Genomic DNA, 46,141 nt, shown 5'->3' on the forward strand with positions numbered 1-46,141 from the left:
AAGGTTAATTAAACCTCCGCTGGTTTTTATAACATTATTATACCATTTAAATTCAATAAAATGCAAATTAAAGGAATGATTATAGGTTAATATATATAATTACAATAATATTGCTAATATTATTTGCCACATCCAACCCTTCATCTATTTAGATTAGAATTCTACTATGTATTCAACCCCTTTAGCATATTTTGTCATATAATTCAAATCGGTAACTTAAATGGTAAGAATGACCATAAAAAAACCAAGATATTTTATTGAAATTCGGCAATTTATTGCGGGATATTAGAATTGACTAAAATCAATTTTTTCGAGTGCATTTGTTACGGTCGCCACCCCCCTATTAATAGGTGCCGGTCCATTTTCCTGGTATCTTAAAAATTCGACATGCCCATCAAAGAAAAGCACATTTGAACCTCCAGGTATATGGTTATATAAAGAAGGGTCGGATGTAAGTTTATCCATCATAACCCACATATTGCTTTGTGCTTTTGCACTGGACGCAGGGTTGTTGATATCCGTAATCAAGAACCGCTCAATACCTTCTCTGAGACGGTAGATTATGTTACTACCACCATTCCCGATTGGAGGTAGTCCTGTCAATGCTGAAGTTGCCTGAGAAATAACAATATCTTTATCGGCTCTACCATTTTCATGTTGCAAGAAGAAGGGTAAAACAGCCTCTAATAACCCTTGAATAATCTGTGTAGGTGCATAACCACTAACAACATTTAAGAAAGGCACAAGGGATAGATTTGTTTGTGGGTCTGTTGTATCTCCACGGTCAAATACCCAGCCTAAGTAATAGTAGCTTACCTGCATGTTCCACATCCCTCGCCCTTTCTGTGAACAGGGAAATGTTATATCCGTCTGCTGAGTAATAGGGTTGATAAGGTTTTCAGAGGTATGTTTAGGGTCAGATGGGCAAATCAGGATATTTACATCTGTTAAATATTCTGGATATACCGCTTTTGGAGAGGGTCCAGCTACAATAATCGATTTATTGCCCATCGATGGGAAACCTATTTGGTCACAATCGATGGCTGTTGCATACTCCATCGGCACAGGTGGATATTTACCACCGGCTGATTCACTGGAATACATCTTAAAAACCAGTCCCCATTGTTTAAGATTATTCTGACAGGAGGCTCTACGAGCGGACTCTCTTGCCCGGGCTAATGCCGGCAACAGGATTGCTGCTAATATCCCAATAATAGCGATTGCAACCAATAACTCTATCAAAGTAAATCCTAATTTTTGTCTCATAAATATCTCCTATGAACTTTTATAATTCCTATGGATATAAGATATTGTGTTTGATGGTTTAGTTATCGGATTTCAATCATTCGTTGGATGGGTACTCTTGCTTTTGCAATGATATCAGGAGGGGCTTCAACTTGATATTGAAGTTTTTTTAGCGATTCCAATGTCTGTTCAAGGGTAATAAGATTCATGTGTTTACAACGCAGGCTACATGCCCGAACAATATTAATCTCAGGGAATTCTGCCTGAATATTATCTCCCATAGCACATTCAGTAAATAAAGCCAACCTCACATTAGGATGTTCTTTTACATACTTGACCATCCCTTGTGTACTTCCGACATAATCCACGTTCTTTATTACATCGGGTGGACATTCTGGATGAGCCAATATTTTCACATCGGGATATTGTTGGCGAACATGGTCTACATCTTCTGGCTTAAACAATTCATGCACTTCACATTTTGCTTTCCACCCAATAACAACGGGCTCAGAACTTGTTTCTATATCATTCATAGTTACTTCATCTGGAAGATAGAACTTTGCACCTAATTCGTTGGCTGTATTACGTGCAAGATATTCATCAGGAACAAAGATAACAGCCTTGTACCCCTGCTTAAAGATATAGGTCACAACACTGCCTGCATTCCCTGAGGTGCAACAATAATCAGATTCCGATTTTGTATCCGCATAAGTATTGACATAGGATACAATGGGAACCGACGGAAACTTCTGTTTTAACTGGATAATATCCTCTCGGCTAATCCCTTCTGCTAACGAACAACCTGCCTCACGAGACGGAACGAGAACCGTCTTGGTCGGGTTTAATATCTTTGCCGTCTCGCCCATGAACCATACACCACAGAATACAATAATATCTGCTTCTGTTTTGCTTGCTACGATAGAAAGATACAGAGAATCGCCAACATGGTCAGGGATAGAATGATATAGGGCAGGTTCCATATAATTGTGCCCCAAAATAACTGCGTTCTTCTCCTCTTTCAATTTAAGTATCTCGTATGCATACTGTGCCTTTAACTCAATTTCAAACTCAGGAAGTATGCCTATTAATCTCTCCTTCATCCGCTCAAGAAGAGTTGAATAATCTTTTATACATGTTCCATTTGGTACATTTTCCATAATGAGATTAATACCTTGTTTTGAAAAATTAAAATATAAAAAGGGAAAATTACATTATACCAGACTATAAGCAATAAACTCGAATATAGCACCTTCGTTCTTTGATAAGATGTTTCTACCTTTAACTACTCCGTCGATACAGGTTTGGTTTCCTCTCCTTCTAAAAGTGCTAAGATAGAGTGCCATGATAAGGAGGCACACTTAATTCGGATTGGAAATTCACGGACACCAGTTATAGCTACTAATTTTCCCCATTTCGTTTCATCCACAGGTGTTTGTGGAGAAGAACGTAGCAATTCTAAAAAATCGCGAATGATGCTTACCGCTTCGTTTACAGGTTGTTTTTCAAGGAATGTCGTTAGTAATGAGGCAGATGCTTTAGAGATAGCACAACCTTGACCAGTAAAGTAGATTTCACGAATTACATCACCATCCAATTTCAAATAGAAGGTGTAATGGTCTCCACATAAGGGATTAAAACCCTCTAATTTTTTGTCATAATCATCAGGGACACCAAAATTTCGTGGATTTTTTGCATGGTCTAAAAGAAGTTTTTCATAAAGTATCTTAGAGGCAGAACTCATTCGAATATTTCCTTAATTTTGTATATCGCTTTTATCAGGGCGTCTATCTCATCTATTACATTATAAACTGCAAAAGAAGCACGTGCTGTACTCGATACTCCATAACGTTCCATAATAGGTTGAGCACAATGATGCCCCGCACGAATAGCAATTCCTTCCTCATCAAGAATCTGTCCTATATCATGTGGATGTGCAGAATCCATTATAAACGATATAACACCAGTGTGATGTTCTTTGGGACCCAATATACGAACACCTGGAATTTCATCTATCGTTCTCATTGCGTATTGTATTAATACTTCCTCATAATCAAATATCTTCTGCATGCCGATAGATTGCAAAAAATCGATAGCGGAACCTAAACCAATGACTCCCTCAATATTAGGCGTCCCTGCCTCAAATTTTTGTGGGGAATGTGCATAGATTGTATTTTCCAAAGTGACATTCAATATCATGCTACCACCTGTTTGGTACGGTTCCATACGTTCTAATAGTGGTGCTCTCCCATAAAGAATCCCTATCCCCGTAGGTCCATAAAATTTATGAGCGGAACAGGCAAAAAAGTCGCAACCCAAATCCTGAACATCAATCGGCATGTGAGCTATACTTTGAGCACCATCAACAATAAATACAGCACCAACGTCATGAGCCTTCTGAGCAATCTCACGAATAGGATTTATCGTCCCTAAAACATTTGAAACATGTGTTACAGAGACAATCTTCGTTTTAGACGTTAGAAGTTCATCAAGACGACTTAAATCTAAATACCCTTCCTCTGTAATAGGAATATATTTCAATTTTGCCCCAGTCTGTCGTGATACCACCTGCCATGGAATCATATTCGAATGATGTTCCATTTCAGTAATTAATATTTCATCATCAGGCATTAATCGAGGGCGAGCATAGGATTGAGCAATTAAATTTATAGATTCGGTTGTCCCTTTGGTAAATACAATTTCACAATCAACCTTTGCATTTATAAATCGTGCAACCTTAGAACGCACTTCCTCATACTTGTCTGTGATTTTTTCACTTAAGTAATGTATCCCTCGATGCACATTAGCGTTCTCTTTCAAGTAATATCGCGTGATAGTATCAATTACATTTTGGGGTTTTTGAGTGGTTGCCGCATTGTCGAGATAAATTAAAGGTTTACCATGAACCATTGTTTCTAATATAGGAAATTGGCTACGAATGCTTTCCAGTCCAAGCCTACGAGCCAATATCTCCGCCCGTAGACGAAGTGATTTCTGAGTTTTTTCCTCTGCAAGGCTCATATATAAAAATCCTTACAAGCTCATAATTAAATAAGGACTAATGAATTCCTTTGTGTTTGGAAATGGAATATCAGCCAATACCTGATTTGCAAAACCACGAACAAGAAGAGACCTCGCTTTCACTGGAGGTATCCCCCTTGATTGAAAATAGTAAATCAATTCCGCAGAAGGAGGTCCAACTGTAGCACCATGTGTACATCGAACATCATCCGCATAAATTTCCAATTGCGGTTTAGCATCAATTACTGCACCATCTGAGAGAGATAGCCCTTTGAACTGTTGGATAGAATCGGACTTTTGTGCATCAGGGGCAATATAAATTTTTCCGCGATACACCGTTTTACTTTGTTCTCTCCCTAATCCACGCCAGTGAATTCGGCTAACGCTTTGCCCTTTTAAATGTTGGATTTGTTGTTGTGTTTCAGAAAAGTGATTCTTTTCGTTCAAGGTTAAACCGTTGATATGACATTGAACATTTTCTCCTTGAATCTCCGCATTGATTTCTGAACGAAGAAATCGCCCTGAAAGATGAAGTGAATTGTAATTTAAGGAACTATCCTTATCTAAGCCTGCTGAAATGGAATGGAATCGTAAAGTCTTTTCTGTTCCCTGAATATTTTCCAAAACGTTAAGATGTGCATTTTTACCTAAAACGATCTTCGTTTTTGCATTTACCCATACGGAGGCACTTTCCGTATTATGCGTTATATAATTTAATGTTATTGAAGCTTGAGCAGTATCGTCAAGAATAATAAGCACCCAGGGAATATCAATTGTGTCCTGTCTGTCAGCAGAACTCATGATATAGATATTCATGGGCTCATCAATAACAATACCCTTGGGTAAATAAATGAAAATGCCGTTATAGAATAACATCTCCGATAAAGCCTCAAATATATGCTGAGGCTCCTTGTCTCGTTCTAAATTACTTTTAAGAAGTTCTTCATGTTCTGACGCCAATATCTCTTTAAAGTCAGAAACTATTATCTTATCTGGCAAATCTATTAAATTTTCATCCATTGTAACAACACCATTTTCCCAAAGAATATGGGCGGAAAAATATTTGTTAATTATTTCTGGTATATGTTCTCTGTGAACCTGTTTCTTTATATCTACAGTCCATTTCCGTTGCGGATTGAAAAATGGTGAGAGGTTTGTTTCCCGCCAGCCCTCCATTTTTGAATGTGGAATAGGTAAAAGTATAAAGGCATTCTTACCGTCTAAAGTAATATCTTTCCACCAATCAGGTATGACATGACCATTTTTTGTATAAGGAATAATCTCTAATAAATTTAACTTCCTTTCATCAACAATATGCGTTTTTTCCATATAAGATATTCCTATCATGCTTTCGCAATTGATAATTCCTGTTCAGAATCTGTTTTCAGCCAATCATAACCTTTTTGTTCAAGTTCTAATGCAAGTGTATAATCCCCAGATTTAACAATTTTCCCCTTATACAACACATGCACAAAGTCAGGTTTAATGTAGTTTAGTAACCGTTGATAATGAGTAATAATAATGAATGAGCGTTTCGGATTTCTCATACGATTAACACCCTCAGCCACAGATTTTAAGGCATCAATATCTAAACCAGAGTCCGTTTCATCAAGTATGGCTAATATCGGTTCTAATATTGCCATTTGAACAATCTCATTCCGTTTCTTTTCACCACCAGAGAACCCTTCATTTACAGATCTATCTGAAAAAGTTGGGTCTAAACCAATTTCCTTCATCTTTTCCTTTAAGATTTTTTCAAAATCCCAGATATCTAAACTTGACAAATGTCTCCACTCACGAATCTCATTCAAAGCAGTATGTAAAAACTCTGTATTCGATAATCCAGGTATTTCAACTGGGTACTGGAACGCAGTAAAGATACCACGACGTGCCCTTTCTTCTGGTGGTGTGGATGTTATGTCCTCACCAAAAAATAAAATCTTGCTTTCTGGGTCTACCTCATAATTTTCATTACCAGTAAGCACTTGGGCAAGGGTACTTTTCCCTGAACCATTTGGACCCATAATAGCATGAGTTTCTCCTGAACCAATAGTCAGGTCTATCCCTTTTAAAATTAGTTGTCCTTCTACGGACACCTTCAAATTTTTGATTTCAAGTAAATTCATCCTACGCTTCCTTCTAAACTAATGCTTAATAATCGTGTTGCTTCAACTGCAAATTCCATAGGTAAATGTTCAAAAACTTCTTTGCAAAAACCGTTAACCACAAGAGATATCGCATTTTCTGGGCGAATCCCTCGTGCACGGCAGTAAAACAGTTGGTCCTCATTAATTTTCGATGTAGTAGCCTCATGTTCTACCGATGCGGAAGGATTCCGCACATCAATATGAGGAAATGTATGCGCTCCACATCGGCTACCAATCAATAATGAATCGCATTGAGTATAATTCCTTGCATTTTCAGCCTTTGGCATAACACGAACCATTCCACGATACGTATTCTGACTCATGCCAGACGAAATCGTTTTGCTGATAATAGTACTCCGTGTATTTTTCCCAATATGTATCATTTTCGTGCCTGTATCTGCTTGTTGTTTATTCCGCGTCAATGCAACCGAATAAAACTCACCCGTAGAATTATCTCCCTGTAAGATACAACTCGGATATTTCCATGTTATGGCGGAACCCGTTTCAACCTGAGTCCATGAAATCCGTGAATTCGCACCAACACATTTGCCACGTTTCGTAACAAAATTAAAAATACCTCCCCGGCCTTCCTCATCACCAGCATACCAATTCTGAACCGTAGAATAACGAATGGTGGCATTCTTATGAGCTATCAATTCAACAACCGCAGCATGAAGCTGGTTTTCATCACGAATCGGTGCGGTACAACCCTCTAAATAACTGACCTCTGCTCCCTCATCCGCTATTATCAATGTCCTTTCAAATTGACCTGTCTGACCCGAATTAATCCGAAAATAGGTCGATAAATCCATAGGACATCGAACCCCTTTGGGGATATACACAAAAGAGCCATCACTAAACACAGCGGAATTTAATGCGGAATAAAAATTATCACTCGGAGGAACAACAGAACCTAAATACTCCCTTACTAATTCTGGATACTTCCGTATCGCTTCGGACATAGAGCAAAAAATGATACCAAATCGACCTAATATCTCCTGATGGGTAGTTGCAACTGAGATACTATCAAAAACAGCATCCACCGCAACACCTGCAAGCCGTTTCTGTTCTTCCAGAGGAATTCCCAACTTCTCAAAGGTACGTAAAATCTCAGGTTCTACATCTTCAATAGATTTTGGGTTCTTCTTCATCTTTGGTGCTGAATAATAACGAATCTTTTGGAAGTCAGGAGTCTTAAATTTTACAAAAGCCCATTTAGGCTCCTTCATCTCTAACCATACCCTATATGCATTTAAACGCCATTCTGTCATCCACTCTGGCTCCTCCTTCCTCTCAGATATTTTCCGTATTATATCTTCATTCAGCCCTATCGGGAAAGGCTCTGCCTCAACAGGTGTAACCCATCCATACGCATATTCCTTATTCACAAACTCATGAATTGCAGTCTCACTGTTATCTAACGAATGCTGAGCATCAAAATCATTCTTTAATATCGAATTTGGCGTATCTATCATTTTTTTTGCTCCCTTGTTATATCCTTTGCAGAATATCTCATATTTGGGTTACATTTTAGTTAACAGTCAAAATTTTTTGAATATTCCCATAGGAACAAAGGACAGTGATATCCCCTTTGCCTTTTCTATTATTTTGCGGGAGTGCTAAAGGTGCCCTTAATTTCAAGTAGTTCTGTTCAGAGATTTCGTCTGGATTGACAAATGGATTTCTAGAATTAAAATTTTTGAAACAAAGAAATAGTTTTTTTAGTCTTAACAAGTATGTTATAAAGGATATCTTCAATATAGGATCTAAACCAATGAACAAAACTATCCATCTCCATTATCTTCCTTATGTTGTGTTATCTTTACTGTTTGTATGTCTGTGTCAATTCCATATATTGGCTCAAGATACACAGCCAGTCTCTGAGGAAGCACAATGGTACCATCCTGAGATTATCGAAAATCCAGAAGTAAAACTTTTAGCCACTGAAGGTAAAGGGAAACTATATCAGATAGGGGAACACCTCCTTTGTGTATTGGAAGGTACATACAAAGAGATGGGCTTCCAACAGGGCAAGTTGCTTGCAGATAGAATAGAGAACATAATGAAAAAAGGATATTTTGTAAAGGCATTATGGAATAGAAACTACACAAAAGAATATGCTTATGAACAGTCAAAACGAATGGCAAAGCATATCCCTGCAGAATACCTTGAGGAAGTGCAGGGAATCTATGAAGGTGTGCAATCAGCGGGGAAAAAAGATATTACCTATGAGGAGGTTCTGTTAGGTTCAGCAGTGCCTGAAATATTACACTTTCCACCAGATAAACCGCCGAGCATGCCCAATAGTTGCTCCAATTTTGCGTGCTGGGGGAGATGGACCACGGATGGTAGACTTATTCATGGGAGGAATTTAGATTGGACTATTAATGCCGACGTTCAGGATGACGCTGTTATTATTGTCTGGCGTCCCAAAGGCAAAAAACCATACATGATGATGACCTGGGCAGGAGCAATTGGTAGTGTAAGTGGTATGAGTTCTAACGGTATAACCATTGGTGAAATGACACTGCCCAGCCCGAATGCCACCTTTGATGGAATGCCATTGCTGGTAACGATGCGTCGTGTATTAGAACAAGAAGATTTAGATTCTGCAGTTAATGTCCTTGTTAAAGGACCACAAACATCAGGTTGGAATTTCATCGTTGGTGATGGAAAAATCCCTTCCGCAAGAGCATTAGAAGTCGATGCTAAACGTGTCGTCGTTTACACCGATAACGACCCTAAAGAATCAGAAGAAACCTTGCATTGGAGTATTATAGATGCGGTGCGTAGAACAAACCATCCAATTAATAAAGATGGTTTACTGGATTTGGCAAAGCATTACGGTCCAGAATTTAATATTAAAGTTGAAAACTGGGAACAACTAAAACTTATTCTTCCTTTGCTGAAAAGTCAGAACTCATTCCAACGTTATGATTGGCTCGGAAAACAAATCACCAAAACAGAAAAGTCTGTGGACATCCGCAAAGCAATCGACATGCTTGCCAATGGACCTGTGTTTGGAGACGACACACTACACTCTTTCGTATTTGACCCTAAAAACCAGGTCGCCTATGTATCAAATGCAGGGAATAATCCACCAGTAACTGCTACACGCCGACCTTTTACAAAGATTGACCTAAAACCATGGTTTAAATAACCAACCCAAATAAAAAATAGCAAAACCTTTGCTTATATCCTTGCTGTTACAAAAAGGATTTTGACTACAAAATAATAGCACAAGCATCCCTATTTATGAATAAAAAAATATATTTGGATTCCTTGGCAAAAATAGTATGTCCATACCTATCTATATTTTGTCAGGAGCGTAATTCCCCTTGCTGGTAGAATATGGCAAATGAGTCAGATAGGTTCAATGCAAAATATAGACGGGAGAGATGTATTAATGGTAGACAGTGTACCACGGATACATTTTCCATACATGTTTGTGAGTGAATATTTTACAAAAGATAAGAACCGAAAATAATGAATGTTTAGTAATGGTTATTTTATTATTTTTATTCTAATGTTACGGAATTGAACTTTCATAGGTGGTCCTGGATGCATTTGAAGGGCAATAAACCCTTTGCGTCGAGAGTATTTTTTGTCGTCGTCGAACACCTCACACATAAGTTTGCCATTGATATAAAGTTCAATATGGTTGCCGATGGCTTTGATTTCATATTCATTCCAATCCTTGAATTTCACTGCGGACAGTAATTCTTTAGGGTCCTTAAATTGTTCCTCTTTACGATTGCCATCGGCGTCAATCCATGCTTTATATCCTCGTTTTACGACAGCCCATCGGTCATGTTGAAATAGACAGCCAGTCCACTCGCCAGATTCGTCAATATCTGCCTGATAGCCCCAAATATCATAATCGGGTCGCTTTTCGCTACGAAATTGGATACCAGAATTGTTATTTTCCAAGCGAAATTCAAGTTTCAGGATAAAGTCTTCGGGTTCTCCTCCTGTCCAATATAGGTAATGGGCGTTTTTACAAGGTTTTTCCTGAGTACTTTGGCTTGTGATGGCTCCATTTTCTACCCACCACCAGCCTGGTAAACCATCCCAGTCATTTAAGGTTTTCCCATCAAAAATAGATACAAATTCGTCTTTTTTATCATTAGCATACGACATGTAAGGGATATATATACAAAGGACAATAATAGAGAGTATAAGTCTAAAAACGTTATAGTTTCTCATATTTCGACTCCTGTTAGTAATTATGTAGGTAATTCGTAACCTTTTCTGCGTGGTCGGGACAGCATAGCATTCCCTTCCTTACAGTTTATGAATTTTTCTTTTTCGGGATTCCATTTTAAGACTTCGCCAACTTTGCCTAAATCACGGACAATATTCACTAAAATACAAATTGTATTACTACGGTGTCCTATTTCTACATCTGTATTACACATCTTGCGTGTTTTAACACATTGAACAAATTCTTCAAGATGGGGTTGTGTTTCTGGAACAGAGAGTTTTTCGGGTCTATCAGGTCTTTGTAAAATTTCTGGTGGGTCCGAAGATACTGCATCGCGGTTAATCTCAATACTACCGTTTTCTCCTACAAAGATACAGCCCAATCCAGGGCCTCGGTCTGAATCGTAATAGAGTTCTAATTCCACACCATTTTCATATCGCATCCGCACCTTGGCTCTTGGTCCTTGTATATCTTTTGTCATTGGATAGTAAGGGGCACCAGTTTCTTCTGGCTTAATTTCGCGTTGTTCAAACAAACCTGCTGGCTTATTTTCTACTTGTTCTTCTAAAATGACCTCTACAGGACCTGTAAGGTCTGTTCCTAATCCTCGCTGAATCTGGTCATAGGCATGTGCTCCCCAACCCGTAACACCAAACGAGACTCCGCCTCCATCATAATCCCACCATTTTGCCCAACCCCGATGTATTTGTTCGTGGTACGGACGGAATACAGCCTGATTTGTCCACAAATCCCACCACGGTTGATTTGTATATGGCGAATCTGGATACTGTGTATTTTCATCCCAGCGAAGTGGACTGACGAAATTAGCAGAGATAACTTTTTTCACTTTACCTATTGCACCATTTTTAACCAGGTCGCTTGCCCAGTTGTTTAGTGGGATGGAACGTTGTTGGGTTCCGACCTGTGTTACTCTTTTATGTTTTCGAGCCAACTTTACAAGTGCCCTTCCTTCTTCTACTGTAAGAGCCATCGGTTTCTCTATATATGTATCGATACCACGAATTAAAGCATGAGCACAAATCCATGCACGGGAATGGGTCGTAGTTGGTACAATGACCGCGTCCAATTTTTCTTTATCCAACATTTCTATTGGATGGGTATATGCATGCCATCCATTCTTCTCACCAACTGCCTTCATTGCGGAATCTAAACGAGGTTGAAAACAATCACATGCAGATATGATACGTGCTGTTGGAATTTGGAAAAGGGTCTTTATTAATTCATTAGACCGACCTCCGAGACCAATAACACCAATCGTTACTTGTTCCGAAGGAGGCGGTGTTCCTTGAGCACCTAAGACAGAGGATTTAATAATAAGTGGTGCTGATAGTGTACATTTTAAAAAAGTACGTCTGTTCATTTTTTGATTCCTTTCAAAAAATTATTAAGATTCCTTAAACCTTTATATTAAATTACAACTTTTAATAAGCAATTAACAAATTACAATGTTTTATTAACGAGACCTATAATGTGTTGAAATAGGACAGTTATTCCTGTGAAACTAATGTTTTATCCTCAAATTTTACAATAAACTTTCCATTGAATAGGGTTTCAGCCCATATCTTGATAATTTCTGGCTTAAACTGTTTTACAGGTTCTTCAGACTCTATCTGTTCAGAGGTATAAATATCAAAGATTATTGGGTTACGCATTAATCTCTCTTTTTTTATTTCAACTTTTAGTAAACACCAATCATCCTTAATTCTGTTTAATGTGATGTTACAATTTTTATCTTTAGTTATTGGTTTAATTTGAGGTGACGATGTCTTGCTAATTCGCAATAAGATGTTTACCCGTTGAAGATATTTCTTCGAAGGAGGTATGATTTCAAACCTAACACCTCCATAGATAACGTTGTTGGTTTTCTCATCTGTTATTGAAGACATAGAAACAATGACTTCATTTTTTGGTTCATATATAAATGGTTTTTTAGGGCTCATAGTTGTTTGGTCTGAGCCTCGGATTGCATAGACAAAGGTTTTGCCACCTCTATTAATAGGGTATTCGGGTGCTACAGCCATTGCAAATTCAGGTGACAAAATACGAACAAGTGGTGAAGGTCGGGTACCAAAACAAAACTGTGTATCAGTCGAAAAATTTCTCCCTTGAATGAAGATAAGATTACCTCCTTCCGCAGGAGCATTAGCAGGGTCTAAACGAGAAATGATGACCTTATTGGGTGCAAGGATAACCTGCACATCAGCCCCATCCCAGATATTATCCCCATCGCTATCTTCACAGGTTGGATCCGTCTCATCGGTGTCCCAAATACCATTATGGTTAAGGTCTTCCAGACCATCAGGAATGCCATCTCTGTCCGTATCGCATTTTAAAGGATGTGTTTCACCTATGTCGTACACACCGTTTTGATTTCGGTCTTCAAGTAAGTCTTCTAATCCATCGCCATCAACGTCAGCATAGTTCGTATCGGCTTGGGATAGCCACTGAAATAATTGTAATGCAAATACTCTATTCAAGGGGTTAACAAGGTTTTGGGTATTAATAGGTGTTCTTCCCGCTAAAATGGCTATTTTCCCATAGCCATAACTTCTGGTGAGAAATGCTACTTGTTTCATATTTTTTATATCATGATTTGTAGAAGGGAATATCGTTTTTGTTATAGGAATGCATTTGAGAGTACCACCACCAGTGATGGAAAAGTCTTTCCAGCATGAGGTAAGTATATCATTTGTTTCTACAGGGAATACACCATCGACCCGTTGCTTAGGATTGTAATAAGCATTTATACTCGATAGCCAATAATTAAAGAAGTGAGGGTCACCTTGAGGCCAATAATCGCCAAGAAGCAATACATTGCCTCCATCCGACACATAGTTTAACATATCCTTTATGGTAATAACGCCATTTGCAATTGCTATTGCCTCGATAACAGCGATTTGAAAATAGGGCAGTAAGTTTTGAATAGAAGGTTCTGACATCTCCTCATGCTCAAACTGGAACGGAAGTCCTGCCAATAAATCACCTAACGCTTTCAAGCCTCGTGGGTCTTTACTATCACGGAAAGAATCAGAAATGTTCTGTCCCCATATCCATAATACTTTACGGGGATTTGCAATTTTTTTATTCAAAACGACATGGAGATATTTCGTTGTTGGTTGTAAAACGTCATTATTTGCAGTTTCGCTTAATATAGGTTCAATACGAAGCCATGCTGATAGATCTTTCCAATCCTGATGATAAGGAATCACGGTAAGATATAAAATATCATTATTTAACCCATGTTCTTGGTACCAACTTAACCACTTTACTGGGTTACTTAAGAAAGACACAGACCAGGATATAGGGTTAGGGCTGTTTTCGTTTAGTAGGACTGCTCGAGTTTCTTTCCCTGCAAGACTTTCCTGAAATTGTATTTTTTCTATTGATATTTTGTTTTCATCGATGGGTGTTGGCAATTCTATGTTTGAGGGAAGAGGTAAAATATTAGAGACCCATCCTGAATTTATAGTAAGCCATTCTTTTATAGATAGGTCGGTAATGTCAAGATAATATAATTTTCCGCCACTGCCAATGATAAGCCTATTGTCAGATAACCATCCCAAATAGGTAACCTGTTTATCTAACTTCCCGACCCAAGATTTTTGGAATGGTTTGCCCATGAGTTCGATGCGGTTACCAAATGCGACACTAGCCATCTCTTTTTGGGGTTGAATACTCACAATCCAACCATATTCTACCCCACTAAACGAGTACTCCAACTCTTTATTCCAACCGTCAACGGGATTCCATCTTGCGAATGTTAAATAGCCAAACCCATCTTCAGGAGATTCGGTGCTAATCCAGAAACCTCCATTCGATACAAATATGTTGGATTTGTTAGTTGTCCCTGCTCCTAAAAGGGACATAGGTTCTGTGATACAAGACCATGATTTTGTATCTATTACATACACCTCACTTTTCTTGCCACTTTGTTCACTATCATCCCAAAATGAAAGCAACATCACTAAAAATTGATTTTCAAAGAAGGCGATGTCATATATCGAATATTCCTTTTGTAATTCATCCAATACTAAAGGGCGACTCATTTTCAGAAACGTGTCAACGATGCAAAATTGCGGAATTCCTAAGTATCCCGATTTCCCGACTATATACATCCCACTATCCCCTAAAGGACATATTTTATCTGGGGCGAAAGGTAATGGAATCTCGGAATCATAAGTTTGTATAAACTTGTCATCCTCTAAGTCGAATAAAAGAGCCCTACCAAGTGATATGTGTTCAGATTCTTTTCCCTCAAATACAATAAAATGTAACTGCTCTCCTTTCTTATAAGGATATACTTTAATAATCTGCCAATCAGGGTGAGTTAAAAAATATTTTATATCTCTGGTTATCCCATTTTCCAAATGTATATAGTAAAAACCATCATTATATTTATTTTGTAATAATCCACTCATGGATAATGTAAATAAAACATATTGATTTTGGTTTTCATTGGATAGAGGAAACATATCTAATACACTTTTGCCAGGTACAGTCATGAAGAATTGCGGATATAAAAGTTGCCCATTTCCCGACCGATATACTTCCTTGCATAAACGGACTGTCTCACCTGACACTGATTTTGTCTCAGTTAAAACGAGGATATCCTCTGCGTATAGTCCTACTGGTAAAGAGAAAAGTAGATATATTAAAATTAAAGCATTAAACAACTTCATACTATTGACCTATAAGATTTTTCTAAATATATACACTTTAATATAATAAAATAAAATACGTATGACAGAAAATCAACCTATTCAGCCAGATTGGAAGCAACTTAAAGAGTTATTAAAAGAATGTAGCAATTCCATGCCTAATAGTGCACCAGAGACAAACGTCACGTCACAATCTACCTCTAATATAACAGCAGGAACTATTTCTGAACATGAAGATAAGGGGGTATTTGATGAAGAGAAGAAAACAATGGAAGCCATTATCGAAGAACAAAGGCGAATAATCCAATTGCAAAATGAAAAAATACGGGAATTAGAAGAAAAATTAAATCTGCTACAAACAGACTGCACTTCACATGATGGCAATATACAGAGAGAAAGTGTTATGTCTGATGCGGATGAAATGTCAATACCCTCCATTTCAGAATTACAACTGCAAATTCAAAAGCTACGCAACCAGATTCTGCTAATGAAAAGCAAACCAAAATAAAACATATAACATAAGGATAGACCTCCATTTATCTTGGTTGTAATGTATAACCTTTTACATGACGGGCTCCTAAAATAGAAACGTCATTAAGGGTAAAATGAATACAGATTCCACCATGATAGTCTGTCCGCCAATAAGGGACGTGATATTGTTCTAACAATTCCTTTATTTCAGCTCGCATCCCAAAATTTCGATGAAATCCATTGCAAGAAATCACCACTGCCTGCGGTTTTACCATCTCAAGAAAGTCCCTATTTAAAGAGTTTTTCAGACCATGATGCGGTAATTTTAAAATGTGTGCTGAAAATTTATCTGGTTGCAATTCCTTTTTAGCAATCTCTGCTGGAAAATCGCCTGTCAATAAAGTTGTAAAATTATCATAGCAAAACTTCACAACGACGGAATTGTAATTTGTCTCTATATAAGCGACTTTACCAGCATAAAGGACATCGAGCCAACCTTTTTTAAGATATATCCGCTTGCCTGCTTCTAATTTTAAAATTGAGCATTTAATCATTTTAATTCTTTCCAGTAGTTCCATACCTAATGGATTTGTTTCAAAACCTTCACCATAAAGGAAATTATCAACTTGATAGGTTTCAATAATAGGTATTAACCCACCAATATGGTCTTCATCTGCATGTGACGCAATAACATAATCAAGTTTACGAATCCCTTGGGCATGGAGAAATGGAACAACTATCGCCCGTCCCTTATCTTCTGTTCCACTATCAAAAAGTAGATGTTCACCCTCAGGTGTTGTAATTACAATAGCATCTCCATGTCCAACATCAAGCAGATGAACAAAGCCTCCTTTGTTTAAGTATAGCCCACTCCACGTGAACCATAGGATAACACACGAAGATAAAAGAAAAAGCAGGTCTCTCCTTTTGAAAGTCCTTAAATATCGATATAAGAAATAGGAGGTGACAAAGTATACTAAAACACCTATATATGTTGGATGAGACAAATAAATGATCGTTTGCGAAACCGAACTGCCAAAGGAGCATATCCATTGTATTAATAACAGGGAGAGGGAACTGGAATAGAAAAAGAGGTAAGGAATACCAGGAAGAAAAATGGTAATAACTCCTCCTACACTTGATATAAGATAAATACCAACAAGAGGTACAACTAAAAGATTAATTAATGGAGAGAGAAAATTTACTTGTGTATTGAATTTCATCAGTAGTGGAAGTAGAAGAATTTGTGCAGATATAACAACTGTCACATAGGACCTAAGTGTCCATGGTAAAAATCTAAACAACTTGGATATCGGCTTATCAAATAATATAATAGATGCTACTGCCATAAATGACATCTGTGTTCCTACGTCGCGAATGCAATCAGGATTAAATGTAAACAAAAGAAGGGCTGTGAGGGAAAGAGAGGATAGAATATCTCCCTCCCGTTTACAAATAACATATATCTCGTAAATGCTCAACATTAACAAAGCCCTTAATGACGAACCATGCGCCCCACTCATTATGGTGTATAAAAAGCAAACTATCAGGGCAAAGATGCCTGCACCTTTCTCCTTAAATGGAACGATTATCTGCCATAACTTGCGAATGCACCAATACAAAAGTCCAATATGTAATCCAGAAATAGCAAGGATGTGTATTGTTCCTGTTCTAACAAACTGCTGTTTTTCTTCAAAACTTAAACCACTTCGGTCGCCTAACCAGATAGCATGGGCTATATCTACCGTAGATGATGGAGAATATTTTATAAACCGCCCATAAAGGTATTGTTGAAGTTTAGAAATCCAGAAGAGAGGAGAGATGTGGTATTCATGCAGAATTTTAAGTTGTTTTCCCGATGTCTGAATTTTTGAGAAAACCATCTGTGAATGTAGATAATCCTCATAGTTGTATAGGGAGAGATTGTTAGGACTTAAATAGATATTAGGTTTTCCAACCACTCTAAGTTTTGTATGAACATATATAGGATGTGTAATATTCTTACAGTCAACCGACATCTTACCCTTCATATCTGTCCATGTGCCACGGCTATTTTTAACACGGAGAACTTGCAATATAAATCGAAGCTCAGGAGAGTCAGCATTAAAAGGTTCATTCTTAACCACATATCCTTCCACTTCAACGCGAGTATTGACCGGGTTTTGTTTTAACCACTGAAACAAGGCATCCCCCTCTTTCGGGAAAGGATTAGAAAGGTATGTAATAGAACCCACTGAGAAGAAAAGAATAAATATCCAAATCTCATCATAGGATTGAAATCTATGTTTTCCAAAACATAAAAACAGGCTGAGAATAAAAGTTAAAACACAGATATACCAGTTAATCCACTGGAATTCAGCGAGGATAAAGCCAGTAACAAACCCTCCGCATGCAACAACTAAATGCCTGTTGATTAACATTTTATATACTATTATTTAGCCTGTATTGATTGTTCTTATCATTTTTATAGTACTTGCCTACTAAACAACAGTTTCTAATTTTTTATATTGTTATTTCCCTTCAGCAATTTGTTTTTCTGCATTTGCTAAGACCTCTTCAAGTCGAATAGGTTTCCCTCCCTGACGTTTGCTTTCATCCGCAGATTCCATAAATAAAAACATTTCGATACTTTCTTCTGGGTCTACTGGCGGTACACCAGTTCTAAAAAATTTAACAATTTCTTCAGCCAACGGTGAAAAATCACTATCCTCCTCTTGGCGTGCAGTTCCCTTCTCTCCAAAAGCAATAACTTGATGAGGTAAATCTCCCTTCCGCAATCCAACCAAAACTCCAACACGTCCATCCTTCCAAACACCTGTAACTACATCCGTATCAGCTGTGCTGACCCGTGTTACCGTTTCGCAACCTCTACCTAACACTGTATAAAGAGCCTCTGTCGGATGTATCCCATACCAGAACAAATCAGGATGGTGAGGCTCCAAATGACACGGGCCATAGGAGATGGCCGTATGTATTGGACCAATATCTTGCTTTAACATCTGTGTCAAGCCCTTATAAAAACGATAAGAAGAACTGGTAAACCAAGGGACATTATGTTCTTTAGCCAACTTCGCAATTTTAATGGCGTCTGTTAACGAACCTGCAAGTGGTTTATCAATGAAAACCCGTTTTTTGGCTTCGAATATAGGTTTTACTTGTTCAAGGTGCACACGCCCATCTACACTGGTAAGCATCACAGCATCAACCCGTGAACATAATTCCTCGATAGAATTTACAATCTCAACACCAAACTCTTTCTTTAATCGCTCCGTAAAACCAGCAACACGTGAAGAACTGGCTTCAAGGTCTGGACTACCTCCAGGATACCCAAGAATAATTCGTGCACCAGGAACACGTTTAGGATTGTTCATATCATTATATATCTGTGCAAAGGTGATAACATGTGAGGTATCTAACCCAACCAAACCAATGTTAAGTTCTTTGTCAGTCTCTTGTAACGGTGGAGCCTGTGAAGTATCTTGTGCCTGTCCACAGAATGACATTGATAATACAATCAAACAAGCCACGAAAAACAAGTGAAAACCTAAACTTTGCATTGTCTTATTCCTTATCTTGCAAATTGAATTTATATTTGACCCTATCTTTTATAGTGTAGTTTAATTTTCCTACAATCTCCTAATCAAATCAATCTCTACTTCCCCTTTCCTAACTACAGATTTACAATACCTTTTAACTACAAAACAATAGCAAATGTGAAATAATGTAACATCAAAATAAATATCGAGAGAGTACATAAGGCAATTAATATGCAGATAAGGTATAAATGGCTATTATGTATATGACATAGTCTGGGCAGTCGTCACCTTAACAAGGATATGAATAACAATTTAGTAAACGTATGTATTCGTCCGTTGAATATTGAAAATATCTACAGAACTTTAAAACGTTAACTTAAACACCCAGGCGTGTTGGCAGGGAATTTGTACTGGTGAAACACATGGGGTTGTTATTATCCATTCACCATTATCGTCCTCTACAGGAATCGTTATATCGGTGCCTAATAGGGTAACTTTTGGTGAGGTCTGGAATTCGTTAGATTTCGGGATAGCCCATTTATCGGGAGGCCATTTCAAAGCAATAGCATATATGGTGTTCCCCTTGCGGGTGAAACGGAAATTCTCCATCTTTGGGGCATCTTTCCATACGTCCGTTCCATAAATAGAATCGCCATTGACTTCTAACCATTTGCCCATTTCTAATAATCGTTCCTGCATTATCTCTGGTATGCGTCCATCTGCGGATGGACCTATGTCCAGTAGCAGGTTACCCCCTCGCGAGACATTGTCTATCAGCAGGTGAAGCAATTCCGTTGTGCTACGGTAACAATCCGCATCCTCATTTCTATTTAGACCAAACGATTTGCCCATACCCTGACATTCTTCAAATCTACCTTGTTTAATTAGATGTCCATCAGGAATATTCCCGTACTCGGGTGTTGCGAAGCCCCCATGAATATTTCTACATTCCTTACCCCAGCGGTCATTTATTGCAATATCTTTTGGTGCGGGCGATTCATTAAATAGCCATGCTAAAAATTCCGTGCTACGCCAGACGGAACTTGGATGATCCCATTCACCATCTGGCCAAAATACATCTGGCTTATATCGAACAATCAAATCCTTCATCTGTGGTAACATGTATTCATCTACATATGTATTCACATCAGTGTTATAAAGTGGATTAAACCATTCATACATACAGTAGTAAAACCCCATTTTCAAACCCATTTTCCTGACAGCAGTTATCAAATCCCCTGCCAAATCCCGATGTGGACCTATATCTACAGAATTCCAATTCCAACTATGCGGTGCTTGCCAGAGACAGAAACCTTCAACATGTTTTGAAGTTAGAACAACATATTTTGCTCCTGAGCGTTTAAATATATCTGCCCATTGGTCTGGGTCGAATAACTCTGCTTTAAACATCGGTGCAAAATCCTGATATTTGAACGTCTCACCATATTTCTCTTTATGGAATTTCCATGTCTCGCTATTTTTATCTTCCATATAGTACCAGTACCATTCCGCATATTGGTCTCTTGGTCCCCATGACGGAACAGAATACACGCCCCAATGGATAAAAATGCCGAACTTTGCGTCTTCGAACCATTGTGGATTGGGTCTTTGGTCTAATGACTCCCAGGTCGGCTCATACCCCACTCCAATACCTACCAGAAGCAACATGGATAATAAATTCATAAATGTTCCTTTCTTTTATACAGTAAGTCATAACATGTACAAAATGAGCCATTGAAATTAGTGTAGCATAAACATTTGTCTGATTGTATCTCTGATTGCTGAGTGAAAATGGTTTTAAATTGACTTCGGTTGTTTTTACTTTTTAGCAGAACGAGGGACAACAAGAACAGGACATTCAGCACGGCGTACGACTCGTTCGGTAACGCTTCCAAAGAAAGGCCGTTCCCATGTGCTGTGTCCTCTACGCCCCATAACAATCATGTCTACTTTTCTTTCATTTGCAAATTCCAATATGGTTTGATAGTCCCTTCCGATTCGAATCTCAACCAACACAGCGACCTCAGGAGGTATTTTAGATAAGTAGGTTTGAGCAATCCGATTGTCAATATCTTGTCTGGCTTTTTCATCGAGATTTTCAACCTCATAAATATATGTTTTCCAAAACTGTGCTTCCGGTTCCGGAATTACATGTAAGATAGTCAGAATGGATTGGGGTCGTCGTAAAACCAAATCTAAAGCATAATCAAAAGCAATATCTGCGTTTTCAGAAAAATCTGTACAGAAAAGCACATGGAATAACGAGTTCTCTTTACTCATATCTGCATCCTCATAAAAGGTTGGTTAAACTGTTGATAACCAGTTTGGAAAAAATAAAATGAGATTTGGGATAAATAAGAAAAGTATACTCACAATAACAAGTATCCATAAAAATGGAATCGAACCACGGAACACAGTAGATAAAGGCAAATCTCGTTCCATCCCACTAACTACATAGACATTAATACCCACAGGTGGTGAGATTACTCCGATTTGAGTTAATAATACAATCATTACCCCAAACCAAATAGGGTCATATCCTAATTGCTGTATAACTGGGTAAAAGATAGGAATAGTCAAAAGAATGAGAGCCAACGCATCAATAAAGCAACCTCCTACCATATAGAAAATGAGTACAAGTAAACAAATTCCCCAGTTGGGCAAAGGTAATCCAATCAGTCCATTTGCAATGGTCATAGGTAAACGAGTAATAGCGAAGAAACGTCCTAAAATCACCGCACCTGTAACAATAATAAGAATCATGCACGATGTTCTAATTGTTTCCATCAGTGCTCGCACAAACCCGTTCCATGTAATTTGCCGTAATATTATTGAAAGGAGTATCGTTCCTCCAGCACCGATGCCTGCCCCTTCAGTTGGAGTGAAAAATCCCAAAAAGATACCCACCATTACTATTAGAAAGAGGATAAGTGTCTCTATAACTCCTCCTAACGAAATAAGTTTTTCTCGCAATCCCGTTTTAGGACCTGCAGGACCTAAGTCTGGATTTTTAAGGCAACGGATATAAATACTTATACAAAACAGTAAAGCAACAAAAACACCAGGGAAAATGCCCGCTATAAAAAGTTTACCTATGGATTGTTGAGTAAGAATTCCATAAACGATGAATACAACACTGGGGGGAATCATCATCCCTAATCCACCAGCAGAAGCAACCGTTCCACTGGCTAATGCATCATTGTATTTATACCTCCGCATTTCAGGTAAAGCAACTGCAGACATTGTCGCAGCAGTGGCAGGACCTGACCCACAAATAGTCCCGAAGAGAGCACATGCGACAACCGTAGCCATAGCTAAACCACCTGGAAGAGAACCAATCCACTGATAAGCAGAACGAAATAATCGTTTGCTAATACCTGAATGAAATGCAACTTGCCCCATCAGAACGAAGAGCGGTATTACTACGAGGCTGGTCGATGAAAATGTGTCAATTAAATCACTCGCGAGCATAGTAAACGCAGCATTTTTACTGGTTACCCATGCAAACCCTGCCAATCCAATACCCATCATTGAAAAAGCCACAGGCATACTTGCCATGAGTAATAATAACAAGAGAGCAATTCCGACAATCCCGTAACCTGTTAGACTCATGGCTTAATCAATTCCTTCCCAGGTTGAAGGATATGATAGATTTTTACAAGTGAGGTCACTCCAAAGGAAAGGGCTAACCAGAAGGGAACCCAGAATATAGGTAATTGTACTGTTGCGGTAACTTCTCCAGAAGCGTATAAAGAAAATCCATGCTTAATCAATACTGCAATTACAGAAATGAATAAGATAAGCATCAACAAACGGGAAATAGTATCTATAAATACCCTCCATTTTTTCCCAACTCGTCTGAAAAAAAACTCAATAGCAATATGGCCTTTGACAGCAGTCGTGTAGGGCAATGCACCACCTAAAACAACAGTCGATAATAAACGGACAAAATCAAAACTTCCTGTAATCCCCTTCCCGAAGATTCTGCCAACTACATCAATAACAACTACCGCTACAATAAACAGCAATGCACATGCAGAAATAGCCCCCATCCCGTAAACAATAAAACGTACCCCTTTACCATATCCTTCAACAAAACGAGTCCATTTCATCTTCAAAAAAATATATAACCTCTATTGGCTGAGTTCCTGAATCCTTTTCTGTGTGTCACTTAATATCTCTGCACGTGGTAATCCATCATTAACTGAGACATAATCCTGAATCACAGGTTGTATTGCATTTTTCCAACGTTCTTGTTCTTCGGGGGATAATGAGATAATTTCTTTGCCCATTCCTTCAATATATTTTCGTGCATTATCATCATCAGTATCCCATCCTTCGCCATGTTTATCTACCCATTCTTCACTAACTTTCTGTATTATTTCCCTAATATTAGGAGGCAGTGCTTCCCATTTATTCTTGTTCATGACCACAAACATGGCTGTTGTATAACCGATGCACTGGCTATTTGTCACCGCCTGGATAACTTCCCCTTGTTTCCAGCCTTGGAGTGTTTCCATAGGGCAGAAGGTCGCATCTACCACACCTTTTTGAAGGGCTTCGTATGTTTCAGGTTGACTCATTCCAATAGGTTGACCACCCAATTTCTCAACTATTTTTGTGCATAAACCTGTGGCTCGGATTTTAAGTCCGTTCAAATCTTCCAAGGTACGGACAGGCTTCTTACTGGCTAATATCCCTGGTCCATGAGCGTGAACATAAAGCACCTGCACGTTGCTTAGCTCAGCTGGTTGATATTTCTTAACAATGTCCATCGCTACTCGTGTAGCTACCTTTCCACTTGGATAACCCAAGGGTAAATCTAAAACTTCTAATAATGGAAACCTACCACGTGTATATGCAAAGCAACTCATACCAAGGTCTGAAACACCATTAACCACACCTTCATAGCACTGGTCTGCCTTAGTTAGAGAACCTCCAGGATACATTATAATCTTGACTTTGCCATTTGTCCTTTTCTCAACTTCTTTTGCCCAACTTTCTGCAAGTTTGTATTGGGTATGGGTTGCAGGGAAAAACACACTATACGTTAGTTCAATTGGTTTTTCCGCTTTAGCAGGAGATGCGGAAGGAGTAGAGCCTGTCTTTTCAGAACCCCCACAACCAGTTAAAATGCACATACCAATAATGGCAATACAAGTAAGTAATAAACATGCTCCTTGTGTCTTTTTCATATACTTCACCCTCTTAATTAAATGTTTTTGTTCTTTAATAATAATTTGTTCCCTTTATTCCTTGCAACTTATAAAAAAATGTATGCTCTATTACGTTAAAACATAATTAATCATTGAGCTGAAGTTTATAATATTTGCCAATCTTTGCTATAAAAATTTTACCCTTATAATTAAGTGTAATCGTTTCTCTTTGTTGGCTAAATTCGGATAATATCCAGTCTCCTGCAATTCGTTCACCTAAATTGGCAAATTTCTCAGATACGTTGCTATCCGAAGTGCGGATAGAAATTCTAAATTTTGGGGAGTTACTGTTCTCACCGCTCCCGTTTGTTACTTGTGCAAACCCGTGGAAAAAAACTAACAGTTCGCCTGATGACAACCGCATATTTGACGCCTCTGTATCAGAGAGTTCTTCAAAGATAGACCCTTCTACTTTAGATATATTTGTCTCTTGAGTCTCTACCAATGAGTCCACTGCTTGATTTTCTTTTTTTATCTCTACTTGATTGGCATCCACAGGTTTATCTTGTGAAGTATCTTTTTTTTGTTCCGGCAAAACAAGACGTATTTGTTTCGGTTGATAAATTGGGCCTTCGCCAAGCAATTTTACAATATATGTTCCAGATGGGAGCTGATAGTATAGGAAGGCTTCTCTTTTTGGTGGAACCTTTCCATCTGCTTGGTTAAACACTTTTTCAAAAGCCAATCTCTCCTTCCCTCCAATTTTTGCTTCATATGGGAAATATTCCTTTTTCTCATCTGTTTCTGAATAGACCTTAACGAAAACAGGTGCAGGAACTTGAGCTAAATCATTTCCAATCCATACGGAGCGTAGCCCTTTATTGTAAAGAGATATCTCGACCTGATATGCATCTAAATTGGATACATAGTTCATCCGACCTGCTGCGCCGAGAATCACATTCCCCTGAGCAACTCCAAAAAAGTCCGATAAGATAAGGAAAACAAATAAAACATTGAGGATAGTAGAACAAAGAGGTATCCACTTCATGCCCTGCTCTTTATAAACTGAAAGCCAGGAAGCAACACCGATTAGGAATAAAACAACATAGACAGAAACGATGCTCAGAGAGAAGAGTCCATTTGAAGAGACCCGAAGTTGCCCACCTAATGGGGTAAGGCTATACCATGTAAGATTAATATAGATTGTATATCCGACTACGTAAATTACCCATAAAAGATTTAACGCTATTCCACGCCATCTTCGGTAAGGAATAGACCCAGCAATTGCTAAAAGAATAGCTGACAAGAATAGACCTACGACCATTAGAATTAAGACTTTGGAGGAGACCAACCCCTGACTGCTTGTCATTGGAATCATGATTAACATAATTATAAGGGTAGAACAGAACCATGCAATCCATGAATCCCTCCCAATTTCTATAGCCCCTCGACTCGGACCGATACGTGCCACAAATGTGCCTTGTAAGGATGGAATATCTACCTGAGAATTAGCACTAATAGCACGCCGTGCTGTATCACGTGTTTTGCTAAGGTCCAAGCGTGCCTGGAAAAGGCTTTCTTCTATATGTCGAGCAGTTTGGGCATCTATAATCTTTGCTTCTTTTTGCTTCTGAATTCGGTCAATATTTTTTTCAATTGACTCGAGGTCTAAGTCACAATCCAGTGCTAATTGGTCAAGTCGCTCACGGTAAAAAGAAATGGCACTGTGGGCAATTTTCAATTTTGCTTCATATTCCGCAATACCTTTTCGGGCAACATCGTTGTTCACCTTCCCTGCTTCAACGACCTTTTTCCATTCAATGAAACGACGTTCTAACTCCTCCCGAGAAGAGATGGATTTTTGCAAGCCTTCTATTAGAATAGAAAGAACCGACGTATTATTTTCTTCTTCACTTAATGGAAATACAATATCTGGAACTCTATCTGACAATTTTGTCAAATCTACATCAACATATCCACCTGCCAATTCAGGACTAACTGTAGATAGCCAACCTTCAAGATTTTTTCGTCTCCTGAATAACCGTTCCCTTCTAATTCTTAATGGAACTATGCGTCTCCAATAATGATTAAAATCAATACTACCTGTTCGATATGAGACAACCAATTCGCCAATTTCATCTTCAATTTGTTTCAGTTGTTCTAAAGTTTCAGAACGGCGAATTTTTATCTTTTCATCTAAATCTGCACGCATTCTCCGAATTTTTGAAAGATAGCCAAGTAAGTCTGGTTTAGTCTCTTTCCCTACAGGCTTCTTTTGCCGTAACATATGAAGATTCTTCTGGGCTTTATATTCCGCAGAAATTAATATTTGTAAAAATTCAAGTGATTCAAGAGGAAGAATATCATGACTAACATAGTCAGAATCAGATGAGCCTTTATCGTGGAAAGGAGAGGAGTCTCCCAATACCTCTGATTTATCCTTCGTTGATTTTCTGCGGAGGAATTCTGGGTGGTCTTTTAAGTAAATTTCGGTAATACCTTCTGGTAATTCATCCCTATGCGGGATACGTATTTTCTGTCGGCAGGCAACACAGCGACCCGGTCTCCCATACATATCCGGTTGAACCCGCATCTTCTGGCCACAGATACAGTATATTCTTAATTCCATATCTTTCGGTTCTGGCATCCTATTCCACCATTCTTATATTCATTTTATTATTATTATGATTTTATTTGTTCCCAAATTTCAATGTAAATAATATGTCAATAATAAATAACATTATTACATATTAGAGTTTATATTTAAAATTTATCCCTTCTTTTTTTATTCCCTCATTTTCTTGAAAGCCAAAGCAGAGTTTCAAAGTGAGGAGTATGTGGGAAAAAATCATATGCATTTCCATCCTTATATTGGTAATATTCAAGAAGATATGGTAATTCCCGAATAAGGGCTTTGGGATTGCACGAGACATAGATTATATCTTTTGGTCTCCATTGGGTTAATTTTTTTATAACTCCTAACGTTAGTCCTTCGCGAGGTGGGTCGACAATAACCAGTGTACTTGATGATGACTTATAGAATTTAGGTGATTGTTCACTTAGAAAACGACGAACTTTTTGGAGATAGAACTCTACATTAACCACGTTGTTTAATTCCGCATTTATTTTCCCATCCTCAATGGAAGATGGCACACAATCAACAGAAAATACTTTACTTGCAAGATGTGATAATATTATCCCGATAGTACCCATACCTCCATACAGGTCAAAAATATATTCGGGGGTTATTTCACGGGTCCATTGGTAGATTCGCAAAAACATCTTTTCGGCTGATAATGTATTCGCTTGAAAAAAACTGGCAGGAGAGATACGGAAGGTGAACGTCATATCTGTGTTTTCATGGTTAAGCACTATCCTCTCATGGATAACTTCTTGCCCATGTATAAGGTGCCACTCTTGGGCTTGTGATACTTCCGCAGTGCGGGTATAAAGTCCCCCATAAATACTTTGGCAGGGAACGTTTTTGTTTAATTGTTCGATTAGAGATTCCCAATTCAGATTTAATTCACGGGTAACAATTCCAACCATTCGTTCTGAGGTGCGTCTCGATTGACGAATGAGAAGAGCATGCAAGATGCCTTCTTTTGTTCGGCGGTCATAAGCCTCACACCGATTTTCCTCTCGCCATTGGTGTATCGCTTTCAACAAATCAGGAACACTACAAGGTCCTATAAGACAATCCTCCATTGGAAACGTATCATACCATCTCCGAAATCTCTTAAAGCCAAGAACAGTCCGACGTTTTATCTCCGCTGGAGGTGGCGTCTCAAAGTGCTCCCGAGAAAATACGGGGTCAATTTTATTTCGGTAGTGCCAAATCTCTGACGATGGCTCTATTGGAATGGCAGATGGAATATAGTCCGCAAACAAATTTTTTAAGTACATTTCCTTATTTTTCAATTGTTCTTTATAAGGAACATTTTGAAATGCACAACCACCACATATTCCAAAATGGGGACATCGTATTTCCACTTTATTGTTCTGCATAGTGAGCCTAATATTTATAGTGTTTGTTTTTGGAATATACAAACAAGTGAAAGACCTATTGGTAATGAACATTTTTGAATCCATTTATTTTCTAAGGATACAAGCACTTTTAATGGAACCTCTACCATGCGAGGCACTGGTGGAAACCCTTGATAGGTCTGTAAAGGATTAAAAACATCAATGATTTTTCGTAAAATGGCAAAAGGAATACCTGGAATATTCCAAAAACTCAGCTTCTTTATGTGGAAGTGTGCCTGATGGGCAAGAGTCTTTAATTGCTTTTTTGTGTATCTACGGAAATGATGATTCCAACGGTCCCATGATGAGAATAAACATGGAAATGCTGGAACAGTCATGATTAAAAATCCTTTATTTCTCAATACCCGTTTACATTCATTGATTGCTAACTGATGATTATAAATATGTTCTAAAACATCGGTCATTATAATCATATCTATTGACTCAGCCTGTAGAGGGATACCTTCACCAGAATGGCTTACAAACGTTTTAAGTATACCCAACTCTTTAGTAAACTTTACTGCGGATGGTTCAAAATCGGTGCTGACAACTTGATACCCCGACTGTTGAAGCTCATAAGACAATTTGCCACCGCCACAGCCAACCTCCAACACAGTACCAGGAGGTGGTAAAACTTTATTTGCAAGGTGGAGAATTAACTCCCGTTTTAAGATGAACCACCAATAATCTTTTTCAGTCTCATGATGAATACTTATCCATTGGTTACTTTCTATGTCTTCATTAGATATTCTGTTCGTTGGCGTGGTGTTCACATCACTTACCCAAGTTATTTATCTAAAGGCAAGGGCGTGTCAGAGAAATTATCCATTACACGATTCTCTCTTAACCGTATCAATGTTTCGACTGCCTGTGTTAGCGGGACAGTAATTTGCTCCTTTACTGCATAACGACGCCAAGTAATCATTTGATTTTGCCGTTCCCGCTCTCCGAGCACCCAAATATTCGGAATTTTACGTACCACAGCATTTCGTATCTTCTTGTTGAATGTTTCTGGACTGTCATCAATCTCTATACGGAACAATTTATTTTGTAACTCTGTTTTTATTGATACAGCATAATCAAGTAATACTGGATTTACTGGAACCATCATAATTTGGATAGGAGCCAACCATGTCGGAAAAGCACCACCATAAAATTCGATAAGGAACGAAATAATACGTTCATGAGTGCTTAATGGAGCACGATGCACGATGAAAGGTCTCTTCGGCTGTCCATCTCGGTCAATATAAGTAAGTCCAAACCGTTCCGCCATTACAAAATCCAATTGGCAGGTAGAAACTGTTTCTTCCCGACCTAAAAGGTTTCTTACCTGCACATCTACCTTAGGACCGTAGAACGCCGCTTCACCTTTTTCCTCTTCATATTGAATTCCCAGATTGTTTAATACTTGCCGTACCATATCTTCACTCTTATTCCACAACTCTTCATCCGCAACAAATTTATCGCTATTGGGGTCATGAAGAGAAAGACGAACTCGGAAATTCCCTAATCGTAAGTGCTCATAATAACGGCTATACATCTGCATCACGGACACAAATTCACTCTCCACCTGTTCAGGGGCACAATAAATATGGGCATCATTCATGCACATAGCACGCACTCGTAACAACCCCGAAAGGGAACCATGTTTCTCATAGCGGAAAACATTCCCATACTCCGCAAGTCGTAACGGCAAATCACGATAACTACGAATACGGGACGCATAAATTTTATGATGGTGTGGACAATTCATAGGACGAAGATAGTATTGGTCATTCTCATCCAGAGTCATCGGGGGATACATGCTCTCCGAATAATATGGTAGATGGCCTGAACGGTAATATAATTCCGCACGGGTAATACATGGAGTCGATACTCTTAAATACCCTTCCTTGAATTCCTCCTCTTTTGCCCATTTCTCTAATTCCTCACGGATAACTGTACCATTTGGCATCCAGAGAGGTAGCCCAACACCTACTTCCGAATCTTGTATAAATAAATCCAGCTCTTCCCCTAATTTGCGATGGTCTCGCTCCATAGCCAACTGGCGAAGATGTAAAAATTGTTCCAATTCCGCTTTATTAAGAAATGCAAATCCATAAATACGGGTGAGCATCGGATTTCTTTCATCACCACGCCAATAACTCCCAGAGATGCGGTCTAACTTAAACCCATCTTTGGGCAGTTCCCCAGTATGGTTCACGTGTGGTCCTTCACACATATCAACAAAAGGACCATGCCGATAAAACGAAAGCCCTTTTGAGTCAATTTCACCTTTTTCTGCCAATTCTTTTGCATATTCAACTTTGTAACTCTGCCCCATCTTTTCAAGGAATTCTACCGCTTCTTCAAGTTTCATAAAGGTTTGAGTAAAAGGGTGCTTCTCTTTAATAATTCGGCGCATCCGTTCTTCAAGTTCTGGCATGTCTGATTCACCTATTGGATTCCCATTAAAATCAAAGTCATAATAAAAACCATTCTCAACTGGCGGTCCAAACGCCAATTTTGCATCTGGTCGCAATTCCAGAACCGCTTGGGCTAATACATGTGCCAACGAATGACGAATTTTATAAAGTTGATTTTCTGAGGCTAATGAACTATCTTCACAATTTTCTTGTTTATTCATAGTAAAAAAATCCCTATCTATATTTTGTATGTTTCTCTTGATTATCAGATTAACCTATATTTTACTCCAAAATAGAGATGATGGGCAAGGTATGCCCTTAATATCTTATTGGTTTGAATATAAATGGAATATAGTATCTATAACTTTTGGAATAATAGCATCTTCCATTTTGAAAATATAGACATTCGGACCTAAAGGTTTCCAGACATTCGGATTGGTAGTGCGGAATAGTACAAGCGTATTCACACCTACAGCCCCCGCAATATGGGAAATACCACTATCATTCCCTATAAAAACGCTTCCACCGCCAATATACTCAGTCAACCTTACTAAATTCGATTCTTTATATATCTGGACATTTTTTGGGACCTCTAATGTTTCCTCCGCAGGACCTAAACACCAGCACACTGGGAGACCTTTACATTGAAGCCTATCTGTTAATTCCTCAAAAAATGCACAAGGCATGTTCTTCTTAGGACTTCCACTCCCTGGATGGATAATAATATTCCCGTGATATCCGCCTGGCTTAATTGGTAGAACAAACTCTGTTATGGATGGACAACCTAAACAATGTAAATAATAATCAACTGCATGTAATGACCAGTCCTCAGGTGGAGTTCCACCAAAAGCATATACATGGGCTATCCCTATATCTTTCACTTTATTCACCAGAACATCCGCATTTCGTAAAAAAAGGAAAACGACATCAAAATTTGCCAAGAACGTTCTTAACCTCTCAGATGGTGAAGAAAAAAGTGATGTAAAATCAATATCCTCAGGTGAAAATGTTTTCTTCACCCAACCGACTTTTTCCAGAAGGGACATTCGTTCAGGATAACCTACAACGAAAACGTCTCCCTTTTTAGAAAGCTCTTTAAGGGCAGGGGAAAACAATATCGTATCACCTATTGCTCCAAAAAAAACGACTAATTGGTTCATATACATCTTTACTTAATAAAATATTTATTTATGTAATAAAACCGTGATAAGATATTATAAAAAAATTTTTCAAAAATAATGGATATTTGTGAGGTTGTTGGTATGGAAAATTTTTTTAATATTGAGGTTGAGGTAGAAGACAGTGAACGAAAAGTGTACTTAGAAAAGCTATGCAATCTATTTATGCAAAAAGGCTTCATTATAGAGCGGGAGTCTGAAAATGACATAGAATTATCACGACCATTGTCAGGTTCAAGCAAGGATGAAACCATTATGTATCCATGGATAGATAAAGTTTGCATTCAAGGAACCAGCAGTGGATTTGTTGTCAATTGTTCAGTGAAAAATTACCGATTAGTCCGATATCTTACCATCTATGCTTTACCAGTTGTGGATGTTATCATAATTGTAATTTTGTTCTCCGTTGTCAAAGAACATAAAATGCTTTTTCCCTTTATTTTCATTCTGATTTTCTCCTACTTTTTCATTAACTTTATCTTTAATATGCAGTTTAAAAACATGATAAATTCATTAGCAAAAGAAATCCAAAATCTATCTTAAAATACGTTTAATAGAAAACAATGAGGAAAATATGGACGAGTTTTGTGCAAAAATAATAAATATATTTAAAGAAATTCATCCCTTAGACAGAGTACCACGGGCAGGCTTTCTATTACGTGGCGTTCCCGTTCCAGAGTCAGTTTCCGCTCATAGTCATTTTTTGTCATTACTGGCATTGCTTGTTTTAGAGCAATTCCCCGATCAGTGGGACGGATATAAGGTTTTAACGTTGGCTATTATTCATGATTTAGCAGAATCAAAAATGATGGATATGCCGATGCCTGTAACTCAGAAATACTTTTCAAAGGAAAAGTTACAAGCAGAACAGGCTGTCTTTGATAAGTTAATGGAAGGACTTTCTACAAAATATTCTGATTTGCATCGTGAATTTCATGAAGTATCATCGCCAGAGGCGAAGTTAGTACGGGGACTGGACAAAGTCCAGATGATGCTGAAAGTATTGAATTATGAAAGGGAACATCAAGGAGATTTAAGGGAATTTTGGGAAAATCCCAAAAATTTCTGTGATTATGGAATAGAAATAACCCGAAAACTTTTTCATGCAATATGCGAATATGCAGGAAGAACATTACCACTAAACATTCCAGAGAACATGTGATTCATTACTCATATCCTATTTTTAGTTGCTATATCGAATCACAATGTTTTTGAAAACCACCGTCTAAGACCCATACGAGAAAGGTAGATAGGAATGACCTGTAATTGAGGGTCAAGTTCGAATAATGCCTTCTTAAAATTACGTTTGTTTTTGTTATGCTCATCAAAAAGGAGTGTTAAAGAACCACCTTCTCCGCCAGCCCCATTAACCTTCCAACCTATAGCGCCATGCTGTTTTGCAAGTTCAATAACATGCTTTGCAGTAGTAGAAACTAATGCAGGATGTAAAGCCATTTGCCCCTCTGTATTTTCTCTCATCGCCTCTGCAAAAGCATCAAAATCCCCTTCAAGCAATGCATTCTTACCATGATGTGCACACCGTCGTAAAATATCCAGCACACGTTTATCACTATTCGGCTGTTCTAATCTTTGGATAACCTGTTTATGAACCTCGCTGGATGCATGTGTCTTGCCAAGATATACCAACATTAAACGACGCTCCAACTCCCACCATAATGCATTCGGCAAGAGAACAGGCGATACAGATGCATGAGGATATTCAAACATCTCTATAAAACAAATTCCACCATAACTTGCACATATTTGGTCCTGAATACCGCATTGTAAACCAAGTTTTTCCGTTTCTACGCGATGAGCAAGACTGGCAATCTCGTGAGCTGTCAACTGCCCCGATGTCAATAAATCAAGGGCACCCAGTAAAGCAACGCTGATTGATGCAGAAGTCCCAGTAGAGCAACCCGCAGGTGCCTCAGAAAATAAATTTACTTCAAAGGACAGATTTTTTGGTAAGGACATAATATCAATACATGCTTCGAGCAGGGGATGCTTCTCATATTCAGGGAAGTTGGGACTGAGAGTATAACGTTCACCAAAATTTTCAACATCTAAAATAATCTCAGGCTTATGAAACGATTCCACCTCATAAACATAAATCTGCACCTCCGCATAAGGATAAACCCCAATATTAAGCACTGCACCATATCCCGCAAACCACGTGTCTGTCCACCCACCTAAATCACAAATTCGAATAGGAGCAATAGCATTTATCACATACTTCAGTTTCTTTCCCATTACTGTTATCCTTCATTTTTAATCGTTTGATGTGGACAATACTGAAAACAACCATCTTCAAAAATAATCCGCACCTCTTCTTCAAGGCAAATGTTAAACTTCTCCAAAACCTTATGTTTTGCAAGACGAATTAGATACAAAACATCATTAAAACTGGCATTGCCTTCATTCATAATAAAATTAGCATGGACTGGGCTGATAACCGCACCACCATAACGATACCCCTTTAAACCACAATCCTCTATTAACTTGCCCGCATGCTCATTCGGAGGATTCTTAAACACGCTACCACAACAATGCCCTTCGGGCTGTTTCTCCTTCCTACGGCTTATATAATGTTCATAAATAGGACGTTGGTCCTTGTCCGATTCCCTGAAATGGAAAACAGCCCCTAAGATGAGGTCTTCCGTCGAACAGAATTTCTGCGAACGATAATTATAAAGGGACGGACACATCGAAACCATTCTTAACCCGCCAGAGCTTAGTAAATGCACCTCTTCTGCCCACTCACAAATACAACCATTAACTGTACCCGCATTCATAAATAAAGCACCTCCCACCGTCCCAGGTATCCCCGTTAAGGCACCAACTCCCTCATAATTGTTCTCTAACATAATCTCCTTAACAATCCGCTGAAGTTCAACACCGCTTGTGATGTAATACCTATCCCCTCCTAAGGACTGAATCTGTTGATACGCACATGTTATCAGAACAAGCCCCCTAAATCCTTTATCAGATATTAAAACATTCGTGCCACCTCCCAAAATAAAACGAGGTAACGAAAATTCTTGAAAATACTTATATGCAACAGCCATCTCCTCCTCATTGATAGGAATCATGGCTATATCAGCACAACCACCAATGTTATAATACGTATGCGGGGCTAACGGATAATCCCTATAAACAAACCTCAATGACAATATTTCTTCCAACTGTTTCTGTTCTATTTTTGAGTTTCCTTCAATCATTCTTCCTTCATTATTCTCTCTTCAATATCATTTCAAAAAAACAACGTTTAAACATAAAGCCTCATGACAACAAATATAATAGATAAACACACAAAACAAAGACAACCAACCCATTAAAAAGAAACATAAACTTTAACTCATTAAATTTTCCAATTTCTTTGTATCCACTTAACTACAAATACAGGAAAATGTACAAAAACAATTCTAATTAATAGAAAAATCCTTTTTTAACGCTGATATAACCCATTATATATTTATATTCAATAATATATTGCATATTTTGAAAATCACACCATAATTTTTAACAAATGATTTGGGAGAAATTCGAAACAGGTACTACCTCCACCCTCCTCCCTGTGTTTAAATCATACCGCTAACACCAAATAAGTAGCACAAATACCCCTGCACTTGTTTTTTACTTTGCAATTATATAAGAAGAAGAATATTAAACCAAATATGGCATAAATGATACAAAGTTTTTAAAAGGTATCTAATGAATTAGAATGGATAGATTGGACATACCTATAAAAAGAGAGTTTTCTAATCATCATCTCAACGGATGTGATTAACTCATATATTTCGAATTATTACCTTTTCTTATTGTATTTTAATAGATTCAAGTGCAGTTCGTATGTTTGCTTCATACGAAGGATAAATATGTTTATCTACTTTAAATAAAACGAAAAGATATACAGGGTCTTGACGGATATAAGTGTGATATTCCACTGCTTCTTCTAAATCCAGTATTATTTCCACAGTTTCCTTCCCACATATTTGTTTAATCCCCTTATATATTATTTGTTTATATTCATTTTTCTTTGCATCTTTCCCGTAAATCTCATCCAAATACATCTTTACTTCATTTTCTATGTATTCACTGAACGTTTGTTCTTTTAGTTCCATTAGGAATTCTTCAATCCTTCCCCAGTTAATTTTTTTGTTTTCAAATTCAAAAAACTCATTTTTAAGACGAGAATGTGTTTGCCATCCATCAGGAAGTTGCATTTGAATAGTATAGCCTTTACCTTTCAATTTAGCGATATTTAATGTCTCATCTGGCTTTGCATAATGAAAATCAATATATTCTCGCAGTATTTTGAATGTTATAATGGTAAAGAAAATAGTTATGATACTTATTAATATGGCTCCTTTTTTTATATAAACAAATAATTGACTTATAAGGAAAGACCCAAAAGCAATTAGAAATATAGGAATAAGATATTTGTCTATAATATCACTCCCTTTTCCCTTCTTAAAGAGGCTTAAAATTCCAATTAAAAGCATAAGTATCGGAACAAGAGGAAATAAAATATTTTTTATTTCACCCGATATCAATTTTTGGACACTTAAAACTATTCCAAGCACGCATGTTACGATATATAATGCAAAAAATATCATACCCAATTTAGACCGCATAACCTCTATACCTCATATTCTATCGAATATTTCTTTACTCACTTCATTTTAATTTCTTTTTCTTTTTTGAACTAACATAGAATGCTATGAATAGTAATAATTATTAAAATACATGAAATCTTTAAATAAATTCAATTTTGTATTAGTATGCTAAATAAATTATAACAGGAGAAAAGAGAATACAAATAATGAAAAAAGAGAAGAGGGAGATAAATATTTTAGAGAAGTAATTTGACAATCATTTAATTAGAAATGAAAAACATAAATAAAGGTCACTGAGTATGTTAAAGAGTATAGAATAGACAACTTTTTTAGATTATAAGATGTCCGATACTTTTTTTACTTTTGTATTTGTGTTTTGAAATATTCCGCTATCTCTGAATAACCCAATTTTTCAGTAAGCTCTATTGGTGTTCTTGACATAGAATCTTTGACTTCCGCGCTGACTCCTGCTTTCAATAGTCTGTCCACGAGATTTATCTGTCTTTCCTGCACCGCAATATGAAGTGGAGTTAAACCTTCAACTCCAAATTCTTTTCCATCAAGGGGTACTCCTGCTTCAATAAGTGTATTTAACATGTCTAATGAATGCTTATGAATGGCTCTATGGATTGGAGCCTTTCCGAAATAGTAAACCTCCGCAAATTCAGGGTAATAACTTACCAGTTGTTTCAACCCTTCTACATCTCCCTTCTCTATTCGTAAAAGGTATTCTTCGCAGATAACTGTTGAAAGGAGTCGAACAGTTCGTTGCAAGCCTTCATATAAACGGATTTGAGACATAGTTGCCCCAGCTACTGGTGTCGTTTTTTTGAGCTGTTTATTCACAAGGTCTAAAGGTGTCATCCCCATATTATTCTTCACACAAATTTCTGCTCTCTTTGCAAGTAACAGATACGCAAATCGTTCTTGTCCGTTCATGCCAGCATAGTGAAGGGGTGTATTCCCTGTATTATCAGGCAAATTCATATCGACTCCTTTTAATATAAGTATTTGTGCAGGTCCCCAATGTCCTCGTGCAGCACAGATATGAATAGCCGATTGTCCTGTCTTTGAAATCTTTGTATAATCCACCCCCGCGTCCAGTAATGTTTTGGCAATTAAAACATGACCCCTTTGGCACGCCAGATGAAGTGGAGTAAAGCCATCTTTATTATACTCATCTAAAGGTAATTTCTTACTTATCAGCCAAAGCGTTGTATCTTGAGCACCACATTGGCACGCATAATGTAATGCAGAATTGTTTTTCCCATCGAGTACAAACACATCCAATCCGAGCCCTTCCAGCCAGCGAATCATTTCCGAATTTTCGGAACAAGCACCGACATGGATTAATGTCCTCTTTTCCCTGTCAGAAACATTCACATCTGCACCGTGTTCTACAAGGTATTTCGCTATAGTCAAACTATCAACTTCTACTGCTACAAATAAAGCGGTCTTACCTACGGAATTTGACACATTAATATTTGTCCCATTATTGACAAGGAATTCCACAGATTCCATCTTTTTTGCCTCAACTGCCAGATGAAGTGCAGTATTTCCATATCGGTCTGTGTCGTCTTTTTGTACCCCCTTTGAAAGTAAAAATTCCATCAAAGGAACCAACCCCCGCACAGCAGAAATATGTAATGCTGTTCGTCCATCTTTATCTCGCACCTGAATATTTGCCCCTTTATCGACAAGCCATTTTGCCATCTCCTCATTCCCAGCGTTTATTGCCACTAACAATGGTGTATATCTATTTTTATCTACAATTTCTAAATCTGCACCTTGTTGGATTAAATATTCAGCAATTTCTTTATTCCCTTGTTCTATGGAGATTAGAAGTGGAGTTTTGCCATCTCTATTCCGAACGTTGATGCTTGCACCTCGCTCTACAAGTAATTTCACCACATCCATCTTCTTTTCATAGACTGCCAAATGAAGAGGTGTTTCTGAATTACGGACGACATTAATCGAATTAACATCTGCTCCCAAATCCAACAAATATGAAACCATTTCTGCGGGTGATTCCATAATTGCATATTCAAGAGGGAACATATCCTTCTTTACACTACCCAACCCATTAATATTTATCCCTAAATCAAGAAGTAAACGAACCATTTCTTTATTATTGTTCGAAATAGCAAGAGATAAAGGTTTATCCCCCTCTATTGTGGATACTTCTAAACTTGCACCACGTTTAAGAAGATGCAATAACATGTCTTTCTGATTTTTGCTTACCGCAATGATAACAGCTGGGGTAGAAAATCGGGTAGGAGGTATCGTCAACCATTCTGGATGCTCTTTTAAATAAACTTCAACCATTTCTATATCCCCGAATCCAACAGCGTATTCAAAGGGATAATGTTCATCATACGCACGAAATATCTGAACAACCCCAAAGTTTTTATTTTCACCCGCTATAACTGCAGGGCTACTATATTTGTTTTCATCTATCTCAAGGTTGGGTTTGGCACCTTTCATTATCAAGGTTCGTGCAACCTCTGGTGTTCCCGACTTGGCACATACATGGATAGGAGCATACTTTTCATGATTCCGCATATTCGGATTAAGCCCTAATCCTATTAAATGTTCTATCATATACACGCTATCCGCTTTCGATGCTAAATGCAATGATGTGTTACCAATTTCATCAGTACAAAACACATCACTGCCCCATGAAATAAATGTATCTAAAATATAGGGGTACCCATGCTCTGCTGTTGCTAAATACAATTGGTTTTTCTGTTCTGATGTAAGTTTGTCTTTAATTTCTGAGCAGTAAAGTAATGCGTATATGTCTCCTGACTGCACTATTTCTTCTATAGAGGCATATCCCCATTTACTTAAACATTCCTTAATAGTTACCTCAACATCTTTATTCACTTCAGCACGCACAATTTCTGAAAATAGAATAAAATCACCTAATAATCCAAGGGTCGTAATACTTAGGATAGTAGCCAAATTAAAGAGGTATATTTTCGTTATTTTTATCCATTTCATATTTTGACACCTTATTCCTTTACGAATTGTTTTTCAATATATAAGTCACCACCGACTTTGCAGGAATCTCAGAATTAAAAAACATATTACTACATCTGACAGAAACGTTCTGTTCCTTACTTTCAGCGTTTGCTACGACTAAAACAATAGTCCCATCAGGATTTAAAAATGCAACATTATTAAAATAACGCCCTCCCTGCGTAGAAAAGATACGCACGGCATCCCGTTTAACAAATTTCATAAATTGCCCGTACATATAATAATCGAACCGATACTCAATAGTGTTATCTTCTTTTAAGACTATCATCGTTGGGCTGGCATGATGAGGTCCGCGGTTAGGTTTCCTCTGCCAGTCTAAGCAAATAACCCACAGGTTATAAGACCGTGCCCAATTTCGGAAAATTTCAATTATTTTTACAGCACCTCTGGATAGAAACGTAGAACCTTCTGTAAAATAGATATGTTTATCGGGGAATGCATCATGTAGAGTGCTTTGTGCCTCAACCCTACCTTCATAAAGGTGAAAAGCAGTCCCATCCACATACTTTGACGCAACAGTATCATTAAAAATAGTCATAGGAAAATCCAAATTATTCCAATTATGGTCCCAGCACCATATTTTCGTTGTTATCCCTGACTTCTCGAAGCAAGGTCCTAAAAAATCACGAATAAAATCTCTTTGTTCCTCTGCAGTCCAAACACATGTGGGGTAATCCTTATCATTCATTTGAGGCTCATTCTGAACGGTTATCGCATAAATCGGGATACCTTCTCCTTCATAAGCCTCTACATATTTTTGCAAATACTTCGCATAAACAGGATAATGTTCCCTTAACAACACCCCGCCATTCATCGTCTTGGTATCCTTCATCCAACCAGGCGGACTCCATGGAGAAGAAAAGAATAGGACTTGTGGGTTTTTCTGTTGGACTAATTTTACGATAGGAATAACGTAATTACGGTCTTTTTCTATTGAAAACCGTGTTAAGTCAATATCTACCTCTCCGTCAGGACAGTCGTTGTATGAATAATATGGCTCACCGACAAAATCTGAGGTACCTATACATAACCGCATTAGATTCATACCTATCCCTTTATCAGGGTCTACAAGTTTTTCTATAACTTCTTCCCTTGTTTCTGGGGATAATTTCATTAGATTTGAACATGTAGCATGCTCTAATGAACCGCCCATACCTAATATTGACTGGTATTTCTCCTCCGAATTTATCTCAATAAGGATATTTTTCGACTTCTTATATTTTTCTAATCGAACTACCTGCTCCGTCAAAGCATATTTACCATCTTCAGAACTTATCCACATTCGCACTACACCTTGTTCCTCAGCACATAAATGTACGGTATTAAAAAGCGAGGTAACGCTTAAGCATAAAACAGGTACGAAACATCTAAAATGAAACATAACTCATTACCTTTCTTGTAAAATAAATAATAATTTTTTCTTTATAGTATAGCCTCTTTCATCTATTATAATTATGATAGGAAATAAAAATTAATAAATAGTATGGATAACCATTTACAAATTATATATGATTATCATGAAAAAACGAAACACAGACCCCATCGTTATGCACGGTCTTTGGGCTATTTGGATTGGGATAACGAACCTACACCATTCCGAACGTTTGAGGGCTCTGAACACGTAAGACTCTCACTACCTACTAAAGACTCTTCACCCTCTTTTTACAAAGCATTCTACCAATCTGAAACCATCCCCTCTATTCCTATGACAATAGACTCTATCTCGCATTTACTTCTTTATTCGTTAGGGATATCCGCATGGAAGGAATATAGAGGCTCAAGATGGGCAGTCCGTTGCAACCCATCCAGTGGCAACTTACACCCAACAGAGACATACTTAATTATTCCTCAAGGAAACCTCGACCATAAAAATACCACTCTCTACCACTACGAACCTTTCGAACACATCCTTGAAAAAAGAGCCTATACTTCACAAACAACTACTGACGATGTTGCCCCAAACTGCTCATATTTCTATATTGCCCTGACATCTCTCGTATGGCGTGAGGTATGGAAATATGGAGAACGGGCGTTAAGATATTGCTTATTAGACATTGGTCATGCAATCGGTGCAATAATCTTTTCCGCAATGGCTTTGGGGTGGAGAGTCGCAGGTATTCAAGGGATGGACTTATACCAATTATCAAACGTACTTGGGCTAAACCGCACTGAATATAAATATGTCGAAAAAGAATTTCCACAGATAATTTTAGTTATTTACCCAAAGGAAAAGGCTTTACTCGCCCCACAACTACAATATCAATTGCAAAATCTTGTGTTTGACAAATGGCACGGAATACCCTCAAAAGTAAGCCCTCAAACAATTCAATGGGAAATAATAGATAAGACAATGTCCACCCTGTTCGACTGCTCAACGAATTATCCCTGGAGTGAAAACAATACTAATAATTCCAATAATACATATCAACCCAATAACTCTACATCGTGTCCTGACGTGCCCGATTCACCTACCTGCTGGGCTCTATTCCGAAAAAGAAGAAGTGCTCACTCTTTCAATAGTAATGCGACCTTTCCTAATCAAGGTTTTCTACAACTACTAAAGGACTTACATTTCGCTAATCAACACTTTTTAAAACCAATTATAAATAATGTGCCCCGAATTTCTTTACTATTTTTTATTCACAACGTAGAAAATCTTGAATCTGGCATTTACACTTATGTGTCCCAACCTTCCCATATTAATATTGTCGAACATTGCCTTATTTCAGAAGGGGACAACATCACACCCATACTTGACAATTTTCCTTTGTACCTGTGTATAACAGGTAATTGCCGACACATCTCCGAACACCTCTGTTGTGGGCAAGAGATAGCCCGCGATGGCGTTTTATGTATAAGCATGTTCACAGATGTAATCAAAGAATTAGAACAAACAAATGGTTTTTCTTACACCACATTACATTGGGAGGCTGGTTTTATAGGTCAATTACTCTATCTCGAGGCGGAATTAAATCAAATGAGTGGCACTGGAATTGGATGTTTTTTTGATGATGAAATTTACAAAATAAAACGGCCTGACGCTATGCAGAAAAACTTAAATCCTCTTTATTATTTCACCATAGGCAAAGCTATACCTGACCCTCGCATAAAAACCAGCCCACCATATCAAAATACAAATATTTAATGAATTGGGACTATCAAAATAGTACCATGACTTTGATGTTTACAAACCTTCACCATTTGAAAAGAACTGGTCCATCACAAGGGCAGGTGCTTCTTCAGCAGTAGGACCGATAGGTTTCGCTGGGACACCTGCTACGGTCGTATGAGGTGGAATGTCCCGTAGAACAACAGCACCTGCTGCAATCTTCGCCCCCTCACCTACATGGACATTCCCTAAAATTTTTGCCCCTGCTGCGATTAATACCCCATCACCAATTTTGGGATGTCTATCTCCACGAACTTTCCCCGTTCCCCCTAAGGTTACTTCATGTAATAAAGACACATTATTTCCAATCACCGCTGTTTCTCCAATGACGACACCTGTTCCATGGTCAATTAATATCCCTTTTCCAATTCTTGCTGCGGGGTGTATATCAATCCCAAACACCTCGGACATCCTACTTTGTAGAAACAGTGCAAGATGAAACCTCTCCCGATTCCAGTAATAATGGGCTACCCGATATGATTGCAGTGCCTGAAAGCCTTTAAAGTAAAGTAAAGGCTGGCAGAACAACCTGCATGCTGGGTCACGGTCGTGAACAGCAATCAAATCCGCACGGATTGCCTCTCCTATCTCTGCTTCATTTGCAAAAGCTTCATCAAACAATTCACGCAAACTCACTGCTGGCAACGTGATACTTTCCAATTTCCCCGCTAAATGGAAACTTAGCACATCTTCCAGTGTTTTATGCGACAAAATAGTAGATGATAAAAAACTCGCAAGTAATGGTTCTTTCTGAATACCTTCCTGTGCCTCTTCTCGTATTCGTGCCCAAATGGGGTCTGCTTTCTTTTTCATAAGAATAAACCTTATCCTTACAATTAAAAATTGAATTGATACGACACATTAAAATTGCTTTTATTATCGCATGCTAACTAAGTCAAACTCTATAAACTATGGATGAATAATTATACGCATCTCTGTTTTTTCACGTGCTTTCTTAAAGGCTTCCACTGCTTCTGATAGCGGATATGTAGAGGATATATATTTCTTCACCTCTATAATCCCTTTGGATATCAGTTCGAGTGCCTGCCGATGATGCCTCGGGACGGAGCCATGTGCTCCTGTAAGTAAGATTTCTTTGTAGTGAATTATATTCGTGTCAATAGAAGTAGGCGGTGTTCCTGGAGGCAAACCTCCAAAAAAGTTTACACGACCCCGATTCCTAACAATTTTTAAGGCGTCTATCTGGGCTTCAGGAGACGAACAAGCAGTTAAAACCACATCTGCACCGAATCCGTCCGTTTCTTCAAAAATTCGAGAGACCAAATCTTCCTCAGACGTATAAATAACTACATCAGCCACCTGCTTAACAATCTCTTCTCGTTTCCTTGTGCGATTTACACCTATTACGTTTCCTGCCCCCATTTTTCGTGCCACCTCCATTAACATACAACCTATAGGACCCGCTCCAATCACAACTACGGTTTCTCCAATGTTAACCTGACACAGTTCCAATGCATTCAAACAACACGCTAATGGTTCTGCCAATGCAGACTCATCAAATGAGACATTGTTCGGGATATGATGAACAGGACCATGCTCTACAACTAATGGATTTAATAACACATATTCTGCGAAACTTCCTGGGAACTGATAGCCCACAGCATAGTTCGTTAGACAAACATTTCCAATCCCTGCCTCACAATACGAACACTTTCCACATGGCACATCTGCTCCTAAAGCAACTCGGTCACCTGGCTTGAATTTTGATACCCCTTCACCAACTTTTTCAACGACTCCTGATGACTCATGCCCCAAAATTGTCGGTGGTAGAACACGGGGGTTCCCATGATTTACTATTCTTAAATCTGACCCACAAATTGCACATGCCTTGACTCGGACTAAAACAGAGCCAGGGACAACCTGCGGTTTCTGGACCCATGTTACTGATAATTTTCCTACCTCTTCTAAAACTAAGGCTAACATTTTAGTCTTCCTCATTAATCATCATAACTTTTACTGGAAAAATTTCTTTATTATACATGCAAATTAATGTATCTTTTAATTCCTCAATAGGTACCCTATGCGTAACCAATTTTAAAAATGGATTTCCTTCTCTCTTAAATTCCTGTAACACCACATTCCATTCATTTTTAGGATATTCATTTCTTAAAGAATTCCACACACCAACAATGGATAACTCTCTTCTTAAAATAAGGCTATAGCATTTCGAATTTATTTTCATTTCATTCAACGCAGGATTTCCAACGAGGACAATCTGCCCATTGATACGACAGCTTTCAATTGCAGACTCGATTCCTGATGGATGCCCAGTAGTTTCAAAGGCGATATCAATGCCATAACTTGTTTTCTGTTTTATCCATTGATGAACGGATGCCTGAGTCGCATCCAAAAGATGCTGAAACCCCAGTGAACGTGCAAACCGTAATTTATCTACCACAATATCCGTCATAAAAACGTGTGCTCCTGCATTTCGACACCATATAGCAATAAGCAAGCCTATGGTTCCAGACCCTGTTATAAGGACTGAATCACCTGGGCTTACTTTCATCTTATGGACCGCATGAAAAGCAACAGCGCATGGCTCTGTCAATGCGGAGAGCTCCAGAGGAATTCCTTCTGGCACAGGAATAATATTATCTGCGGGAACTGTGACATACTCAGCAAACCCACCATCTCGGCGAGAACCTATATAATCATAATTTGAGCATTGAGTTGGATAACCAGAGTAACAGGCAGAACATTGACGACAAGGAATAAGAGGGTACACCACAACATGTTTCCCAATCCAATCCCTGCTTGTTTCTAAACCTACATTTTCCACAACACCTGATAATTCATGTCCTGGCACTAACGGGTATTTATATGTCCCATGTTCAAAAATACGTGGAATATCAGACCCGCACACACCACATGCAGATATCCGTAACAGAACCTCTGTCGCTTGAGGAAATGGCGTTGGGACATCCTCCAAACGCAAATCTCCCACCTTATGTAAACGTAATGCTTTCATAATAACCTTATTTCCACTATCACCTCTATATCAATATATCACAACGATTGCCATCTAAATATACGAACTAATTCATAGGTAATAGTTTATTATTTAACAACTATAAAGTTCCAATTAATCCCCTTTCACCTCCCTTAACTAACAAAATGACACTGTTAAAAGAGTTCTTTTTATACTTGAGACCTTTGAACAAGAGGCAGTAGAGGTATTCGTATATATTATCCATGTTTTTATGAAACAAAACATTAATTAAA

The 46,141-nt window shown here is 38.1% G+C and carries 36 protein-coding genes; 6 read left to right on the top strand and 30 right to left on the bottom strand.

All coding sequences use genetic code 11. From position 1 onward, the window contains the following. Positions 1–285 precede the first annotated feature (285 nt). From PLJ10_09310 to sufB, 7 genes are all read right to left on the bottom strand, one after another. The gene (locus tag PLJ10_09310; protein ID HOK09846.1) at positions 286–1,266 is read right to left on the bottom strand and encodes a DUF1559 domain-containing protein; all 981 of its coding nucleotides are present in this window, start codon (positions 1,264–1,266) and stop codon (positions 286–288) included. 62 nt (positions 1,267–1,328) lie between these two features. Next, positions 1,329–2,402: a quinolinate synthase NadA gene (gene nadA / locus PLJ10_09315; GenBank protein HOK09847.1), complete on the bottom strand. Its 1,074-nt coding sequence runs from the start codon at positions 2,400–2,402 to the stop codon at positions 1,329–1,331. A gap of 125 nt (positions 2,403–2,527) precedes the next feature. Beyond that, a complete protein-coding gene (locus tag PLJ10_09320) occupies positions 2,528–2,986 on the bottom strand; it encodes an SUF system NifU family Fe-S cluster assembly protein (protein HOK09848.1) in 459 nt (152 codons plus the stop codon). Then, the gene (locus PLJ10_09325) at positions 2,983–4,263 is read right to left on the bottom strand and encodes a cysteine desulfurase (protein ID HOK09849.1); all 1,281 of its coding nucleotides are present in this window, start codon (positions 4,261–4,263) and stop codon (positions 2,983–2,985) included. The genes PLJ10_09320 and PLJ10_09325 overlap by 4 nt, the downstream gene beginning before the upstream one ends. A 12-nt stretch (positions 4,264–4,275) precedes the next feature. Further along, on the bottom strand, positions 4,276–5,592 hold the full coding sequence (locus PLJ10_09330; GenBank protein ID HOK09850.1) for a SufD family Fe-S cluster assembly protein: 1,317 nt from the start codon (positions 5,590–5,592) through the stop codon (positions 4,276–4,278). Between the two features lie 14 nt (positions 5,593–5,606). Next, positions 5,607–6,389 (bottom strand): Fe-S cluster assembly ATPase SufC, encoded by a 783-nt coding sequence (sufC, locus tag PLJ10_09335; protein HOK09851.1) that lies wholly within the window; start codon positions 6,387–6,389, stop codon positions 5,607–5,609. Further along, the gene (gene sufB / locus PLJ10_09340; GenBank protein HOK09852.1) at positions 6,386–7,885 is read right to left on the bottom strand and encodes a Fe-S cluster assembly protein SufB; all 1,500 of its coding nucleotides are present in this window, start codon (positions 7,883–7,885) and stop codon (positions 6,386–6,388) included. Before sufB ends, sufC begins: the two co-directional genes overlap by 4 nt. 299 nt (positions 7,886–8,184) lie before the next feature. On the opposite strand from sufB, the gene PLJ10_09345 reads away from it, so the two are divergent. Both PLJ10_09345 and PLJ10_09350 read left to right on the top strand, forming a co-directional pair. Continuing rightward, the gene (locus PLJ10_09345; GenBank protein HOK09853.1) at positions 8,185–9,570 is read left to right on the top strand and encodes a C45 family autoproteolytic acyltransferase/hydrolase; all 1,386 of its coding nucleotides are present in this window, start codon (positions 8,185–8,187) and stop codon (positions 9,568–9,570) included. 198 nt (positions 9,571–9,768) lie between these two features. Then, on the top strand, positions 9,769–9,897 hold the full coding sequence (locus tag PLJ10_09350; protein HOK09854.1) for a hypothetical protein: 129 nt from the start codon (positions 9,769–9,771) through the stop codon (positions 9,895–9,897). A 17-nt stretch (positions 9,898–9,914) separates the two neighbouring features. On the opposite strand, the gene PLJ10_09355 is transcribed toward PLJ10_09350, so the two are convergent. The 3 genes from PLJ10_09355 to PLJ10_09365 all read right to left on the bottom strand — a co-directional run bounded on the left by PLJ10_09355 (position 9,915) and on the right by PLJ10_09365 (position 15,314). Beyond that, a complete protein-coding gene (locus tag PLJ10_09355) occupies positions 9,915–10,616 on the bottom strand; it encodes a DUF1080 domain-containing protein (GenBank protein HOK09855.1) in 702 nt (233 codons plus the stop codon). A gap of 20 nt (positions 10,617–10,636) precedes the next feature. Continuing rightward, entirely contained in the window at positions 10,637–11,995 is a 1,359-nt protein-coding gene (locus PLJ10_09360; GenBank protein ID HOK09856.1) for a Gfo/Idh/MocA family oxidoreductase, read from the bottom strand. 127 nt (positions 11,996–12,122) lie between these two features. Then, complete coding sequence (locus PLJ10_09365; GenBank protein ID HOK09857.1) at positions 12,123–15,314, bottom strand: IPT/TIG domain-containing protein; 3,192 nt, start codon at positions 15,312–15,314, stop codon at positions 12,123–12,125. Between the two features lie 61 nt (positions 15,315–15,375). On the opposite strand from PLJ10_09365, the gene PLJ10_09370 reads away from it, so the two are divergent. Continuing rightward, the gene (locus PLJ10_09370; protein HOK09858.1) at positions 15,376–15,801 is read left to right on the top strand and encodes a hypothetical protein; all 426 of its coding nucleotides are present in this window, start codon (positions 15,376–15,378) and stop codon (positions 15,799–15,801) included. A gap of 28 nt (positions 15,802–15,829) precedes the next feature. Here PLJ10_09370 and PLJ10_09375 read toward each other — a convergent pair whose 3' ends face one another. The 12 genes from PLJ10_09375 to PLJ10_09430 all read right to left on the bottom strand — a co-directional run bounded on the left by PLJ10_09375 (position 15,830) and on the right by PLJ10_09430 (position 32,047). Then, positions 15,830–18,184: a DNA internalization-related competence protein ComEC/Rec2 gene (locus PLJ10_09375; GenBank protein ID HOK09859.1), complete on the bottom strand. Its 2,355-nt coding sequence runs from the start codon at positions 18,182–18,184 to the stop codon at positions 15,830–15,832. A 90-nt stretch (positions 18,185–18,274) separates the two neighbouring features. Next, entirely contained in the window at positions 18,275–19,321 is a 1,047-nt protein-coding gene (locus tag PLJ10_09380) for a Gfo/Idh/MocA family oxidoreductase (protein HOK09860.1), read from the bottom strand. 342 nt (positions 19,322–19,663) lie between these two features. Beyond that, a complete protein-coding gene (locus PLJ10_09385) occupies positions 19,664–20,983 on the bottom strand; it encodes an alpha-L-fucosidase (protein ID HOK09861.1) in 1,320 nt (439 codons plus the stop codon). Between the two features lie 135 nt (positions 20,984–21,118). Then, positions 21,119–21,580, bottom strand: coding sequence for a universal stress protein (locus tag PLJ10_09390; protein HOK09862.1), 462 nt, complete (start codon positions 21,578–21,580; stop codon positions 21,119–21,121). A 24-nt stretch (positions 21,581–21,604) separates the two neighbouring features. Then, a complete protein-coding gene (locus PLJ10_09395) occupies positions 21,605–22,912 on the bottom strand; it encodes a TRAP transporter large permease (protein HOK09863.1) in 1,308 nt (435 codons plus the stop codon). Then, positions 22,909–23,412 (bottom strand): TRAP transporter small permease, encoded by a 504-nt coding sequence (locus PLJ10_09400; GenBank protein HOK09864.1) that lies wholly within the window; start codon positions 23,410–23,412, stop codon positions 22,909–22,911. Before PLJ10_09400 ends, PLJ10_09395 begins: the two co-directional genes overlap by 4 nt. A gap of 21 nt (positions 23,413–23,433) precedes the next feature. Beyond that, positions 23,434–24,495 carry a TRAP transporter substrate-binding protein gene (locus PLJ10_09405; protein ID HOK09865.1) on the bottom strand — a complete coding sequence of 354 codons (1,062 nt, stop codon included), beginning with the start codon at positions 24,493–24,495 and terminating at the stop codon, positions 23,434–23,436. Positions 24,496–24,601: 106 nt separating this feature from the next. Further along, positions 24,602–27,103: a hypothetical protein gene (locus PLJ10_09410; protein ID HOK09866.1), complete on the bottom strand. Its 2,502-nt coding sequence runs from the start codon at positions 27,101–27,103 to the stop codon at positions 24,602–24,604. A gap of 146 nt (positions 27,104–27,249) precedes the next feature. Then, complete coding sequence (gene rlmD / locus PLJ10_09415; GenBank protein ID HOK09867.1) at positions 27,250–28,464, bottom strand: 23S rRNA (uracil(1939)-C(5))-methyltransferase RlmD; 1,215 nt, start codon at positions 28,462–28,464, stop codon at positions 27,250–27,252. A 14-nt stretch (positions 28,465–28,478) separates the two neighbouring features. Continuing rightward, entirely contained in the window at positions 28,479–29,255 is a 777-nt protein-coding gene (locus tag PLJ10_09420; protein ID HOK09868.1) for a methyltransferase domain-containing protein, read from the bottom strand. 14 nt (positions 29,256–29,269) lie between these two features. Continuing rightward, positions 29,270–31,108, bottom strand: coding sequence for a threonine--tRNA ligase (thrS, locus tag PLJ10_09425; GenBank protein HOK09869.1), 1,839 nt, complete (start codon positions 31,106–31,108; stop codon positions 29,270–29,272). 105 nt (positions 31,109–31,213) lie between these two features. Continuing rightward, positions 31,214–32,047: a glycosyltransferase family 9 protein gene (locus PLJ10_09430; GenBank protein HOK09870.1), complete on the bottom strand. Its 834-nt coding sequence runs from the start codon at positions 32,045–32,047 to the stop codon at positions 31,214–31,216. Between the two features lie 102 nt (positions 32,048–32,149). Between PLJ10_09430 and PLJ10_09435 the strand changes: the two genes are divergently transcribed. Continuing rightward, on the top strand, positions 32,150–32,608 hold the full coding sequence (locus tag PLJ10_09435; protein ID HOK09871.1) for a hypothetical protein: 459 nt from the start codon (positions 32,150–32,152) through the stop codon (positions 32,606–32,608). 31 nt (positions 32,609–32,639) lie between these two features. Next, a complete protein-coding gene (locus PLJ10_09440) occupies positions 32,640–33,227 on the top strand; it encodes an HD domain-containing protein (GenBank protein HOK09872.1) in 588 nt (195 codons plus the stop codon). A gap of 38 nt (positions 33,228–33,265) precedes the next feature. Here PLJ10_09440 and PLJ10_09445 read toward each other — a convergent pair whose 3' ends face one another. The 5 genes from PLJ10_09445 to PLJ10_09465 all read right to left on the bottom strand — a co-directional run bounded on the left by PLJ10_09445 (position 33,266) and on the right by PLJ10_09465 (position 41,107). Beyond that, the gene (locus tag PLJ10_09445) at positions 33,266–34,318 is read right to left on the bottom strand and encodes a GHMP kinase (protein ID HOK09873.1); all 1,053 of its coding nucleotides are present in this window, start codon (positions 34,316–34,318) and stop codon (positions 33,266–33,268) included. A 5-nt stretch (positions 34,319–34,323) separates the two neighbouring features. Continuing rightward, positions 34,324–35,286, bottom strand: coding sequence for a UDP-N-acetylmuramate dehydrogenase (gene murB / locus PLJ10_09450; protein HOK09874.1), 963 nt, complete (start codon positions 35,284–35,286; stop codon positions 34,324–34,326). 597 nt (positions 35,287–35,883) lie between these two features. Next, complete coding sequence (locus PLJ10_09455; protein HOK09875.1) at positions 35,884–36,702, bottom strand: hypothetical protein; 819 nt, start codon at positions 36,700–36,702, stop codon at positions 35,884–35,886. Positions 36,703–37,041: 339 nt separating this feature from the next. Then, complete coding sequence (locus PLJ10_09460; GenBank protein ID HOK09876.1) at positions 37,042–39,687, bottom strand: ankyrin repeat domain-containing protein; 2,646 nt, start codon at positions 39,685–39,687, stop codon at positions 37,042–37,044. Positions 39,688–39,706: 19 nt separating this feature from the next. Then, on the bottom strand, positions 39,707–41,107 hold the full coding sequence (locus PLJ10_09465) for a glycoside hydrolase family 30 beta sandwich domain-containing protein (GenBank protein HOK09877.1): 1,401 nt from the start codon (positions 41,105–41,107) through the stop codon (positions 39,707–39,709). Between the two features lie 102 nt (positions 41,108–41,209). Between PLJ10_09465 and PLJ10_09470 the strand changes: the two genes are divergently transcribed. After that, positions 41,210–42,871, top strand: coding sequence for a SagB family peptide dehydrogenase (locus tag PLJ10_09470; protein ID HOK09878.1), 1,662 nt, complete (start codon positions 41,210–41,212; stop codon positions 42,869–42,871). 39 nt (positions 42,872–42,910) lie between these two features. Here the strand turns inward: PLJ10_09470 and cysE are convergent, their stop codons facing one another. From cysE to PLJ10_09485, 3 genes are all read right to left on the bottom strand, one after another. Further along, positions 42,911–43,708: a serine O-acetyltransferase gene (gene cysE / locus PLJ10_09475; GenBank protein HOK09879.1), complete on the bottom strand. Its 798-nt coding sequence runs from the start codon at positions 43,706–43,708 to the stop codon at positions 42,911–42,913. Between the two features lie 96 nt (positions 43,709–43,804). Continuing rightward, complete coding sequence (locus PLJ10_09480; protein ID HOK09880.1) at positions 43,805–44,839, bottom strand: alcohol dehydrogenase catalytic domain-containing protein; 1,035 nt, start codon at positions 44,837–44,839, stop codon at positions 43,805–43,807. A gap of 1 nt (position 44,840) precedes the next feature. Continuing rightward, complete coding sequence (locus PLJ10_09485; protein HOK09881.1) at positions 44,841–45,887, bottom strand: galactitol-1-phosphate 5-dehydrogenase; 1,047 nt, start codon at positions 45,885–45,887, stop codon at positions 44,841–44,843. Between the last annotated feature and the right edge of the window lie 254 nt (positions 45,888–46,141).

The organism is Candidatus Hydrogenedens sp. (genome assembly GCA_035361075.1).
GTDB lineage: Bacteria > Hydrogenedentota > Hydrogenedentia > Hydrogenedentales > Hydrogenedentaceae > Hydrogenedens.

Excerpts from the sequence above, each read along its gene's own strand:
- PLJ10_09370 (HOK09858.1), top strand. The coding sequence starts at position 15,376 with ATGACAGAAAATCAACCTATTCAGCCAGATTGGAAGCAACTTAAAGAG.
- PLJ10_09440 (HOK09872.1), top strand. The coding sequence starts at position 32,640 with ATGGACGAGTTTTGTGCAAAAATAATAAATATATTTAAAGAAATTCAT.
- PLJ10_09430 (HOK09870.1), bottom strand. The coding sequence starts at position 32,047 with ATGAACCAATTAGTCGTTTTTTTTGGAGCAATAGGTGATACGATATTG.
- sufC (HOK09851.1), bottom strand. The coding sequence starts at position 6,389 with ATGAATTTACTTGAAATCAAAAATTTGAAGGTGTCCGTAGAAGGACAA.
- PLJ10_09310 (HOK09846.1), bottom strand. The coding sequence starts at position 1,266 with ATGAGACAAAAATTAGGATTTACTTTGATAGAGTTATTGGTTGCAATC.
- PLJ10_09380 (HOK09860.1), bottom strand. The coding sequence starts at position 19,321 with ATGCAAAGTTTAGGTTTTCACTTGTTTTTCGTGGCTTGTTTGATTGTA.
- PLJ10_09465 (HOK09877.1), bottom strand. The coding sequence starts at position 41,107 with ATGTTTCATTTTAGATGTTTCGTACCTGTTTTATGCTTAAGCGTTACC.
- nadA (HOK09847.1), bottom strand. The coding sequence starts at position 2,402 with ATGGAAAATGTACCAAATGGAACATGTATAAAAGATTATTCAACTCTT.
- PLJ10_09390 (HOK09862.1), bottom strand. The coding sequence starts at position 21,580 with ATGAGTAAAGAGAACTCGTTATTCCATGTGCTTTTCTGTACAGATTTT.
- PLJ10_09405 (HOK09865.1), bottom strand. The coding sequence starts at position 24,495 with ATGAAAAAGACACAAGGAGCATGTTTATTACTTACTTGTATTGCCATT.
- PLJ10_09445 (HOK09873.1), bottom strand. The coding sequence starts at position 34,318 with ATGGGAAAGAAACTGAAGTATGTGATAAATGCTATTGCTCCTATTCGA.
- PLJ10_09395 (HOK09863.1), bottom strand. The coding sequence starts at position 22,912 with ATGAGTCTAACAGGTTACGGGATTGTCGGAATTGCTCTCTTGTTATTA.
- PLJ10_09355 (HOK09855.1), bottom strand. The coding sequence starts at position 10,616 with ATGAGAAACTATAACGTTTTTAGACTTATACTCTCTATTATTGTCCTT.
- PLJ10_09360 (HOK09856.1), bottom strand. The coding sequence starts at position 11,995 with ATGAACAGACGTACTTTTTTAAAATGTACACTATCAGCACCACTTATT.
- cysE (HOK09879.1), bottom strand. The coding sequence starts at position 43,708 with ATGAAAAAGAAAGCAGACCCCATTTGGGCACGAATACGAGAAGAGGCA.
- PLJ10_09320 (HOK09848.1), bottom strand. The coding sequence starts at position 2,986 with ATGAGTTCTGCCTCTAAGATACTTTATGAAAAACTTCTTTTAGACCAT.
- PLJ10_09400 (HOK09864.1), bottom strand. The coding sequence starts at position 23,412 with ATGAAATGGACTCGTTTTGTTGAAGGATATGGTAAAGGGGTACGTTTT.
- PLJ10_09345 (HOK09853.1), top strand. The coding sequence starts at position 8,185 with ATGAACAAAACTATCCATCTCCATTATCTTCCTTATGTTGTGTTATCT.
- PLJ10_09350 (HOK09854.1), top strand. The coding sequence starts at position 9,769 with ATGAGTCAGATAGGTTCAATGCAAAATATAGACGGGAGAGATGTATTA.
- PLJ10_09410 (HOK09866.1), bottom strand. The coding sequence starts at position 27,103 with ATGCCAGAACCGAAAGATATGGAATTAAGAATATACTGTATCTGTGGC.
- PLJ10_09470 (HOK09878.1), top strand. The coding sequence starts at position 41,210 with ATGGATAACCATTTACAAATTATATATGATTATCATGAAAAAACGAAA.
- PLJ10_09460 (HOK09876.1), bottom strand. The coding sequence starts at position 39,687 with ATGAAATGGATAAAAATAACGAAAATATACCTCTTTAATTTGGCTACT.
- PLJ10_09375 (HOK09859.1), bottom strand. The coding sequence starts at position 18,184 with ATGTTAATCAACAGGCATTTAGTTGTTGCATGCGGAGGGTTTGTTACT.
- PLJ10_09385 (HOK09861.1), bottom strand. The coding sequence starts at position 20,983 with ATGAATTTATTATCCATGTTGCTTCTGGTAGGTATTGGAGTGGGGTAT.
- thrS (HOK09869.1), bottom strand. The coding sequence starts at position 31,108 with ATGAATAAACAAGAAAATTGTGAAGATAGTTCATTAGCCTCAGAAAAT.
- sufB (HOK09852.1), bottom strand. The coding sequence starts at position 7,885 with ATGATAGATACGCCAAATTCGATATTAAAGAATGATTTTGATGCTCAG.
- rlmD (HOK09867.1), bottom strand. The coding sequence starts at position 28,464 with ATGCAGAACAATAAAGTGGAAATACGATGTCCCCATTTTGGAATATGT.
- murB (HOK09874.1), bottom strand. The coding sequence starts at position 35,286 with ATGATTGAAGGAAACTCAAAAATAGAACAGAAACAGTTGGAAGAAATA.
- PLJ10_09485 (HOK09881.1), bottom strand. The coding sequence starts at position 45,887 with ATGAAAGCATTACGTTTACATAAGGTGGGAGATTTGCGTTTGGAGGAT.
- PLJ10_09455 (HOK09875.1), bottom strand. The coding sequence starts at position 36,702 with ATGCGGTCTAAATTGGGTATGATATTTTTTGCATTATATATCGTAACA.
- PLJ10_09480 (HOK09880.1), bottom strand. The coding sequence starts at position 44,839 with ATGTTAGCCTTAGTTTTAGAAGAGGTAGGAAAATTATCAGTAACATGG.
- PLJ10_09435 (HOK09871.1), top strand. The coding sequence starts at position 32,150 with ATGGAAAATTTTTTTAATATTGAGGTTGAGGTAGAAGACAGTGAACGA.
- PLJ10_09325 (HOK09849.1), bottom strand. The coding sequence starts at position 4,263 with ATGAGCCTTGCAGAGGAAAAAACTCAGAAATCACTTCGTCTACGGGCG.
- PLJ10_09365 (HOK09857.1), bottom strand. The coding sequence starts at position 15,314 with ATGAAGTTGTTTAATGCTTTAATTTTAATATATCTACTTTTCTCTTTA.
- PLJ10_09330 (HOK09850.1), bottom strand. The coding sequence starts at position 5,592 with ATGGAAAAAACGCATATTGTTGATGAAAGGAAGTTAAATTTATTAGAG.